The following is a 57671-nucleotide window of genomic DNA, read 5'->3' on the forward strand; positions in this document are numbered from 1 at the left end:
GAGCAGGAAGCCCCCACTTCAAAATCGTAAGATTTAAGTGGTGGGAGCATGTCACGGTATCCGAAAGGTGAGATTGTTATCTATCTGATCACAGAGTAACTCAGTGGATCGCCATACCGGCTACAAAGAAATACATTACAACAAAATGGCACACACTTCCCAGCATCACAAAGACATGAAATACTTCGTGGGAGCCGAAATTCTTATGCTTCGCATTGAAGATCGGAAGCTTCAACGCATAGATCACACCGCCGATGGTATAGATGATGCCGCCGGCAAGGAGCCATCCGAAGCCTGCACGGGGCAGATTGTGGAAGATCGGAACAAAAGCAAGTACACACAGCCAGCCCATTCCAATGTAGATCACAGAGGAAAGCCATTTTGGGCAGTTGATCCAGCAGCCCTTGAGGATCATTCCGATGATGGCAACGGTCCATACGAGGGCACAGAGGATATAGCCGGTGCGTCCGTGGAGAACAATCAGGCATACAGGAGTGTAGCTGCCGGCGATCATCACGAAGATCATCATGTGATCCATTTTTTTTAGACGGCGGTTCACCTTGGCTGTGGAGCTTACGGAATGATAAAGTGTGCTTGCCAGGTAAAGAAGGATCATGGTAAGGATAAAAACACTTACTGCAAAAACATGGAGAACATCTGCACTTCTGGCCGCCTTCACGATCAGCGGAGTGGCTCCGGCCACGGCAAGAAGCATGCCGATTCCGTGGGTTATGGCGCTTCCCGGATCTTTTAATTTAAATTTCATATAAAAACACCTCCTGCAAAAAAATCTGCTGTTTATATCATATGGACAACTTCAAGATCGGTTCATCAATGACGGATCATTGCGACAGTTTACGATGTAATAATGTAGAAATTGATAAAATAACATGTAGTATTCAAAGCTACATATCAAGTATACGAATACTATACCACTATTATTCAAAAATGCAACCCCTATTTTCGAAAAAAATTTTATCAGGATTTAACAAAGCCTTGTTATGGAATAAACATTCGATCAGTATACTTGTATGCAAACCGTGAAGAGAGGGCATTCATGAACATGCAGTCAGGCAAAATCTGAATGCCCGCTTGATACGATACGGATAATTACAGATAAAGTCGGCCGAAAAAGAAAAATATATGGCGGCGAAGGAGGAAAAAATGGCAGATATAATATACATGAACAGGGAATTATCCTGGCTGAAGTTTAATGAAAGGGTACTTGAGGAGGCTGAGAATCCGGAAAATCCGCTGTGTGAACGTCTCACATTTGCTTCCATCTATCAGAGCAACCTGGATGAATTTTATATGGTACGTGTGGGATCTCTGGTGGATCAGATGCTTCTGGCAAAGGATATCCGTGAAAATAAAACCAATATGACGCCGGAGGAACAGCTGGACGCGATTCTTGCCAGAACAAAAAAACTGAACCGGAAAAGAGATGTGGTTTATGAAGAAATCATGGAAAATCTGGAACAATATGGCATACATATGCTGAATTTCCATAAGATCGAAAAAGAGGATCGCAATTATCTGGAACGCTATTTTGAAGCAGAGGTTGCTCCGGTTATTTCTCCGTCTATCGTCGGAAAAAGACAGCCGTTTCCATTTCTCCGGAATAAGGAGATCTATGCGGTAGTAGTTCTGGAAACAAAAAAAGGAAAAGAAAAGCTGGGTATCATTCCGTGCAGCAGTGCAGGTATCCAGCGTCTGATCCCGGTTCCGGGAAAAACCGGTACCTACATGCTGTCTGAAGAGCTGATCCTTCACTTTGTTTCAAAAATCTTCAAGGGCTATCACATCAAGGCAAAATCCCTGCTTCGTATCACCAGAAATGCGGATATTGACGCAGATGCTCTTTATGATGAAGATCTGGATTACCGTGAGTTTATGGTAGAGCTGATCAAGGCAAGAAAGAAACTGGCGCCGATCCGTCTGGAGCTGTCAAGAGAAATGGACGGAGATGTTGTTGAAACACTTTGCGAGTATCTGGAAGTGGACAAGAATTATGTGTTCCGGGGAGATATACCGCTGGATCTTTCTTTTGTATTCCAGATCCAGGACGGCCTGAGAAAAAGAACAGAGCTTTTTTATGAAAAAAGAATTCCTCAGAAATCGCCTCTGTTTAACAGTCACGAACCGATCCTTGACCAGATCGCGAAAAAGGACCGTTTTCTTTCCTATCCATATGAAAGCATCAAGCCGTTTCTTACAATGCTCCATGAGGCTGCCAATGATGAGGATGTAGTTTCCATTAAGATGACACTCTACCGTGTGGCAAAACAGAGTAAGGTTGTGGAGGCTCTGATCGAAGCAGCAGAAAACGGAAAGGAAGTTTTCGTTCTGGTGGAGCTGAAGGCGCGTTTTGATGAGGAAAACAATATTGGATGGTCCCGGCTCCTGGAGGATGCGGGCTGTCACGTGATCTACGGTCTGGATGGTTATAAGGTACATTCCAAGCTTTGCCAGATCATGAAGAAAAAAGATGGAAATGTGGAATATTATACACAGATCGGAACGGGAAACTACAATGAAAAAACAGCTCGTCTGTATACAGATCTTTCTCTGATGACTGCGGACCCGAAGATCGGTATGGAGGCGGCCAGAGTGTTCCAGGCACTGGCAATGGGAGAAACCGTTGAAGATATGGAGTATCTTCTTGTGGCACCAAGATGTCTTCAGAACAAAGTGCTTGCCATGATCGATGAGGAGATCGAGCATGCGAAGGCCGGAGAACCGGCATATATTGGCTTGAAAATGAATTCTCTGACAGATAAACGTATTATGAGCAAGCTTGTAGAAGCATCCTGTGCAGGAGTACACATTGATATGGTGATCCGTGGTATCTGCTGTCTGATCCCGGGAGTGAAGGGACAGACAGAAAATATCCACATTATCAGTATTGTAGGACGTTTTCTGGAACATTCCCGCATTTATATTTTCGGAACACAGGAGAGAGCAAGGATCTATATTTCCTCTGCGGACTTTATGACAAGAAATACTCTTCGTCGTGTAGAAGTTGCGGCACCTATCGAGGATCCGGATATCCGTATGCAGATCTAGGAAATGTTTGTGACAATGCTCAGTGATAATCGAAAAGCAAGGAGCATGAACAATAAGGGAATTTATAAGATCGAACCATCCGATAATGCTCCGCTTAATTCTCAGGAAGTATTTCTGCAGCAGGCATACGACAATGCGGCTCCTGCGACAGATAAATAAGAGATTTTTATGCATATTTCTCCCAGTTTTTCGCATAATAACCATATGAAAAACAAATAGTTAACATAACATTGACGTACAATGAACAGAAAATACAGGAGGAATTCAGGAAGATGAAAGCAACGGGAATTGTTCGCAGGATCGATGATCTGGGCAGGGTTGTGATTCCAAAAGAGATACGAAAGACACTGCGGATCAAGGAAGGAACGCCACTGGAGATTTTTACAGACAGGGAAGGACAGATCATCCTGAAAAAATATTCGCCCATTGGAGAGCTGAATACGTTTGCTGCGGAATATGCGGAAGCGCTGGTACAGACTACCGGACTGACTGCCTGTATTACAGATCGTGATCAGGTCGTGGCGGCATGCGGCAGCGGAAGCCGGGAACTGGAAGGAAAAGAGATCAGTTCTGATCTGGATGCAGTCATTGCCGGCAGGAAAGGCAGAATGGTCAGTCAGGACAGCAGGGAAAATATATCACTCATTTCCGACGCTATGGATTCATTTTGCCAGAAAATGATACAGCCGATCCTGTGTGCGAGTGACGCCATTGGAGCAGTGATCCTTCTGACTAAAAGTGAAAAAACAGCACTGGGAGACACAGAACGTGCCCTTATCCGCACAGCAGCCGGTTTTCTTGGCAGACAGATGGAGCAGTAAAAGTGCATCAGATGTACAGAAAAATGTGTGCAGATCAAGATATAAACATCAGATGCAGATGCCAGGAGCAGCAGATCAAGGAGGATGCGGACATCGGGAAGGAAAGCAGTGGTATTCTTCCAGAGTCAGATTTGTGATAGTGAGCCAGGAAGCAAGAGGTTTTGTCACATAGCGGATGTGCCATGGCTCGTAAGGGATGCCGGTGATCTCCTCTTTACTTTTGGGGTACCGGAGGATAAAACCATAGAGCGGAGCGTTCTTTTTCAGCCAGCGGCCTTCTCCTGTTGCGGAAAACCTTTCGGAGAGCTCCATATGGATGGAAGGGCAGGATACATCCAGAGCAAGTCCGCTCTGGTGCTCACTTGTTCCTGGCTCTGCAACGAAAGGACTTCCTGTAAAAAGCTCCTTCTGTCGCTGGTAGGAACGATATCCGGAAACTGCCCACAGGTTCAGACCGCATCTGTGACAGGCATGGAAAAGCTGGGAAGCGGCTTTTGCAGCCTGATACTCCAGAAGCCGCTTCGGATCTCCCGGTGCTGCTTCAAATGGAAGTCCGATATCGATAAGATGTTCCGGCACAAAGGCTTCCGGCAGAGGATGCTCCCTGCTGATCAGCCGGGTATAAAATTCTCTGTGCAATAAAAACCCTCCTTTCCTTATCCATAAGCTTATGATAAGAAAGGAGGGTTTATGAATGCTTATTTCTGTTTATCAGAGCTCTTTTTCACTCATTTCTTCCAGGAGAGCCTTCTTCATGTCATAGAGTGACTGGGAGAGATCTACATAAACCTTCTGCGGATTAACGAAACGTCTGGATTCATCCCACAGTGTGTTCTGCTCCTGTTTGCAGTAGTCGCGGAGTTCCATGACAGATGGAGACTTGTAAACGCTCTTACCATCTTTAATTACCGGAACAAGGAGCTCACGGAGTTCGTAGGTTCCGCCAAGAACCTTGGTCTTTTTCCAGGTGTCAACCGGGTCGAAGATCACCATAGTTTCTTCCGGATCGAATTTCTCATCTGCAAGGCAGATCAGATCGGCCTTGATCTTGCCGGTCTTCTTGCTGTAGATACGGTATACAGTCTTGTTGCCCGGGTTGGTAACCTTTTCTGTGTTTTCGGAAAGCTTGATCTTCGGCTGGAAGGCATCGCTGTCAGCGTCCTTTACAGCGGCAAGCTTGTATACGCCGCCGAATGCCGGATTGTTATCGGCTGTGATCAGCTTGGTTCCGACGCCCCAGGAATTGATCTTGGCATCCTGGGCCTTCAGGCTTTCGATAAGATATTCATCAAGATCGCTGGATGCGGAAATGGTAGCATCATCGAAACCGGCAGCAGCCAGCATCTTGTAAGCTTTTTTGGAAAGATATGCAAGATCACCGCTGTCGATACGGATTCCATAGTTCTTCAGCTGGATACCTTCCTCACGCATCTCCTCAAATACACGGATCGCATTGGGAACACCGGATTTCAGGACATCGTAGGTGTCAACCAGAAGAGTACAGGAATTCGGGTAAAGTCTCGCATAGGTCTTAAAGGCTGTGTACTCATCCGGGAAACTCATGATCCAGGAATGAGCATGTGTTCCGAGAACCGGAACGTTAAACATCTGGCCGGTCAGTACGTTGGAAGTACCGGCACATCCGCCGATCACTGCAGCTCTGGCACCGAAGATCCCGGCGTCCGGACCCTGGGCACGGCGAAGACCGAATTCCATGATGGGATCGCCCTTGGCTGCGTGGCATACACGTGCTGCCTTAGTGGCAATAAGACTCTGATGGTTCATAATGTTCAGGATGGCCGTCTCTACAAGCTGAGCTTCCATGATCGGTGCGATAACCTTGACCATTGGCTCTCTCGGGAAGATCACGGTTCCCTCCGGAATTGCGTAGATATCACCGGTGAATCTGAAGTTGCTCAAATACTCAAGGAAATCATCCTCAAAGATGCCAAGACTTCTCAGATAGGTAATGTCTTCTTCTGAGAAACGGAGATTTTCGATGTATTCGATCATCTGCTCCAGTCCTGCACAGATGGCAAAACCGCCATCGCACGGATTGTTGCGGTAGAACATGTCAAAGACAACGGTCTGGTTGGTAGGGTTTTTGAAATATCCCTGCATCATGGTAAGCTCATAGAGGTCCGTGAGCAGAGTAAGGTTATTTGCTCGCATAGCGTTCTCCTTTGGATGCCTCCGGATATTGTGACCGGAGGGAAATACACGGTTGTTTCCGCTCTTTTTATTATACGGCTTATTATAACACAAAGGAGTGGATTGTAAAATTTTTTTTACTGCGTAAACCCGCATATAATAAGGAGTTTTAACAGCAGTTTAAGAAATTTTGAAAAAAAATAAAAAAAATTAAAAAAAGGGGTTGCAATTTCAAAAAAGCTGTTATATAATAACATCCGTCGCAAGCGATAAGGCAAGCGAAAAACAAAACACATAGGGCTATCGCCAAACGGTAAGGCAACGGACTCTGACTCCGTCAGTTCAAGGTTCGAATCCTTGTAGCCCTGCTTCTTAAGTACCTCAGTTACGAGGTACTTTTTTTGTACTCAAAAATAAGAAGATATTCGCAATCCGCTGCGCCCCAAAAAAAACAAGTGCGTTTCTTCCTGCCAAGTGTTACAATAAAGTATAGACAGTATGACAGGAGGCATGAATGAGTTACAGTTTTGAGAGTCGAGTAAGATTCAGTGAGATCGGAGAAGATGGATGTCTGACGCTGCCGGGAGTTCTGGATTATTTTCAGGATTGCTGTACCTTTGAATCCGAGCAGACAGGAGTCGGCATGGAAGTATTAAAGGAACAGAAAAGAGCCTGGGTACTTTCTGCATGGCAGGTGATCGTGAAGCGATATCCGAAGCTTGGTGAAAATATAAAAGTAACAACAATTCCTTATGGATTCCGTGGATTTATCGGAATGCGTAATTTTATTCTTGAGACAATGGATGGTGAGAAGCTGGCATGGGCCAATTCCTACTGGTCCTTTATCAATACAGAAACCGGTCTTCCGGAAAAGCTGACACCGGCAGATACAGATCCCTATAATCTGGGCGAAAAAATAGAGATGGATTATGCACCAAGAAAGATTGCGCTTCCGAAGGAACGGGAAGTGCAGAATGCTTTTTCCGTACAGAAGCATCATCTGGACACCAATCATCATGTGAACAACTGTCAGTATATCCGGATGGCAGCGGATCATCTGCCTGAGGATTTTAAAGTTGGTCAGCTTCGTGTTGAATATAAACGTCAGGCAGTACTGGATAATGTTATCATTCCGGAAGTATATATGACAGAAAATAAAGAAGCTGTAGTTCTCAACGCGGAGGATAAAGAACCTTACGCAGTAGTTGAGTTTACAAAATAAATACAGGCGGTAGAGATTAGTACATCGTTTTTGAAACAACTATACCGTAAAAGGAGGGCGCGCTATGCTTGAAAAATTAAAAGAAGAAGTTTACAGAGCAAATATGGATCTGCCAAAATATGGTCTTGTTACCTTTACATGGGGAAATGTCAGCGGGATCGACAGGGAGCAGGGACTTTTTGTGATTAAGCCAAGTGGTGTGGATTATGACAAGCTGACACCGGAAGACATGGTAGTGGTAGATCTTGATGGAAATAAAGTAGAAGGAAGATACAATCCATCCTCTGATACACCGACACATGCAGTTCTTTACAGAGCGTTTCCGAATATCGGCGGTATCGTACATACCCACTCATCCTGGGCAACAAGCTGGGCGCAGGCAGGCAGATCGATTCCGTGTTATGGAACCACACATGCAGATTACATTTACGGAGAAGTACCATGTGTGCGTAATCTGACCAAAAGAGAGATCGAAGAGGCATATGAGAAGAACACGGGAGTTCTTATTGCTGATTATTTCAAAAACAAAGATTATGAAGCAGTACCGGCTGTGCTGTGTAAGAACCACGGACCTTTTACCTGGGGTAAGGATGCTCATGAGGCAGTTCATAACGCAGTTGTTCTTGAGGAGGTTGCCAAGATGGCATCTCGCTGCGAGCTGATCAATCCGGATGTAAAACCGGCACCGCAGGAGCTTCAGGATAAGCATTACTACAGAAAACATGGTGCAAATGCATATTATGGTCAGGTAGGACAGGAAGACTGATCAGAAGAAAAAACAGTTTGACCCGATGGTGGATCGTCAATATCCGCCTGAGTGGAAATGCCGCGGAACAGTACCGCGGCATTTTTTGTCGAAAAATGCAGAAAATGTCAGATTTGCTGACCTTTAACACAGGTGCCGCCGAAATATATGCTAATGTCAAGAAAAATGCAGAACATTAACACATTTATTAAAATAGGTGGCAGGATGAAAATATACACTTATCAGGGAAAAAAGAACGTTTCCGGAGAAAAAATACGCCAGATGAGGAATATGAAACGGATGTCGCAATCTGCGCTGGCAGCAAAAATGCAGGTGGAAGGAGTGATGCTGGAGCGTGACAGTATCAGCCGGATCGAAGGAGGAGAACGTTTTGTAGCAGATTATGAACTGCGGGTGTTTGCAAAGGTGCTGGGAGTGGATGTGAAGTGGCTGCTGAATGAGCAGTAAATAAGGCAATATTGGATTACAGTTCGCTGGTAATATTCTGCGAAGCGTGTTACTGAAAACGGAGTGAAAAGTAACAATATTGGTCTGAATGGCAGGAATCTGTGTAAACTACTTGATATTTATGTCGGAAACTGCTACAGTATAAAGAAAAAAAGATGGCCGGGAAGTCCTGCGGAGGGCAAACGGTCACGGATAAGAAGATAGAGGCGCGGATTTTATCAGTATTTATGGATGCAAGGCCCTGGCAGGCTGTTCATAAAGAAAGGAAAATCTGCCGAAGTGCTCTGGAAGGCCAGATGACAGGGTGCTGGGATAACGCAGAATATGCGTTGTACTGTCACGGATGTGGAGCGCTATCGGTAGCACTTCGGGAGATCTGCATTTAATATGCTGAATGGAGATTTTCTGACAGGCTATTAGTTAAATAAGGATTATTTAACCGGAGGTGTTCTTAAGAAGAGACAGCCTCCGTTTTTTTGTCCCCGAAAAGGGAGGAGAAAAATGAGTAAAAAAGCAGGAACAGCATTGTCTGTTATGGCAATGGTATTCATGGGCGCACTGGCAAGTCCCCTGACTGTGCTGGCTGCGGATGCGGAGGAGACTTACCAGCCTGCTCTGTATGCAACGATCTGGGCACTGCTTCCACCTCTTGTTGCGATCGTCCTTGCACTGATCACAAAAGAAGTATACAGTTCTCTGTTTGTGGGAATTGTAGTAGGAGCACTGATCTATTCCGGATTTAAATTTGAAGGAACGGTAACACAGATTTTTGAGGGAGGAATCATCAAGGTTCTTTCTGACAGCTATAACGTAGGTATCCTGATCTTCCTGGTAATCCTGGGATCTGTGGTATGTATGATGAACAAGGCCGGCGGCTCCGCCGCATTCGGACGATGGGCCAGCAAAAAGATCCACACGCGTGTGGGTGCAGAGCTTGCAGCGATCATCCTTGGAATCCTGATCTTCATTGACGATTATTTTAACTGCCTGACAGTAGGAAGCGTTATGCGTCCGGTAACTGACAGACATCACGTATCCAGAGCGAAATTTGCATACCTGATCGATGCGACAGCCGCTCCGGTATGTATCATCGCACCGATCTCATCCTGGGCTGCTGCAGTCAGCGGATTCGTAGAGGGACAGGATGGACTTGCGATTTTTGTAAGAACCATCCCGTATAACTTTTACGCGATCCTTACGATTGTAATGATGGTTGGCATGGTACTGATGAAAACCGAGTTTGGTGCCATGAGAACACATGAGATCAATGCTCTGAACGGAGATCTTTATACAACATCTGCAAGACCGTATGAGAATGCAACGGATGATGAGACACCGAATCCGAGAGGAAAGGTGATCGATCTTGTGATCCCGATCGTTATGCTTGTTATCTGCTGTGTCATCAGTATGATCTATACAGGAGGATTTTTCAGCGGAACAGATTTTGTTACCGCATTTTCACAGAGTGATGCCTCTACAGGCCTTGCAATGGGAAGTGCTTTTGGTCTGGTGTTTGCCATTATTTTCTATATGATCCGCCGTGTGATCAATTTCAGAGACTGTATGGGATGCATCCCGGAAGGCTTCAAGGCTATGGTACCGGCGATCATGATCCTGACCTTTGCATGGACACTGAAGGCTATGACAGACTCACTTGGTGCAGCGGTATTCGTAGAAGAAGCAATGCGTTCTGTTGCCGGTGGTATTGAAGTTATCCTTCCGGCCATTATTTTCCTGGTTGGATGTGGACTTGCATTTGCTACAGGTACTTCCTGGGGAACCTTTGGTATCCTGATCCCGATCGTTGTTGCGGTATTTGAGAAATCCAGTCCTGAGATGATGATCATTTCCATGTCCGCCTGCATGGCAGGTGCAGTTTGCGGAGACCACTGCTCACCGATCTCCGATACAACGATCATGGCTTCCGCAGGAGCACAGTGTGATCATGTGACTCACGTTTCCACACAGCTTCCGTATGCGATCCTGGCTGCGGCAGTATCCTTTGTAACTTATATTGTTGCAGGCTTTGTAAAAACAGCATGGATCGCTCTTCCGGTGGGAATCGTGCTGATGCTGATCGTACTTTTTGTCATTAAAATGATGAACCCGATGCCGGTTGAGAAACCAACAGAATAACAGACTGACCCAATGTGGGGCAGATTCCCCCATGAATGTCAAATAAAAGGCAGTGACGGAAAGAAATTTCCGAAGCTGCCTTTTTTGTGCTTTCTATAATAATTCTCTTATGTTATAATGCAGGACAGACAGCAAATAGTAAATGATCATATATAGTTTTAAGGAACAGGAGTAAGAATGATAGAATTAGGTAAAAAACAGAAATTACTGGTTGTAAAAACCGTGGATTTCGGAATATATCTTGGAGAGGACCGAAACGCACCTCAGAATGAGCGGGTGCTTCTTCCGTCCAAACAGGTACCGGAAGGAACCAAAGCAGGTGATGAGATCGAAGTATTCATCTATAAGGATTCCCAGGACAGACTGATCGCAACTACCCGTGAGCCGATGCTTCAGGTAGGACAGACAGCAGTCCTTAAGGTAAAACAGGTCACTAGGATCGGTGCTTTTCTTGACTGGGGACTGGAGAAGGATCTTCTTCTTCCGTATCATGAGCAGACCAACCGGGTCCGTGAAGGCGAGGAGTGCCTGGTAGCTCTTTATGTAGATAAGAGCAGCAGACTCTGTGCAACCATGAAGGTGTATCATTATCTTTCCACCAGAACTCCTTATGTACCGGGAGATTCGGTAAAGGGGCGTGTCTATGAGATCAGTGGGAATTTCGGCGTTTTTGTTGCGGTAGATGATAAATATTCCGCCCTGATCCCGGCACGGGAGGCAACAGGCAAGTACAGACCGGGAGCTATTCTTGATCTTCGTGTCACAGAGGTGAAAGAGGATGGCAAGATGAACGTCAGTGACCGCCAGAAGGCTTACATCCAGATCAATGAGGATGCAGAGAGCGTATTCAGCGTGATCGAGGAATTTGCAGGGGTGCTGCCATTTGATGATCATGCCTCACCGGAAGTCATCAAGAGAGAGTTTGGCCTCAGTAAGAACGCATTCAAGCGTGCAGTCGGTCATCTGATGAAGGAAGGAAAAGTAGAGATCCGTGACAAGAGGATCTACATTAAAAAATAACAAGGTGTTGACCGGCTCCGGATCAGACACGCTCCGGCACGTTCAGAGAAAAGTGCAGAGCGGGGAGGATCCGGAGCCCTGTTTTTTACGATAAGGAGAATAAATTTGGAGTTTACACATTTACATGTCCATACAGAATACAGCCTTCTGGATGGCTCCAATAAGATCAAAGAATATGTAGCCAGAGTAAAAGAGCTGGGTATGGACAGTGCGGCGATCACCGATCATGGCGTTATGTATGGTGTGATCGATTTTTACAGGGCTGCAAGAGAAGCCGGGATCAATCCGATCCTCGGATGTGAGGTTTATGTGGCTCCGGGCTCCCGTTTTGACAGAGAAGTGGGAAGTGGGGATGACCGTTATTATCATCTGGTCCTGCTGGCTGAGAATAATCAGGGATACAGCAACCTGATGAAAATTGTATCCAAGGCATTTGTGGAAGGGTTTTATTACAAGCCACGTGTGGATCTGGAGCTTCTGGAAAAATATCACGAGGGTATCATTGCCTTAAGTGCCTGCCTGGCGGGAGAGGTCGCCAGATATCTTGCACGTGGAATGTATGAGGATGCTAAGATCGCGGCATTACGTTACCAGGATATTTTCGGAAAAGGAAATTTCTTTCTGGAGCTTCAGGATCATGGGATCCCGGAGCAGCAGACTGTAAACCAGCAGCTTCTCCGTATGCACAGAGAGACGGGGATCGATCTGGTTGCCACCAATGATGTGCATTACACTATGGCAGAGGATGCGGAACCACATGATGTTCTTCTTTGTCTGCAGACTCAGAAAAAGCTCAGCGATGAGAACAGAATGCGCTATGAGGGCGGCCAGTATTATGTGAAATCACCGGAGGAGATGGCGAGGCTTTTCCCATATGCGCTGGAAGCGCTGGAAAACACGCACAGGATCGCGGAGAGATGTCATGTGGAGATTGAATTTGGTGTGACCAAGCTGCCGAAATATGATGTGCCGGACGGATTTACCTCCTGGGAATATCTGAACAAGCTTTGCCATGAGGGACTTGAGCAGCGTTATCATCCGGTAACAGAGGAGCTGAAAAAGCGCCTGGATTATGAGCTGTCTACGATCAAAAACATGGGATATGTAGATTACTTTCTCATTGTATGGGATTTTATCAAATATGCCAGGGACAACGATATCATGGTCGGTCCGGGACGAGGCTCTGCCGCAGGAAGCCTGGTTGCCTATACACTTGGGATCACCCAGCTGGACCCGATCCGGTATGATCTGCTCTTTGAACGTTTCCTGAATCCGGAGCGAGTATCCATGCCGGATATCGATGTGGATTTCTGCTTCGAACGGAGACAGGAGGTTATTGATTATGTAAGAAGAAAATATGGTGATGACTGCGTGGTTCAGATCGTTACCTTCGGTACACTGGCAGCCCGCGGTGTCATTCGTGATGTAGGCCGTGTTCTGGATATGCCTTATGCCCAGGTGGACACCATCGCCAAGATGATCCCACAGGAGCTGAATATCACCATTGACAAGGCACTGGGAATGAATCCGGAGTTTCGCAAGGCTTACGAGGAACAGGACGATATCCATCGTCTGATCGATCTGGCAAAACGTCTGGAGGGGCTTCCGAGGCATACCTCCATGCATGCGGCAGGTGTTGTGATCAGCCAGAAGGATGTATCGGAATACGTACCCCTTTCCAGAGCACAGGATGGTTCCATTGTCACGCAGTTTACCATGACAACACTGGAAGAGCTGGGACTTCTGAAAATGGATTTCCTGGGTCTTCGTACCCTGACGGTTATCCAGAATGCTGTGAAAATGGTGGAAAAAAGTACCGGTATGCTTCTGGATATGCAAAAGGTCGACTACAACGACAAAAAGGTACTGGATTCTCTCGGAACAGGACGTACTGACGGCGTGTTCCAGCTGGAGAGTGCCGGAATGAAAAGCTTCATGAAGGAGCTGAAGCCTCAGAGCCTTGAGGACGTGATCGCGGGAATTTCGCTTTACCGTCCGGGTCCCATGGATTTCATTCCGCAGTACATCCGCGGAAAAAACCGTCCGGATACCATCCGTTATGACTGTCCGCAGATGGAGCCGATCCTGAAGCCGACCTATGGCTGTATCGTATACCAGGAGCAGGTTATGCAGATCGTCCGTGAGCTTGCAGGCTACACCCTTGGACGAAGTGACCTGGTGCGCCGTGCCATGTCCAAGAAAAAAGCTTCTGTTATGGCAAAAGAACGCCAGAATTTCGTTTACGGAAATGTCGAAGAGGGAGTACCGGGATGTATTGCCAACGGTATTTCCGAGGAGATCGCAAACAAGATCTACGATGAGATGACAGATTTTGCAAAGTATGCCTTCAATAAGTCTCATGCTGCCGCTTATGCAGTGGTTTCCTACCAGACGGCATATCTCAAATATTACTATCCGGTAGAATTTATGGCTGCACTGATGACATCCGTTGTGGAAATGCCGAACAAGGTTGCCGAGTATATTTCTGTATGCCGCCAGATGGGGATCCGGATCCTTCCGCCGGATATCAATCATGGTGTTTATGGCTTTTCTGTTGACAATGGTTCCATTCGTTATGCACTTTCTGCCATCAAGAGTATCGGCCGTCCGGTAATCGAGGGGATTGTGCGGGAGCGTGAGGAGCACGGAGAATATACCTCCCTGAAAACATTTATTGAGCGAAATATCGACCAGATCAACAAGAGAGTTGTGGAAAATCTGATCAAGGCCGGAGCGCTGGATTGCCTGGAGGGAAACCGGAATCAGAAAATGACGGTTTATACGCAGATTATAGACAGTATCAACCAGGATAAGAAACATACCATGGCGGGACAGCTGAGTCTTTTTGATATTGCGCCTGAAGAAGATAAAAAGGAATTTGAGATCCGTATGCCGCAGGCAGCAGAATATCCGAAGGAGATGATACTGACCTTTGAGAAGGAAGTTCTCGGCATCTATCTCAGCGGTCATCCGCTGGAGCGTTACCGGAATATGATGGAAAAAATGATCTCTGCAAAAACTTCTGATTTTCAGCCGGATGATGAAACAGGGATACCGGAGGTTTACGATAACCAGAAAGTGATCGTGGGTGGAATGATCACGGATAAAACCATAAAATATACAAAGAATAATAAGGTAATGGCGTTCCTTACAGTGGAAGATCTGGTAGGCACCGTGGAGGTTGTGGTATTTCCACGTGATTACGAAAAATGCCAGATGTTCCTGAATGAAGATGCCCGGCTCTTTATTCAGGGAAGAGTATCCGCAGAAGACGACAAAGCCAGCAAGCTGATCCTGGAAAAGGTCCGTCTTTTTGATGATATGCCAAGAGAACTGTGGCTCCAGTTTGAAAGCCGGGAAGAGTACGCAAAAGCCGAGACCGGTCTGGTAGACGATCTGATGGAATCCAGAGGAAACAGCACGGTGGTTATTTATCTCAAAGATGTCAAGGCAATGAAGAAACTTCCCCCTGCTTATCAGGTCCATATCGAGGATTCCTGGCTGGAGCGCATGTGTAAAAAATATGGAAGTTCCAATGTTAAAATTGTGGAGAGAGTATTGAAAAACTTATAAAAATGCTATAAACTATACCCGAATATGTGTATTACAATAGGTTGTTTCATAAGATGGAGGATAACAATATGGCAGAGAACAAAATCAAAACGATCGGCGTTTTGACCAGTGGCGGTGACGCACCTGGAATGAATGCTGCAATCCGTGCTGTTGTCAGAAGAGGATTAAGCAGCGGACTGAACGTAAAGGGAATCTATAAAGGATACAGCGGTCTCTTAAATGAGGAGATCAGAGATATGACAGCAAAGGACGTTTCCGATACGATTGAGCGAGGCGGAACAATTCTTTATACTGCCAGATGTGCAGAGATGAGAACAGAGGAAGGACAGCAGCAGGCTGCAGAGATCTGCAGAAAGCATGGGATCGACGGCCTTGTTGTTATCGGTGGAGACGGATCCTTCGCAGGTGCTCAGAAGCTTGCGAACCTTGGAATCAATACCATTGGCCTGCCGGGAACCATTGACCTTGATATTGCATGTACCGAGTACACCATCGGTTTCGATACTGCTGTAAATACAGCTATGGAAGCTATTGACAAGGTACGTGATACATCCACATCCCATGAGAGATGCAGTATCATCGAGGTTATGGGACGTAACGCCGGATACCTTGCAGTATGGTGCGGTATCGCAAACGGTGCTGAGGATATCCTGATCCCGGAGAAATATGATTACGACGAGCAGAAGCTTATTGACAATATCGTAGAGAGCCGTAAGAAAGGCAAGAAACACCATATCATCGTAAATGCTGAGGGTATCGGCCATTCAGAGGCTATGGCGAAGCGTATCGAGGCTGCAACAGGTATCGAGACACGTGCAACGATCCTTGGTCACATGCAGCGTGGTGGAAGCCCTACATGTAAGGACCGTGTATATGCGTCCATGATGGGTGCTCTTGCAGTAGATCTTCTTGTTGCCGGAAAACGCAGCCGTGTGGTTGGATACCGCCATGGTGAGTTTGTCGATTTCGACATCAATGAGGCTCTTGCAATGCAGAAGAATGTAGATTCCTACATGTGGGAGGTCTGCAATTCTCTTTCTCATAATTACAGAAAATAAAGATATTTATGAACTTAAAAAAAGTTTCAGACGGATTGCATAAACTGAATACGTCACAAATAATTGCCCTCGGCTTTGCGGGGGTGATTTTTGTAGGTGGACTTATTTTGTGGATGCCGTTCTGCAGTGCACCCGGGCAGGCTGTTACCTTCCCGGATGCTGTTTTTACAGCGGCGACCAGCGTATGTGTGACAGGACTTTCCACAGTTGTTATGGCAGTCCAGTGGAGCCCCATTGGAAAAGCGGTTATCCTGTGCCTGATACAGATCGGCGGGATCGGACTGATCGCACTGGCGAATATGATATTCATCAGCCTCCGGCGGAAAATTTCCCTGAAAAACCGGCGGATCATCAAGGAATCCTACAACCTGGATGAAATGGGTGGAGTCGTGGCTGTAGTCCGCAGTGTGGTGAAATGCGTGTTTCTTGCAGAAGGAATCGGTGCGGTCCTGTATGCGTTTTGCTTTGTACCGGAATTTGGAATAAAAAAAGGTCTGGTGCATGCCATATTTCTGGCGGTATCTGCATTCTGCAACGCTGGGATCGATCTTTTCGGGGAAACAAGCCTTTCGGTATATGTGAGCAATCCGCTGGTCAATATCACTACGATTGGCCTGATCATTGTGTCAGGTCTTGGATTTATCGTCTGGTGGGATCTGTGGGATAAATTCCGCAAGGTTCTGAGAAAAGAGCTCTCCCCATCCAGAGTTTTTCGTGTACTGCGGCTTCAGAGCAAGCTGGTCCTTACGATGACCGGGATCCTGGTATTTTCAGGAGCATTTCTGGTATTTATCTTTGAATCCGGAAACCCTTCCACGCTGAAGGGGGCACCACTGGGAACAAAGCTCATGGCATCCTTTTTCCAGTCAGTGACAACACGTACGGCGGGATTTTATACCATGGATCAGTCGCTTTTGTCCACACCTACCGTGATCATTTCCCTACTGTGGATGTTTATCGGAGGATCACCCATGGGCACTGCCGGTGGTGTGAAGACTACTACCATTGCGGTTCTGATCCTTTCTATTGCAGCATATCTTCAGGGAAAAAAGGATGTAGAGGTATACGGCCGCAGGATCCGTGAGAGCTATCTCCGTTCTGCCATGGTTGTTGCAGGAACCAGTGTGCTGATCCTTTTTACCATGACGGTGCTTTTGTCCGCAGTAATGCCGGGAGTGGATTTGGCAGATGTTTTATATGAGATCACTTCTGCGGGGGCTACAGTAGGACTTTCCAGAGGACTGACACCTCAGCTGAATGTGGCAGGCAAGTGGATCGTGATCCTTACCATGTATCTGGGACGTATCGGACCGCTGACACTTGGAACAGCAGTTGTGATGCGTGTACGCAACAGGCCGGGAAGCACCACGCATCTCGGTGAAGAAGATATCATGATCGGTTAAACAGGAGAATAGAATGAAAAATAAATCTTTTGCCGTGATCGGGCTTGGACAGTTTGGAATGACTCTGGCGGTGACGCTGGCAGAGTCAGACTGCGATGTCCTTGCCATTGATGACAAAGAAGAAAATATCGAAGAGATTTCCGAAAAAGTAACCTATGCGGTAAAAGCAGATGTCCGTGAACCGGGAATCCTGAAGGCTCTGGGAGTTCAGAATGTGGATGTAGCCATTATCGCAGTTGCCGAAAATCTGGAAGCCAGTATTTCCGCAACCATGCAGGCCAAAGATCTGGGAGTGCCCTTTGTAGTTGCAAAAAGTATGAATTCTCTTCATGGACGTATACTTGACAAAATCGGTGCAGATAAGATCATTTATCCGGAACAGTCCATGGGACTGCGGGTTGCCAGAAATCTTATGTCCGGCGGGTATCTGGATGTGTTTGAGCTTTCAGCGGAGTTCAGTATGGCGGAGTTTTCCATGCCGGTATCCTGGATCGGAAAAAATCTGTTAGATCTGAATGTACGGGAGCGTTTTCACATTAATATCATTGGCATCAAGCAGGGTGAAAATGTCACGGTAGATCTGGATCCTTCCGAACCGCTTCCGGACAACTGTTCCATAATCGCCATCGGAAAAAACAAGGATCTGAATGCAAGTCGTGAGGAATTACGTTAACCGAATACGGATTGCCGGAAGGAGAGAAATAAAAGTATGATAACCAGTGTATCAAATGCAAAAATAAAAAATGTCATGCAGCTGAACCAGAAGGCAAAAGCCAGAAGAGAGCAGGGACTTTTTGTGGCAGAGGGCCGGAAAATGTTTCTGGAAGCACCGGAAAGCTGGGTTTCCCAGGTGTTTGTCTCCGAGACAGTTTCCCGGGATGGAGAGCTGATGTCTCAGGCAGAAAAATATCCCTGTGAGATCGTGAAGGATTCCGTATTCCGTCAGATGTGTGATACCAAGACTCCCCAGGGGATCCTGACAGTTCTGAAGCTGCCTTCCTGGAGCGAGGAGGAGGTACTGGCGGGAAAAAATCCTCTGGTCATGGTTCTGGAGGATCTTCAGGATCCGGGAAATGCGGGAACCATTCTCAGGACCGGTGAGGGCGCCGGCGTAAGCGGAGTTTTCCTCACAAAAACCTGCGTGGATATCACAAATCCCAAGGTGATCCGTTCTACCATGGGCTCTATTTACAGAATGCCTTTTCTATACGTGGAAGATGTGGTATCATTAGAAAAGAAGCTGAAAGAAAAGGGAATCCGCAGTTTTGCAGCTCATCTGAAGGGTGAGAATTCCTATGATCAGGAATCCTATAAGGGTGGTACCGCATTTTTCATCGGAAACGAGGGAAAGGGCCTGACTGATCAGGCAGCGGAGGCAGCAGACTGTCTGATCCGCATTCCCATGTGCGGAAAGGTAGAATCGCTGAATGCTGCCATGGCATCAGGAATCCTGATGTACGAAGCTGCAAGACAGAGAAGAGAATAAGAGAGGAGGGGTTTTATGACACCTTTGGCCTGGCTTGGAATACTGGCAATTTTACTGGTAATTGAAGCAATCACGGTAGGACTTACCACTGTCTGGTTTGCAGGCGGTGCTCTTGTGGCGTGCATTGCCTCGTGGCTTGGTGGGGGAATTGTTGTACAGCTCCTTTTATTTTTCGGAGTTTCCGTGGTGCTTCTGATCTTTACCAGACCTCTGGCGGTCCGCTACATGAACAAGGGCGTGGAAAAGACCAATGCAGAGAGTCTTCTGGGAAAAAGAGCCGTAGTGATACAGACGGTCAACAACCTGGCCCAGACCGGGCAGGTGAGGATCAATGACATCGAGTGGACTGCACGGACCGCAGATGACGGGGAAGAAATTCCAACAGGTGCAGTGGTTGAGATCGAAGAGATCCGCGGAGTGAAGCTGATCGTAAAAGAAATTAGCAAGGAGGGCTAAATTATGGGTGGAGTTGTTGTTTTGCTTGTAGTCATCGTTCTTGTGCTGTGGGTACTTGCATCCTGTATCCGCATTGTACCGCAGGCCTATGCAGTGGTACTGGAACGTCTTGGCGCTTACAAGGCTACCTGGGGTACAGGAATCCATTTCAAGGTTCCGTTTATTGAGCGTGTTGCAAGAAGAGTAAACCTGAAAGAACAGGTTGTGGATTTTCCACCGCAGCCGGTAATTACCAAAGATAATGTAACCATGCAGATCGATACGGTTGTATTTTTCCAGATCACAGATCCGAAGCTTTACGCATATGGCGTTGAGAATCCGATCATGGCGATCGAGAATCTTTCTGCTACAACACTTCGTAACATCATCGGTGATATGGAGCTGGATGAGACACTGACATCCCGAGAGGTTATCAATACCAAGATGCGTGCTTCCCTTGATGTGGCTACAGATCCATGGGGAATCAAGGTTAACCGTGTGGAGCTTAAGAACATCATTCCTCCGGCAGCCATCCAGGATGCCATGGAGAAACAGATGAAGGCTGAGCGTGAGAGACGAGAAGCCATTCTGAAAGCAGAAGGAGAGAAACGTTCCACCATCCTTGTTGCAGAGGGTAAAAAACAGTCCGCTATCCTGGATGCGGAGGCTGAGAAGCAGGCGGCTATCCTTCATGCGGAGGCTCAGAAGGAGCGTATGATCAAAGAGGCTGAAGGACAGGCACAGGCAGTCCTTAAAGTACAGCAGGCAACTGCAGAAGGACTTCGTATGATCAAGGAAGCAGGAGCAGATGAATCTGTTCTTACTCTGAAGAGCCTGGAGGCTCTTACAAAGGTTGCTGACGGCAAGGCAACGAAGATCATCATTCCGTCCGAGATACAGGGCATCGCAGGGTTGGCAACATCTCTGAAGGAAATCATGACAGATAAACCGGCAGAGCAGAAATAAATCTGCAGCCGTGAGGAGGACATATTATGAATCTTAAAGGAAGAAATTTCCTGACACTGAAAGACTTTACACCGGAAGAGATCACTTACATGATCGACCTTGCAGCAGATCTGAAGGCAAAGAAAAAAGCAGGAGAGCTTCATGAGTATTACAGAGGTAAGAATATTGCCCTGATCTTTGAAAAAACAAGCACAAGAACACGCTGTTCCTTCGAAGTGGCAGCTCATGATCTGGGAATGGGCTCTACCTATCTGGATCCCACAGGCTCCCAGATCGGAAAGAAGGAGAGCATCGCAGATACTGCAAGAGTTCTCGGAAGAATGTATGAGGGAATCGAGTACCGTGGCTTCGGTCAGGATATTGTTGAGGAGCTTGCGAAGCATGCAGGTGTACCGGTATGGAATGGCCTGACAAACGAGTATCATCCGACACAAATGCTTGCAGATATGCTGACAGTACGTGAACATTTCGGCAAACTGAAAGGCCTGAAGCTTGTATACATGGGCGATGCCCGTTACAACATGGGTAACTCTCTGATGGTTGTATGCTCCAAGCTTGGTCTTGATTTCGTAGCCTGCACCAATAAGAAATATTTCCCGAATGATGAGCTTGTAGCACAGTGTCAGCAGTGGGCAGAAGAGGCAGGTTCCACCATCACTCTCACAGAGGATGTGGAGGCAGGAACAAAAGATGCGGACATCATCTACACAGATGTATGGGTATCCATGGGCGAGCCTGACGAAGTATGGACAGAGCGTATCCACGACCTGACACCATACAAGGTTACCAGACATGTAATGGAGAACGCCGGTGAAAAGGCGATCTTCCTTCACTGTCTGCCGGCATTCCATGATCTTAAGACAAAGATCGGAAAAGAGATGGGCGAGCGTTTCAACCTTACAGATATGGAGGTTACAGACGAAGTATTCGAGTCTCCGCAGTCCAAGGTATTCGACGAAGCTGAGAACCGTATGCACACCATTAAGGCTGTGATCGTTGCAACATTAGGAGAGCCGGAGAAATAATGTCAGATTTATTTAATGAAGAAATAATTTCACAGGCAACACATACAAAATGGGCGGGCAAAACCGTCCATTTTGCAAGAGAAACAGATTCCACAAACCTCTGGGGAAAACGTGCCTGGAGGGAAGAAGGCGCAGGACACGGAGAGCTGTTTGTGGCAGAATATCAGTCCGCAGGACGCGGACGTTTTACAAGACGATGGAGTGCGCCGCCGGACAGTGCCATTACTATGAGTATCCTTATCTGCCCGGAATTTTCTCCGCAGAAGGCGCCGATGCTGACACTTGTTATGGGACTTTCAGTTGCACAGGCAGTAGCAGAGCTCGGTCTTGAGGTAGGGATCAAATGGCCTAACGATGTAGTTGTTTCCCGCAAAAAGATCTGCGGTATCTTAACTGAAATGACCATGAAGCAGGATAAGATCGGCTGTGCAGTTATCGGAGTCGGGATTAACGTAAATATGGAAAGCTTCCCGGAAGAAATGGCAGATAAGGCTACCTCTCTGTATCTGGAAAGCGGACATCCCTTTGACCGGGCACAGGTAGTCGGACTTGTGATGAAGCATTTTGAGGAAAATTATGAGAGATTTGTACAGACAGAGGATCTCAGCGGTCTGAAACCGGATTATGAGAAAATGCTGGCCAATCTGAACCAGCCGGTACGTGTACTGGATCAGAATGATCCATATGAGGGGATCGCAAGAGGGATCAATGCCGGCGGAGAGCTTCTGGTAGAGCGTGCAGACGGTACAGTCGAGGAAGTAAATTCCGGAGAGGTTTCTGTACGTGGTTTATACAGCTATGTGTAAAACATGCAGCACAGATCGGATAAAATTTCCGGCAGCGATTTTCCGTTGATGTTTTATTGCAGTAGTGGAAAAAACAAGAATCTCCCTGCTTTAGCTGTGGGGAGTGTCAAGTTATAAATAAAGGAGATTTTATGTATCAGGATAACATTGTGCTCTGCGGAGCAAGCTCTTATGAGCAGAAATATTATTTTAACCAGGATTTTGCGTCTCTTCCTGAGACGGTAAAGCAGGAGCTGCAGATCATGTGTGTGCTTTTCACAGAGGATGTAGGCGGGATCCTGACACTGGAATTTGATGAGGACGGCAGTCTGCAGTTTAAGACTGAGGCCCTGGAGGCAGATGCCCGTTTTGACGAGATCGGAAGTGCACTGAAGATCAAGGAACTCCAGCGGGACAAAAGAGAGCTTCTGGAATCTCTGGAAATGTATTACAAGGTATTTTTCCTGGGAGATATCCCGGATGAGGAACTGCAGAAAAAAGCAGATGCCGTTGAGGAATGATCCATGAAGATGCAGTGGAAGATCGGAAATGTGGAGATACCGAATCCCTTTGTGCTTGCACCGATGGCAGGGGTTACGGATCTGGCATTTCGAAGACTTTGCAAGGAGCAGGGTGCAGGCCTGATCTGTATGGAGATGGTCAGTGCCAAGGCGATCTCTTTTCATAATAAGAATACAGAGGCGCTGATGGAGATCGATCCCGGGGAGCATCCGGTATCTATGCAGCTTTTCGGCAGCGAGCCGGACCTTATGGCAGAGGTGGCAAAAAGCATTGAGGAGCGTCCCTTTGACATTCTCGATATCAATATGGGATGTCCGGTTCCCAAGGTGGTAAATAATGGCGAGGGCTCAGCTCTTCTGAAGGATCCTCAGCTGATCGAAGAGATCGTCCGCAGTGTTTCCGGAGCAGTTTCCAAGCCGGTAACGGTGAAGGTCCGCATTGGCTTTGATGAAAATACGCCGGTGGATGTGGTGGAGATCGCAAAACGGGTGGAGGATGCCGGTGCAGCAGCCATCGCAGTTCATGGAAGGACCAGACAGCAGTATTATTCCGGTCAGGCGGACTGGGATGCTATCCGCAGGGTGAAGGAAGCGGTGACTATTCCGGTGATAGGAAACGGAGATATCGTTTCACCGGAAACTGCAGAAGCCATGTTTAAAGAGACTGGCTGCGATGCGGTGATGATCGGCCGTGCAGTACGTGGGAACCCGTGGATCTTCCGGGAGCTGAACCACTATTTCCACACCGGGGAAAAGCTTCCCAGACCAACCGCAGAGGAAGTCTGCGAGATGATCCTGCGCCATGCCGAAGATCAGATCGCGATAAAGGGGGAGTATATCGGGATCCGCGAAATGCGGAAGCATGTAGCCTGGTATACAGCCGGTATGCGGCACAGTGCGGGAATCCGGAGAGAATCTAATAATATTTCAAGCTATGAAGAACTGAAAAAGCTTACAGACATGATAGTGGAGCGATAAAAGAGAAAAGTATGCCGGAGAAAACGAAACGTTCTATTGACAAGGAACGGGGCGCGTGCTACAGTCAGTTAGTGGGAATCCGCAGAAATTTTTTGTTTTACAGGAGAAAAATAATGGCAGATAAAATAGCAGTTTTAATTCCTTGCTACAACGAAAGCAAGACGGTAGCAAAGGTTATCCGCGATATGAAAAAAGCACTTCCGGAAGCTGTGATCTACGTATATGATAATAACTCTACAGATGGAACTGACGAGATCGCCAGAAAAGAGGGGGCAGTTGTCCGTTATGAGTATCAGCAGGGAAAAGGAAACGTGATCCGCAGTATGTTTCGGGATATCGATGCGCAGTGTTATCTTATGGTAGATGGTGACGATACTTATCCGGCAGAGTTTGCAGCTGAAATGTGCAGCAAGGTTCTGGAGAAAGGCACAGACATGGTAGTTGGTGACCGCCTTTCTTCTACATATTTTACAGAGAACAAGAGACCTTTCCACAACTTTGGAAACAGCATCGTAAGGGGTTCCATTAACCGTCTTTTCAAAAGCAACATCAAGGATATCATGACAGGTTACCGTGCCATGAGTTACCGCTTTGTAAAAACATTCCCGGTACTTTCCAAGAATTTTGAGATCGAGACAGAGATGACGATCCACGCCATCGATAAGAACATGCAGGTTGAGAATGTAGTCATTGAATATCGTGACAGGCCGGAGGGAAGTGAGTCCAAGCTGAATACTTATGCAGATGGATTTAAGGTCCTGAAGACTATTGTGAAAATGTTCAAAAATTACAAGCCGCTGGAGTTCTTCTCCCTTATCGCAGCAGTGCTGTTTGTGGTGGGAATGGTATTCTTTATTCCGGTGCTGGTACATTTTCTGGAGGTTGGGACAGTGGAAAAGATCCCGACACTGATCGTCAGCGGTTTTGTGATCCTGACAGCTATCATCTGCTGGTTTTCCGGGATCATCCTTTCTACACTGGTCAATCAGCATAAACAGGATTTTGAGTATCAGACACAGATGGTGACTAATCGTTATAAAGATCTTTTTCCGGAGAAGAAATAAGGAATCAGACCGGGTAGGATAATACAGAAAAGCCGTGTTGAAATCTGAGATTTCGCGCGGCTTTTTTTGCATATTTCAGGGATCCTTTTTCGACGTGGAATGCTTGACAATACTGGGGCTTTTCGGTATAATACAGGAATTGTGAATATCCTGAGATTTTTACGCCCTTTTTTAGAAAAAAGAGCTCTTGGGAATGGTAGCAACAGAAATATCCGAAGCTGTATTTTTTTCAGAAAAAACAGCACGGTTTTGAAAGGAAGTAAGGCAAAATGGAAGAAGCAAAGAAGAACTTACTCACATACGCAGGACTTAGAAAACTGGAAGACGAGCTGCACGATCTGAAAGTTGTTAAGAGAAAAGAAGTAGCAGGAAAGATCAAAGAGGCCAGAGAGCAGGGAGACCTTTCTGAGAACGCAGAGTACGATGCAGCAAAGGATGAGCAGAGAGATATCGAGGCACGTATCGAGGAGATCGAGAAGATCCTCAAGAACGCTGAGGTTGTAGTAGAGGACGAAGTCGATCTTGACAGAATCAGCGTAGGCTGCAAGGTTAAGGTTCATGATTATGAATTTGAGGAAGATATGGAGCTGAAGATCGTAGGTTCCACAGAGGCTAACAGCCTTGAGGGAAAGATCTCCAATGAGTCTCCGGTAGGTAAAGCACTGATCGGTGCACACACCAACGATATCGTTGAGGTTGAGATGCCGTCCGGAATCATGAAATACAAGGTTCTTGAGATCCAGAGAAACGTATAAAGCAGACAACGGAGCGGATCGCACAGATCCGCTTGAACGACAGATAGATTAAGGAGGCCAACAAGTGGCAGAGCAGAAGAAGCAGGATGTAAACCAGCTGCTTAAGGTACGTCGTGACAAACTGGCAGACCTTCAGGCAAATGGCAGGGACCCGTTTCAGATCACAAAATTTGATCAGACACATCATTCCCTTGAGGTAAAGAATCTCTATGAAGCACATGAGGCAGAGCTTCTCAAAGATCGCAAGGAGCTTGATGTAACAGGTCTTGATGAAGAGCAGGCAAAAGAGGCTCAGAAGAAGGATTATGAAGAAAGAAGAAGCATCATGGACGCAAGCCCGATCCATGTATCAATCGCAGGACGTATGATGTTCAAGCGTGTAATGGGAAAAGCTTCTTTCTGCAATATCCAGGATTTACAGGGTAACATTCAGGTTTATGTGGCAAGAGATGCCATTGGAACCGATTCCTATGCAGATTTTAAGAAATCTGATATCGGCGATATTTTTGGTCTGGAGGGATTTGCTTTCAGAACAAGAACAGGTGAGATCTCCATTCATGCAGAGAAGATGACTCTTCTTTCCAAGAGCTTACAGATCCTTCCTGAGAAATTCCACGGACTGACAGATACAGATACCCGTTATCGTCAGAGATATGTGGATCTTATCATGAACCAGGACAGCAAGAATGTATTCATCAAACGTTCCCAGATCCTTAAGGAGATCCGCAACTTCCTTGCAGGACGTGACTTCATGGAAGTGGAGACGCCGATGCTGGTTTCCAACGCCGGTGGTGCAGCTGCAAGACCGTTTGAGACACATTACAATGCACTGAACGAAGATGTTAAGCTTCGTATTTCTCTGGAGCTTTATCTTAAGAGACTGATCGTTGGTGGACTTGAGAGAGTTTACGAGATCGGCCGTGTATTCCGTAACGAGGGTGTTGATACCCGTCACAATCCGGAGTTTACTCTGATGGAGCTTTATCAGGCATATACTGATTATGAGGGAATGATGGAGCTGACAGAGTCCATGTTCCGTTACCTTGCAGAGAAGGTCTGCGGTTCCACAAAGATTTCCTACAATGGTATCGAGATCGATCTTGGAAAGCCTTTCGCACGTCTGACCATGAACGATGCCATCAAGAAATATGCAGGAATCGACTTTGACGAAGTAGCAGATGATGAGGCAGCCAAGAAGCTTGCTGACGAGCATCATATCGAGTATGAGGATCGTCATAAGAAGGGTGATATCATCAACCTCTTCTTCGAGGAGTACTGTGAGAAAGAGCTGATCCAGCCGACATTTATCATGGATCATCCGATCGAGATCTCTCCGCTGACCAAGAAGAAACCTTCCGATCCGAACAAGGTAGAGCGTTTTGAGCTCTTTATCAATACATGGGAAATGTGTAATGCATATTCCGAGCTCAACGACCCGATCGATCAGAGAGAGCGTTTCAAAGCACAGGATGCTCTTGCAGACGCAGGTGATGAGGAAGCCAACCACACAGATGAAGACTTCCTGAATGCACTGGAGATCGGTATGCCGCCAACAGGTGGTATCGGATACGGAATCGACCGTCTCGTTATGCTCCTGACAGACAGCCAGGCAATTCGTGACGTACTTCTGTTCCCGACAATGAAGACCCTGAATGATGTAAATAAGAAAAATGATGTAAAATCTAAGGCTACTGAAGAAGTGAAAGCAGAGCCTGAAAAGATTGATTTTTCTAAGGTAAAGATTGAGCCTTTGTTTGAGGAAATGGTAGACTTTGATACATTCAGCAAGTCAGATTTCCGTGCAGTAAAGGTTAAAGAGTGTGTTGCAGTACCGAAGTCAAAGAAACTGTTACAGTTCACTCTTGATGACGGAACAGGCACAGACAGAACCATTTTAAGCGGTATTCATAGCTTTTATGAGCCGGAAGAACTGGTTGGAAAGACTCTTATCGCTATCACAAACCTTCCACCGAGAGCTATGATGGGCATTGACTCTTGCGGTATGCTCCTCAGTGCTATTCACGAAGAAGAAGGCGAAGAAAAGCTTCATCTTCTGATGGTAGATGACCACATTCCGGCAGGTGCTAAGCTCTATTAAGATGATGTAAAGATGTACCGTTTTAAAAAATAAACGGGACGTACTTCATTTGATAAAAAACTGAAAAAACAGCGATTTACATCAAACTTACATCAATTGATGCAGAAATCGGTGCAAGCAAGAAAAAATCGCATAATTAGCAGAATGAATGGGCAGTCCTGAAATAGGGATTGCCCATTTTTAGAAGAGAGAGAAATGTAAATCACCGATTAGGTTTTCATTGCAGTGGTTATGGAGAAAAGTTATAATGGGGATAAAAGAAAACGACAAATTTGAATTTGAAAGGAGACATAACTATGAAAGAATATCAACATCTAATAGGTAAAATTATTATAGCGACTGCAATTATAGTTGCCGCAATCATTATAGCGGGTGCTATCGATAGAGCAGGAGCAAATATCCAAAGTGGTCTGGGGTATTTAAGAGATGCACTACTACGATAAATTCAAGTCTGTAGGGATGAAAATTTGAATTCGTAGGAGGTATCGAAAAATGAATAGGAAAACTTTATTCTGTTTTCTGACAGCTTTGATAATGATTTTTGTTCTTGCCGGCTGTAGTGGAAAGAATAGTGGTGGGAATATTGACAATGTTCAAATTCCTGATTGGAAACCATCGGAAATATATTCAGACAGTGATATTGAGGCGGCTTTCCAAACAGTAAAAGACTATTTCGGCAACGAATTTGACGGCTGCACACTGACAAAACTGTCCTATCCCGGAGATACATACGCCGATGAATTTGATGAATGGGCTGAACAATATGACGCGGATGAAGCAATCGTAATATTATCATCTTTCGATGTAGACTCATCAGGCGGGGATGGTTCGCTTAATCCGGATTCAACATATGATGATTGGAAATGGATTCTAATTAGGAATGACAGTGGGAATTGGGAACATGTTGACCACGGGTATTAAAGCGACAAATTTCAGTTTGATTAACTCCCTTTGAGAGAGGAATACCCTTTCTCAAAGGGCTTTTTTAATTTATCCGCATATTCGCAAACTTGGGGCAAGTACCTTTTCTTCATATAATAAAGCCAAAGGAAGGAGAGGATTTGATATGAGTAACAGCTTAGCGGCAGTACATCCGGAATTGGTTGCCGAGTGGTCGGAAAAGAATTTGCCACTGACACCGGACAGCATATCTTTCGGCTCGAATAAAAAGGTATGGTGGAAAGGTGCTTGCGGTCACGAATGGCAGACAAGCGTTAAGGCTCGTTCCAATGGAGAAAAATGCCCGATATGTTCCGGTGCAAGAGTGATTGCAGGCATTAACGATTTGGCGACATTAGAGCCGCTACTGGAAAAGCAGTGGTCGAAAAAGAATAAGATAAAACCGACAGAGGTTTCTATTGGTTCTCATAAGAAAGTGATTTGGAGATGTGAGAAAGGACACGAGTGGGAAGTTGCCGTTAAGAGCAGAACAATAAATAAAACAGGTTGCCCGTATTGCTCCCATAATAAAGTGTTGGCAGGATTTAATGACCTTGCAACACTTCTGCCGGATATAGCAGCCGAGTGGTCGGACAGAAATTATCCGTTACTTCCAACTCAGGTTACGGTCTTTGCCAATCGTAAGGCTTGGTGGAAGTGTAAGGATTGCGGCAGAGAATGGAATACCCTTATTTCTACCCGTTCCGGTGGGAGCAAATGCCCGTATTGCAGTGGGTACATATTCCTGAAAGGGTTTAACGATTTGCAGACAACACACCCTGAAATTGCTTCGGAGTGGTCGGAGAAGAACTTGCCATTGAAGCCTGATGAAGTAAATGCAAAGTTGAGGAAAAATGTCTGGTGGAGATGCAGTAAATGCGGTAACGAGTGGAAATCTGTTATCAATGCCCGTGTGAAAGGTACGGTATGCCCCGTTTGTGCAGAGAGAGAAGTCCTTGCCGGATATAATGATTTGGCGACAACAGACAGTCAGCTTCTTAGCGAATGGGATTATGAACAGAATAAACTGAAACCTACAGAGGTATCACGAACTTCGGCAAAGAGAGCGTGGTGGAAATGCAGGCACGGTCATTCGTGGAGTATGAAGATAAATGAAAGAACGATATTGAAGAAAGGCTGTCGATTTTGTGAGCAGGAGTATTTATCTCTATTTCCTGCTTTGGCTGTCAGCTATTATTCTAATAAGAAAGGCTTGAAAGCAGAACTTGGTTCTGACCGATTGCTTGGAGTTCCGCTTGAAACATACATACCTTCAGAAAAGTTGGCTATTGAGTCAGGAAGTGCCGATGAGAATTTAGAAATAATGAAAGCATATATGTGCAAGCAAAGAGGAATAAGGCTGATTAAGCTGCCGATGAAAGGCACAGAACTGGATTATGCCAATAATTTAAAGAAAGCTTTTCAGAGCGTACATATATTTATTTCTTCCGATACCGAGGAAGATGTGGAGATAATCAAAAATACATTTGAAAGATGGAGGGACAGCCAATGAGAGAGAAAACCTATCATCTATACTTAAATGAAGAAGAACGAAGCCGAGTGATACAATCGCTCATCGAACTGAAGAACAATTTAGCAGCTCAGGGGCGATACACCGACGCAGTAGATGATGTTCTATGTAAAGTGCTTGAAGCAAAGAAAAAGAAATTGAAAATTGAATACATTTAGAACGTTGATTTGCCGTCTGTTTCCTAACCGGAGCAGGCGGCTTTTTTATTTCAAAAAATTTTTTGAAAAATTTTCGGAAAAGCGGAGATTTTGGGTGTGCATTTCATACCCCTTTGTCCAAATGAGTGAAGGGGTTCATTCCGGATAGCAAAAACGGAAGCCTTTTCGCTTGAAAATTGAATAAGTCATTCACTAAGACTTTATTTCTGATGATAGCCACTTTAGCAGGTACGCCGTAATTTTTGTATTTCAGAATAGCGAGAACTCCGGTTATGAGTATCAGGTTGCTCCTGATATGGCGATGACAGTCAGAATGATAATGATACTTCTCTACGGAGCTGGCGGAGTACCCGGCAGAGGTTAGAATCCTATGATACAGATAAGCAGTCTGTTCCTTAGTGACTTCCCATAAGCATTTTGCTTGGCAAGGGGTGTTGAGAACAAATATTGCTATGACCGATTAGGAAATGAGTCGGTCAGGTACATAGCCATAATGCGGTGGCTATGAATTTTCAGAAAGGAGGGCAAAAAGAAGTGTCAAACTGTAAAACGATTTCCGTATGTAACCAGAAAGGCGGAGTCGGAAAGACCACCACAACAGTTAATCTTGGAGTCGGGCTTGCAATGCAGGGCAAGAAAGTATTGCTCATAGACGCAGACCCGCAGGGAGATTTAACGACTTGTCTTGGTTGGCAGGATACAGACGGCTTGGGTATTACGCTTGCAACGAAACTCACAGATGTAATCAATGAAACGATGACAGACCCTATGGTTGGTATCCTGCACCACGAAGAAGGTGTTGACCTTGTTCCGGCAAACCTTGAGCTTTCAGCAATGGAATTTAACCTTGTGAACGCAATGAGCAGAGAAACTACACTCAAGAATTATCTGAGTCAAGTGAAGAACAGATATGATTATGTAATTATAGACTGTATGCCTTCACTTGGTATGGTTACTCTCAATGCTTTATCGGCGGCAGACAGTGTTATCATTCCGGTTCAGGCTCAGTATTTGCCTGCAAAGGGTATGACACAGCTTGTGCAGACCATTTCAAAAGTAAAGAAGTATATCAATCCGGATATTAAGATAGACGGTATGCTGCTTACTTTGGTGGATAGCCGAACAAACCTTGCAAAGAGTACGGTGGAAGCACTCAGGGCAAACTTCGGTAATCAGATAAGGATGTATCGAACACAAATCCCGATTGCCGTAAAAGCCGCTGAAACTTCTTCCAAAGGTAAAAGCATTTATGCTTATGAGCCAAACAGCACAGTGTCTAAGGCATACGCTGAATTTACAAAGGAGGTGTTAGCCGATGGCAGGAAGAAAGAGCAACTTCACTCTCACGAAGCTCGATGATTTATTTACCACGCAGGCACAGAGAGATGAAGAACAGCTTTCAAAAATCCGAGATATTCCGTTAGAGCTGATTGATGATTTCCCCGACCACCCGTTTAAGGTCAGGGACGATGAAGATATGATGCAGCTTGTGGAGAGTGTCAAGGAAAGAGGAGTTATTACTCCGGCAACGGTAAGGCAGAAAGAGGACGGCAGATACGAACTTGTTTCAGGACACAGACGAAAGCGAGCTTGTGAACTGGCAGGATTTGAAACCCTGAGAAGTGAGATTGTAGACCTGAACAGAGATGAAGCGACCATTTTAATGGTTGAAAGTAATTTCCAGAGGTCAGAGATATTGCCGAGTGAAAAAGCCTTTGCCTATAAAATGCGTTTGGAAGCAATGAAAAGGCAGGGACAAAGAACAGATTTAACTTCTACACCACTGGTGGAGAAGTTGGCAGGTAAAGATGCCCTTTCGGTTTCTCGTATTGGAGAAGAAGTAGGGGAAAGTCGTGAACAAATACGCAGGTATATTCGTCTGACAAACCTTGTTCCTGAATTGCTTGAATTTGTTGACGAGGGGCGTATTAAAATGCGTCCTGCCGTAGAACTTTCCTATCTTGACGAAGATTGCCAGCGTGATGTGGTTGACGAAATCGACCTGAATGACGCTACCCCGTCACACGACCAGACAATCCGTATGCGAAAGTTATTCAACGAGGGCAACCTTACAACAGAAGCAATCCACGCTGTTATGTCTGAGGAAAAGCCGAACCAAAAGGAAAAAATCGTGTTGAGGGGCGACAGAGTAAGACAGCTTATCCCGAAAAACATTCCCGTCAGTCAGACGGAGGATTTTGTCTGCAAGGCATTGGAGCATTACAACAAGTTCTTGCGTAATCGTGCAGAGCGTGACAGCAGATAGCCTGTTTTACAGTTCCCCTTTCTCACACTCTAACCCCTTAGTTATATTTTTACCTACCGAAAATGATATATACTATCTCACTTGAATATAACTATCTCAAAGTATATGTCTATCTCTAAGGGGGAATCGCACAGTATGAACGGACTGGAGGTGTATGATAAAATGAAAAATTAACGAAAATCCGCATTTGTTTTTCGGCAGGTAAATCTTGTCGTAAGAGAAAATCCACAAAGGCACATCGTAGAGATACGGTGTGTTTTCAATTTTTACAGGAGGAAACGCAATGATAAAGTCAAAATTCAAAAGAGTCACGTCGCTTTTCTTGGCGACCCTTATGTGTGTGACCACTTTTGCAGGCATTGGCTCGACAACAGCATATGCTGCTTCGGGAGAAAAAGCCGATGTTTATATGGTCGATTTCCCTCGTGATGGCGATGCTAATTACGATGGGGTATGGGGACACAGCAATTTGACCTTGAAAAATGGTTGGCATACCGGACGTTCCAATTTTACCAATCTTAAGGCTATTGGCTCATACTCAGGCAATGTTGCTTATTGTATTGAGCCGGGAATTTCGCTCAAGGTCGGTCAGACAATGAATAAGTATGACGAAAATTATTTTAATAACCTTGCAGCCAATGGGGTTATTTCCGGAGATGAAATCCGTCTTTTCGTTGGTCGTATTTTACAGTATGGCTATCGTGGGACAATCTCGACTTCTTGGAGGTCACAGAATGAAGCAGCAGCAAACAGCATTGCACAGGCTTATGCCACACAGCTTCTTATCTGGGAAACTGTTATAGGAGAGCGTGATGCGAACTTCAATCATGTAGCAGCCAGTGGTTGTAGCAATGTGAAAGATGTCATCAATGCAAAGCATCCACTCCGCAATAAGATTTTCAGTTATTACAACAGTATGGTGCAGAGTGTACAGAACCATGCGACCATACCGAGCTTTTGTAATAAATCATCCGGTTCGGCAAAGACAATAGAACTTGAGTGGAACGGAAGCAAGTACACAACTACTCTGACAGATTCCAATAATGTGCTGTCCAAATATAATTTCAAGGCAAGCATCAGTGGAGTGAGCTTTTCAGTGAATGGTAACAAACTTACGGTTTCTATGGATACAGCACCGAGTAAGGAATTTACCATTACCGCAACCAAGAAAAATGCAGTCCGCAGAGGTGTGGTTGTATGGTCAGAGGGCAAACACGGTCAGAACTCCAGTGTGCAGGATGTTGTCAGCTATGCTCAGGAAGTAAGCGATAGTATCAACGGTTATGTGAAGATGAAAGTCAGCTATGGTTCTTGTCAGATTGTAAAGACCAGTGAGGACGGAAAGGTTGACGGTATCAACTTCACGATTACCGGAAACGGTATCAATCAGACAGTTACAACAGCTAATGGCGGTAAGTTCCAGATGGATAATCTTATGCCGGGTATCTATACCGTAACCGAGCAGGCATACGATAAGTACGAGCCGCAGGAAACACATAGAGTTACTGTTGTGGCAGGGCAGGTTGCAAAGGTCACTTTCAATAACAAATTGAAGCGTGGCGACCTTCAGGTAGTGAAGTCCTCAGAAGATAACCTTGTTGAAGGTGTGAAGTTCCATCTTTTCGGTACTTCTCTTTCCGGTGATGCTGTTGACCAGTATGCAGTTACGGACAAAGACGGTGTGGCAACTTTCAAAGGTGTGCTTATCAGTGGTTCTGAACCATATATCCTTGAAGAAGTAGACACAGCTATCCGTTATGTTGTGCCAAAAAATCAGACTGCACCAGTGAAGTGGAAAGAAGTAACCACAAGAAACTTCAATAACATTTTGAAGAAATTTACTGTAACAGTAACAAAGAGCGATGCTGAGAAAGGCGAAGCACAGGGCAATGCCAAACTTTCGGGAGCAGTTTACGGTATCTATAAGGGAGAAACGCTTGTAGATAAGTATGTTACTGATGAAAACGGTCAGTTCACTACTAAAGAATATGTTTGTGATACCGACTGGACGGTCAGAGAAATTACACCGTCAGAGGGATATTTGCTTGATAAGACTATCCATGAAGTGGGTGCAGACCCGAAACTTTATGAGGTAGAACACAACCTTACTTCCAATGATGTAACCGAGCAGGTAATCAAAGGCAATGTGGCTATCATTAAACACACCGACGATGGAGAAACAAAGATTGAAACTCCTGAAAAGGGTGCTTCCTTTGAGATTTACCTGAAATCTGCCGGAAGCTATGACGCAGCCGATAAAGACGAGAGAGATACTATCGTTTGCGATGAAAATGGCTTCGGTCAGACAAAAGATATGCCGTATGGTATTTATACCGTACACCAGACTTCCAGTTGGGAAGGCAGAGAGATGATGGACGATTTTGATGTGTTCATTTCACAGAACGCACAGACCTACCGTTATCTCATCAATAACCGTAACTTTGAGAGCTTTGTCAATGTAGTCAAGGTGGACGCAGAAAGCGGAAAGAGTATTCCGTATGCAGGAGCAGGATTTAAGATTTACGACCCACAGGGCAATCAGGTCAAAATGACCTTTACTTATCCGACACCGACCACGATTGATGTGTTCTATACCGACGCAAATGGTTCTCTTGTAACACCTGAGAAACTGGATTATGGCAAGGGATATTCTATCGTAGAGGTACAAGCTCCATACGGATATGTACTTGATGATACTCCGGTATATTTTGATATTACCGAAGAAAATTCCACAGAGGAAGGTGGCGTAACTGTTGTGAAAGTCAATAAGCCGAATATGGCACAGAAAGGTACTATCACGGTTGAAAAAACCGGAGAAGTATTTAGTGGTGTCAATGTAAGTGGTTCTGAGGACAGTGATGTTATTTATCAGCCTGTTTATGAAGTGACAGGACTTGAGGGAGCAGTTTATGAAGTCCGTGCTGCGGAAGATATTAGCACACCGGACGGTACGCTCCGCTGTTCAAAGGGCGAAGTGGTAGATACTATCACAACAAGCTCCGATGGATTTGTGAAGAGCAAAGAACTTTATCTCGGAAAATACGAGGTCAAGGAAATTACAGCACCTTACGGAATGGTAGTCAGTGGCGAAACCCATACGGTTGAGCTTACTTATGCAGGTCAGAATATCTCTGTTACCGAAACTTCCACATCATTCTATAACGAAAGACAGAAAGTGCAGGTAAGCCTTGTAAAAGCCATTGAAAAGGATAAGACATTTGGTATTGGCGACAACGGAGAAATCAAAAACATCAGCTTTGGTCTTTATGCCGCAGAAGATATTGTATCTGCAAGCGGTACAGTTATTCCGGCTGATGGACTGATTGAGATTGTCAGCGTAAATGAAAATGGAACTGCTGTTATGAAGTCAGACCTTCCGTTTGGCAAATACTATGTCAAGGAGATTGCAACCGATGAGCATTATGTTCTCTCTGATACGAAATATCCGGTTATGTTTGAATATGCAGGTCAGGATACCGCAACAGTTGAAATCAAAGTGAATGATGGAAAAGAAATCAAGAATGAACTTATCTATGGTTCTGTATCAGGTAAGAAGATTGACGAGAACGGAGAAGCACTTGAGGGTGCTGTTATCGGTATCTTCAAAGCCGAAGAAACAGAATTTACAAAGGATACTGCACTTATGACGACTACCTCTGCAAAAGACGGTAGTTTTTCTTTTGCAAAAGTTCCTTATGGCAAATGGATTGTAAGAGAAATCGAGCAGCCAAAGGGATTTGTTCTTGATGAAAAGGCGTATGAGGTCAATATCAGCAAAGCCGAGCAGGTAGTTGAAATTGAGATTGTCAATGAGTATGTTCACGGCAATATCAGACTCACGAAGGTGGACGCTGAATATCCAGATAACAAACTTACGGGTGCAACCTTTGAGGTATATAAGGACACCAATGAGAACGGAAAGATTGATGATGGCGATGAACTTATCGGAAATCTTGAAGAAACCGAAACCGGAATTTATGAGATGAAAGAGCTGCTTTACGGAAAATATATTGTCCGTGAAACAAAAGCACCAGAGGGCTTCCTGCTTGATAAGGGAGAATACTCTGTTTTCATTGAGAAAGACGAAACAACTTATTCCGTTGAGAATAAGGCTGGTGTTGGATTTATCAATGAAGCTATGCGTGGAACACTGAAAATCGTCAAGACATCTTCAGATGGTAAGGTTAAAGGTTTTGCGTTCAGAGTAACCGGAGCAAACGGTTATGATATGACATTTGAAACAGATAAGAACGGCGAAATTGTGATTGAGGGACTTCGTATTGGCGAATATACCGTATCCGAAGTGGCAAACAATGCCTCTGCCGCATATATCACACCTGCCGACCAGAATGTTACTATCAAACTTGATGAAACAGCCGTTGTAAAAATGCACAATGAGTTGAGGGATACTCCGAAAACAGGAGATGATACCAATATGAAACTTTGGTATGTCCTTGCCGGACTTTCTGCTGTCGGTATCGCCGTAACTTCTGTTGTTGCATACAAAAAGAAGAAAAAGGAGGGTAACGAGTAATGGAAGCAAAGACAATTATCGCTATCGCATTAGTCGCCGTTATTGTCGGCGGCTTTATCTTTCTTCAGATTAAAAACCGTAAGAAGTAAGTAACAAGCGAACATTAATCAGTCGGGGCAGAGCGTAAAAAACTCTGTCCCTTTAATTTTTGGAGGAACATCATGAAACAACAGAAAACGGTGGAGAGCCGAGTGCTTGAAATCTTAAAGGAATGCCCGATGTCGAGGTATGATGATATGCTTCTTATTCTGCATTATTACAATCGGTACGGATATATACCTGCCGGAAATCTTCCGCTTGAGGATATTGTATTTAATTACCGAGCATACGGACTTCCTTGTTTTGAAACCATACGCAGGGCAAGGCAGAGAGTACAGTCCCTTTTTCCTGAGTATTCACGTAATCCGCAGAAAGAAGAACAGAGCGGCAGTATTTCTATTGTAATCAACATTAGCTAAGGAGGTATTTTCGTGAAAGACAAAGCAACTTTTCAGAATAAGGTCAAGGTGCTGAATAAACTCTTTGACTCCGGTTGTGATACGGAGAAAAAGTTGCAGCAGCTTGATATGGAAGCAATCCTGAAAATCCCGAATATCACGATTCCTGATATGGGTGTGATTATGGAGCTTCAGAAGAATACAAAGTCCGGTAAACTCTTTTCGTATTTGGGCGGCGGTTCTGATGAAGCAACAAAAATGAGAGGTAAGGAAAATGAAGCAACAGGAGAATAGAGCAGAGCCGCAGGAAAAGCAAATTCGATTTATAGACAGTCATTACAATTTGAAATTCTATATTCCCGATGGTGGAAAAATCAAGATTACTTTTCGTGATGGACACACAGCAGACAGAGTGTGCAAGTATATTGATGACTACCATTTGTATGTCGGAAATTGCTGCTATCATATATGCGAGTTTGCTGAAAAAATGGAGCTTAATGGAAGTAAAGTTGAACCTATCAATCAATCCGAACCGTCAAAAAACAAGACCAGAAACAGAGAAAAACAGCGATAAGGAGGTGCAAGAGTAATGGCACGAAAATATGACCTTATTTCTGAGCTTTACAACCGCACCTGCAAAACGGTTGTGTCAAATCCTCAGAACTGGCAGGCATTCTTAGCTTCGGCTTGCCGAAATTATAAGTTACGTTATGACGAGCAGCTTCTTGTATATGCACAGCGACCAGATGCAACAGCGGTTCTTGAGATAGAGCAGTGGAACAAAATTTTTGGCAGATGGGTCAACCGAGGTGCTAGAGGTATTGCTGTTTTTGCTGATGAAAACCGTTCACGGCAAAGACTGACACATTACTTTGACATTTCAGATACTCACGAAAGCAGATATTCAAGAACAGTCCCGATTTGGGATATGCGTCAGGAATACGAAGCTGATGTGATTGAAACATTGGAAAGCACTTTCGGAGAGATTGAGAATAAGAGCAGTCTTGCCGAAGCAATTATGGGAGCAGCAAGAAATGCGGCAGAGGATAATATCCCTGATTATCTGCAAGACCTTTACTATGCAACCGAGGGCAGTTCCTTTGAGGAAGTGGAAGAGGATATTGTGGCTTTCATTTATAAAAATGTCGTGACAAACAGTGTGGCATATATGATGATGTCAAGGCTCGGCGTTGATACGGACGGTTATTTTGAACTTGATGATTTCAGAGATGTTACCAACTTCAATACGCAGGAAACACTCAATGCACTTGGATTTGCTACCAGTGATATTGCAGAAATGGGATTGACGGAAATATCTAAAACAATTACTGCACTCAACCGTCAAAATCGCATAATTGTCGGTCAGGACAGAAATGAATACAATAAGGTTGAAAATAACGACGAAAGGAGTTTGGACAATGAACGAACTGACCTACACGATGGTGGGCGATTACAGCCTTCCGAACCTGAAACTTCCACAGCAGCCGGAAGTGACGTTGGGCAGATACGCTCAGATGAGGAGAGAGTTTCTGAAGGAACATCACAGAGTCCTTTACTACAATCTCCTGACGAGGGGCGAACTGACACAGCACTTGGCGGAAGTGGAACAGAGAGCCAGCAAGATGGAGGAAACAATTCTGAGCCAGATGGCACAGAAAGAGGGAGTGACCGAACAGATGAAAGCGGAGGATATGATGAAATGGGTTCGTCTGATGAACTCCCTTCACAATTCGGCACAGGAAATCGTGAAAGCGGAAGTGATATTCGCTTAGAGTATTACGACAGAACGCACGAGGATAAAAGCCTTTCGTTTTTTGGACGTGATGAAGTAATCAATGAAATTCTCAGAACGACACCACATTTGTCAGCAAGTCTGGAAGAAATCAAAGATTATTATGAACGTAATCCTGATAACAAAGACCGCACAGAGTATATAAAGAGTATTTTCAATAATGATTATACCGAACTTACTTTAGAGGACGGCAGGACAGTAGGGTACAAGACCTTTGAAAACGTTCTGCATTTGTGGGAGGGCAAATACGACAGCAGAACCGCACAGAGCTATTATGATTGGGCTGTTATTGCCCGACATTTTGAAGCTATGCGATTATTGGGAGAATTAAGTGACAGCATAAAACCATTACCGTCAATGGACGGTCAGATGACATTCATATTAGACGGTCGGGCAGAGGAAAAGAAAACCTCTGCCTTTACTTTTTCTCAGGAGATTATCGACGCTGTTCTTGCGAACGGAAGCGGATTTTCTGAGGGTAAAATGCGTATTTATGAGCAGTTTGAAAAAAGCCTTTCTGCAAAAGAAAATGCCGACTTCTTGAAAAATGAATACGGTTGGGGCGGTTCTTATCCCGTCATAATCGGGGCAGGCATTGATGAGAGCCACGATGGAAAAGGTATTACGATTACGAAAGGCATCGGTAAAGAAAATCCACATATCACACTTTCGTGGTCGCAGGTGGAGAAGCGTATCGGGGAACTTATCCGAACGGACAGATACTTAAATCCAAAGGAAAAAGAACACTATCCTCAGTGGCTTGAAAGCCAAGAGGAACGCAGAACCAAAATCGAGGAAACGAAAAGAAATCGTGAGATACTCTCTAATGCACCACCGGAGCAGGAGGTTGAACCAACCGAAAAAGAACCTGAAGAAGCAGAACAGCCGCAAGATATGCAGTATGAATATCATCTTGGCGATAAGGTGTATATCGGTGCTTCTGAGTATGAAATCTTATCTGTTGATGATGAGAGAGTAATGCTCTATGACTATGATATGCCACTGTTCAATAAGGAATTTTCACGCACAGAGTTTGACAGAAAAGTGCGTGAGAACCCGATGAATGAGCATTTGATTGTGAAGGAAGAACCTGCCGAAGAAAGAAATGAAAAAGAGCCTGAGCCAGTAGTTCCTGCTTGGGAGCAGAAGAAAAAGGTCAAGGGCTTTGACCTGCACCCTGATGTGCCTATGGCAGACCGTCATACCTTTAATCTCAGAGAAAATGAGGTTGAAACGGTAGGTAAAAAGGAACGCTTCCGCAGAAATATTATGGCGATACAGCTTCTTAAAAAGTGTCAGGAAGAAAACAGATTTGCCACTCCTGAAGAACAAATTATCTTATCAAAGTATGTCGGTTGGGGTGGACTTTCAGAAGCCTTTGATGAAAATAATTCAGCGTGGGCAACGGAGTATCTGGAACTTTCTTCGGTATTAACACCGGAAGAATATGCTTCGGCAAGAGAAAGCACATTGACTGCGTTCTACACGCCGCCCGAAGTTATCACAGCCATTTATAAGGCAATGGAGCAGATGGGTTTTAAGGAAGGCAACTTGTTAGAGCCGTCCTGCGGTATCGGTAATTTCATCGGTATGCTGCCGGACACAATGCAGGACAGTAAGATTTACGGTGTGGAACTTGATACGATTTCCGCAGGGATTGCACAGCAGCTTTATCAGAAAACAACCATTGCGGCACAAGGATTTGAAGAAACCAATCTGCCGGACAGCTTCTTTGATGGAGTGGTTGGAAATGTACCTTTTGGAGATTTTAAGGTATCGGATAAAAGGTATGACAAGCATAAGTTCCTGATACACGATTACTTTTTTGCCAAGGCCCTTGATAAGTTAAGACCCGGCGGTGTGATGGCTCTTGTAACGAGCAAAGGCACAATGGATAAGGAAACTTTAGCAGTACGAAAGTATATTGCACAGAGAGCAGAGCTTCTTGGAGCAATCCGATTGCCGAATAATACCTTTAAGGGTAATGCAGGAACGGAAGTCGTTTCGGATATTCTTATCCTGCAAAAGCGTGACAGATTGATAGATATTGAGCCGGATTGGGTTCATCTTGATACCGATGAGAACGGAATTAAGATGAACTCTTATTTTGTGCAGCACCCAGAAATGATACTTGGAGAAATGAAAATGGTATCGGGGCGTTTCGGTATGGAAGCAACTTGTGTGCCGTATGAAAATGCAGACCTTGCAGCACAGCTTGATGAAGCGGTAGCAAACATTCACGGGGAAATCACGGAATATGAAGCCGAGGAAGAACTGGAGGAGGAAGATAATTCTATTCCGGCAGACCCGACAGTGAGAAACTTTTCCTATACGGTGGTGGACGATAAAATCTACTATCGTGAAAATTCCCGTATGACTCCGGTGGAGGTGTCGGCAACCGCAGAGAACCGAATTAAGGGTATGATTGCCATTAGAAATTCCGTCAGAACGCTGATTGAATTGCAGACAGAAGATTACCCTGACAGCGAAATCAAAGCGGAGCAGGAGCGATTAAACAGACTTTATGATACCTTTTCAGGTAAGTACGGACTCATTAACAGCCGTGCAAATACTTCTGCTTTCTCGCAGGATAGTTCATTCTCTTTGCTTTCCGCATTGGAGATAATCGGAGAGGACGGAGAACTGGAGCGTAAGGCTGATATGTTTTCTAAGAGGACAATTAAGCCGCATACTCCGGTTACTTCTGTTGATACGGCAAGTGAAGCGTTGGCGGTATCTCTTGGAGAAAAAGCCACGATTGATATGGACTATATGATGGGGCTTTCCGGTAAATCGGAGAATGAAATCTTTGAGGACTTAAAGGGTGTTATCTTCCTAAACCCGCTTTATGAGTATGGAAATTCTTACGAACCGAAGTATCTGATGGCTGATGAATACCTTTCGGGTAATGTCAGGGAAAAGCTGAGGATTGCAAAGAACTCGGCAGAACTCTATCCGAAAGATTATAAGGTCAATGTAGAAGCACTTCAAAAGGTGCAGCCGAAAGACCTGACTGCAAGTGAAATTTCCGTGCGACTTGGTGCAACTTGGTTGCCACCGGACGATGTGCAGGAGTTTATCTTTCATTTGCTTGAAACACCACGCTATGCACAGTGGAATATCAAAGTTCACTTTTTTCCATTTACGAGTGAGTGGAATATTGAGGGCAAATCCTATGACAAAGGAAATGTAAGGGCATATAACACTTACGGAACTTCCCGCATCAATGCCTATAAGATTATTGAGGAAACGCTGAATTTAAAAGATGTGCGTATCTTTGATTATATCGAAGATGATGAGGGAAAGAAAAAGGCTGTCCTAAATAAAAAGGAAACAGCGATTGCTCAGTCGAAGCAGGAAATGATTAAGCAGGAATTTCAGGACTGGATATGGTCTGACCCTGAACGCAGGGAAAGGCTTTGCAAATCTTACAATGAGAAATTCAATAGCGTCAGACCTCGTGAGTATGATGGAAGTCATATCATCTTCAATGGTATGAATCCTGAAATTGAACTCAGGGAACATCAGAAAAATGCGGTTGCTCATATCCTTTACGGAGGAAATACACTTCTTGCACACGCAGTCGGAGCAGGAAAAACTTTTGAAATGGTAGCGGCAGCACAGGAGTCGAAAAGGCTTGGGCTTTGTAACAAGTCACTGTTTGTTGTACCAAATCACTTGACCGAACAATGGGCGGCTGAGTATTTGCAGCTCTATCCGGCGGCGAATATCCTTGTCGCAACAAAGAAAGATTTTGAAACCAAGAACCGTAAAAAGTTCTGCGGCAGGATTGCAACTGGAGATTATGACGCAGTTATCATCGGACATTCACAGTTTGAAAAAATCCCGATGTCCATTGAAAGACAGAGGGCAATCTTAGAACAGCAGCTTGAGGAGATAACCGGAGGAATTGCGGAACTCAAGCGAAACCGAGGGGAAAACTTCTCCATAAAGCAGCTTGAAAAGTCAAAGAAATCTATCAGGCAGAAACTTGATAAACTCAATGACCAGACGAAAAAAGATGATGTTGTAACCTTTGAGGAACTTGGTGTAGACAGACTTTTTGTTGATGAAAGCCATTATTACAAGAACCTTTATCTTTATACAAAAATGCGTAATGTGGGCGGTATCGCACAGACGGAAGCACAGAAATCTTCCGACCTCTTTATGAAGTGTCGTTACCTTGACGAGATTACCGGAGGACGAGGAACCGTATTTGCAACGGGTACACCTATCTCAAACAGTATGGTGGAACTCTATACGATACAGCGATATTTGCAGTACAACACGCTTGTGAAAAATGGGTTGCAGCACTTTGATGCCTGGGCTTCCACTTTCGGAGAAACCATTACGGCAGTGGAACTTACACCGGAAGGAACAGGATACAGAGCAAAGACAAGGTTCGCAAAATTCTATAACTTGCCGGAACTAATGGCGATGTTCAAGGAGATTGCGGACATTAAAACAGCAGATATGTTGAACCTGCCAGTACCGGATGCAAAGTACCATAACATTGCAGTAAAGCCATCGGAAATGCAGAAGGAGATGGTTGCTTCCCTTGCAGAGAGAGCCGAGCAGGTGCGTGGCGGCGGTGTGGATTCAAGCGTAGATAATATGCTGAAAATCACGAATGACGGAAGAAAACTGGCTCTTGACCAGCGTATGCTAAACGATATGCTGCCTGATTTTGAGGGCAGTAAAATCAATGCCTGCGTCGATAACATCTATCGGATATGGAAAGAAAATGCCGACAAGAAATCAGCACAGCTTGTGTTTTGTGACCTTTCCACGCCGAAGAATGATGGCACATTTTCCGTCTATAACGACATCAGGAAGAAGTTGATTGAGAGAGGTATTCCTGAAAGTGAAGTAAAATTTATACACGAAGCCGACACGGATATGAAGAAAAAGGAACTGTTCCAAAAGACCCGCAAGGGAGAAGTCAGGGTGCTTCTTGGCTCTACTCAGAAGATGGGAGCAGGAACGAATGTGCAGGATAAACTTATCGCACTTCACGATGTGGATTGTCCGTGGCGACCTTCAGATTTGGAGCAGCGTTCCGGTAGAATTGTCCGTCAGGGCAATGAAAATCCGCAGGTAGATATTTACCGCTATGTAACAGAGCAGACCTTTGATGCATACCTCTATCAGCTCGTGGAAGGTAAGCAGAAGTTCGCAAGTCAGATTATGACGAGCAAATCTCCGGTCAGGTCAGCAGAGGATATTGATGAAACTGCACTGTCCTATGCGGAGATAAAAATGCTTGCAACAGGCAATCCGTATATCAAAGAAAAGATGGACTTAGACATTCAGGTGCAGAAGCTGAAGATGTTAAAATCCAATTTCTTATCGGAGAAATACGGACTGGAGGATAAGGTCATCAAGTTCTATCCACAACAGATTGCTTACTTAAAATCCCGTGTAGAGGGACTTACAAAAGATGTTGAAACAGCAAAATCACACCCGAAACCGATAGACGAGCAGCCGCTTGGAATGATGGTATTGGGTGTTTCTTATTCCGAAAAAGCCGAAGCAGGTCAGGCAATCATCAATGCCTGCAAGTCAATGAACAGTCCTGATGCGATACCACTTGGCGAGTACCGTGGCTTTCAAATGGAGCTGTATTTTGATACGGTGCAGCGTAATTATGTTGTGAAACTGAAAGGCGAAACGAGCAGAGATGTACCGCTTGGCGATGATGCTCATGGTAATATCGTGAGAATAGATAACGGCATAGAACGCTTTGAGGAAGCACTTGCTGATACGAAAAACAGCCTTGAAAATACGGAGAAGCAGTTTGAAACAGCGAAGCAGGAAATCGAAAAGCCGTTTGCAAAGGAGGAAGAATTGAGGGCAAAAACTGCCAGACTTGATGAGTTGAATATCCTGCTCAATATGGATAAAAAGGAAAATGAGATTGTCGGCGGAGAGCCTGATGAGGGCGAAGCAGTCGGCGGCAGAAAGGAGAAATCGTATGAGAGATAAACAGAAAGGCGGTGGTCGATATGCCATTTATCGCACCTGAGTTAATCATTCAGGCGAAGCAGATGGACTTATTAACCTACCTGAGAAATTATGAACCGTATGAGCTGGTTAAGTTTTCAGGTAACACCTATTGCACCAGAACCCACGATAGTTTGAAGATTTCAAACGGGAAATGGATATGGTGGTCGAGAGGTATCGGTGGCAGGAGTGCTTTGGATTATCTGATTAAGGTCAAAGGTTACAGCTTCCTTGAAGCGGTGGAAACCATTATCGGACACACAGCGATTCAGGCTCCGGTCTATGAAAAGCTACAGCCAAAAGAGGAAAATAAACCGCTTCTTCTCCCTGAAAAATGTGCTTCCAACAGAGTGATTACAGAGTATCTTTTCGGGAGAGGAATAGATTTTGAAATCATCAATTACTGTATCTCTAATGACCTTATCTTTGAGAGCCTGCCGTATCACAATGTTGTGTTTGTAGGCTATGACGAGAAGAAAGAGCCGAAATATGCAGCCTACCGTTCCACGAATAAGCGTAGGATTATGGGCGATTGCAGTGGCAGTAAAAAAGATTATTCTTTTCGGCTTGGTAAGGAAAACTTGGAGGAAGTACACCTCTTTGAGTGTGCCATAGACCTGTTATCCTATGCCACGCTTGCGAAGCTGAACGGGCAGGATTGGAAAGAAATGAGCTTTGTTTCGCTGTCCGGGGTGTATTCTCCGGCAAAGAAAATTGAGGACAGTAAAGTGCCGATTGCACTGGAAAAGTATCTTGGCAGTAACCCATCTGTCAGGAAAATCCGTATCCATTTTGACAATGATATAGCGGGCAGAAAGGCAGCACAGACCTTAAAAACCATTCTGCCGGATAAGTATGAAATCGTTGATGAGCCACCAAAAGCAGGTAAGGACTTCAACGATTTTCTTTGTATGCGGATGGGAATTTACAATAAAAAAACACACGAAAGGAATGAAGAACGATGAATGATTCTAAGATTAAAGTTCTCTTGGTAGAACCGGAAAAGTACCCGAAGAAAATTGTAATCGACGACAGTCTGGAAGCAATGCAGGAGGTTGTTGGAGGGGATATTGAGGAATATATGCCCTTTGATGATGACGTTGCAATCATCTGTAATGAGGAAGGAAAGGTAAGAGGACTTCCGCTTAATCGTGCAGTTTATGTGCAGGACAACGATAAGAAAGAGATGGTAGATATTATCTGCGGCAAGTTCTTTATCTGTTATGCACCGTCTGAGAGTGAGAGTTTTCAGAGCTTGCCGGACGATATGATGAAGAAGTATAAGGAACAGTTCAAGTATCCTGAACGCTTTTCTAAGGAAGTGGGCGGCAATATCGTGGCTGAACCTTTTAAGCCGAAATCAAAGGATTATGAGAGATAGTAGCCTGAGAACGGGGCAACCCGGAGGAGATGTTTATTCTTAGCGAGCAGACCATTTGGATAAACACAGTTTCCCAAACGGTAAAAGGCTCGTTAGGGGTTGCCCCTAATACCCCGTGAGAAAGGAGAACTTGATTTGAGAGAGTTATTACTTATCGCCGCCGGAACACTGCTCGGCAGTTGTCTTGGCGTTACGATGATGTGCTTATTCCAGATTAACAAAGATTGCAGAGTAAAGAGAAAGGAAGATACCGATTATGAGAAAGAGAAACATTCAGAAGATTGTACGCTTTAACCGCAAGGAAGCACAGGATTTGGCAGCAAAGGCAAAGAAGGCTTGTCTTTCCGAAGCAGGACTTATCCGTTTGCTTATCAGAGGTTACGAGCCGAAAGAGAAACCCGATGACCGCTTCTATGATGTGATGAGGGAACTTTCCTCTATCGGTAATAACATCAATCAGCTTGCTGCCAAAGCAAATACACTCGGTTTCATTGACGCACCTATGCTGAAGAATGAAGCTGCAAAGTGGAATAAGTTCCAGTCAGAGATTGAGAGGACATATCTTCGTCCAAATCAGAGCGAAATGAAATGGCAGTAACAAAGTTGTGGTCGGTAACAGAAAGGCTCGGTCAGGTCATTGACTATGCAACCAATCCCGAAAAGACTTCTGCAAATATCAAAAGGGAGTTTTCACCGGAACAGTATCAGGCTCTTGCTGATGTTATTGCTTATGCAAAGGATGAAGAAAAAACAGAGCGAGAATTTTATGTTGAGGGTATCAACTGTAATGTGGCGATTGCCCGTGACCAGTTCATAACGGTTAAGGAACAGTACCAAAAGACAGACGGTATCCAAGCCTATCACGGATATTTGAGTTTCAAGGAAACAGATATATCTCCTGAGATGGCACAGAAAATCGGAATGGAATTTGCAAATGAAGTGTGGGGTAAAAGATTTCAGGTTGTTGTGACAACCCATCTGAACACAAAGCACCTGCATTGCCATTTTGTCATCAACTCTATTTCTTTTGTCGATGGCAAACATTTGTGGGGAGAGGAAAAAGCGTGGTTCAAATTCCGAAAAGTTGCAGACAGAATTTGTGAGAAGTACGGACTTTACTATGACCCGAATCCGAACCGCAGTAAGCAGTCGGATTATCTGACGATGAAAGAAAAGGCAGGTATGCCGACACGCTACTCGGTTGCAAAAGAAGCCATTGATTATGCTATCGACCACAGCAAGACCCTGAAAGAATTTCAGTTTGCTCTCAAGGAAATGGGATATGCCTATAACCTAAGTCCAAGCCGAAAATACTGGACGGTCATTCCAAAGGGATACGATAAGCCGATACGACTGAAAAATCTCGGAGCAGATTATATCAATGACCGGATTGTAGAGCGTATCAAAGAAAATCGTGACAGATGGGCAGAGATTGAGCCGTTCCAGAGGGCGACTTATAAACCAAGACAGTACCGTATGCAGACCAGAGGGCAGAAGCTGAAAAAGAAAGGCGGGCTTTATGGGCTGTATCTGTATTACTGTTACAGACTTGGTTATCTGCCCAAGTATAAGAAACAGAATAACGCAAGGCTTCATTATCTTTTGAAAGATGATTTGATGAAGCTCGATAAGATTACTGATGAAGTAAGGCTGCTCGGACGAGAAAATATTTCCACGGACGAACAGCTTTTTTCATATAAGACTTCCTTAGAGGAGCAGATGAAAAATCTGATTGCCGGAAGAACACATCTCCGAAAAAAGATAAGAACAAATATTGATGATGGTCAGCTTCAGGCGGCAAAAGATGAAATCGCTTCTATCAATGGAGAATTGAAAAAACTCCGACGGGAAGTAAAACTCTGCGAGGATATTGCGGAGAGGTCAAAGGTTATGGAAGAAAACCTTGAGCATATCGAAACAGAGGAACAAAAACAGCAGAGAAAGGAGAAATCACGCTATGAACAACGGTGGTGACGCAGCAGAGCAGGTCGTTAGGCTTTCGCTTGAAGGATTTGAAGTTGCTGCAAGATTAAGCGGTTCGGCGGCGAAGAATATCGCATTGCTTTTGGTATCGGTTCTGAAGCAGGAACAAAAGACGAAGGGCAAAGCAAGGCTTACCAATATGATTAAGTCAGGCAAGGAGCTGAAAGTCTTTTCCATTCCGCAAAAGGATTTGAAGAAGTTTACCGAACAGGCAAAACGCTATGGCGTTCTTTATTGTGTCCTCAGAGATAAGAACACAAAGGGAGAGAACACTCCGGTAGATATTATTGCAAGAGCAGAGGACGCTTCTAAAATTCAGCGTATCGTTGAAAGATTTGAACTTGGCAAGGTGGATAAGGCTTCGATTGTCAGTGAAGCAGAGAAGGCTATCGCAGACCGTGAAGCGGTTGAGAAAGAAAAGCCGACCAAATCCAAAAGTGAAATCATTATGGAAGAAGCAGTCAGAAATCCAATGCAGAAAGAGGAGCGAGCAAACGCAAACCCCTCAGTCGCCAAAACAGACAAAAGCCCTCTGTCAAGGCAAAACTCAGAGCCGGTAGAAACGCAATCTGATAAGGGTGTTGCAAAGCCAGTGGAAAAGCCATCGGTCAAAGAGAAACTTGACCGTTACAAGGCACAGGCAAAACAGCAAAAAGAAGCAGAGCGTAAAGAGCCGGAGGTTAAGAAAGACGGCAAGAAGCCGCAGCAGAAAAACGGTCAGACGGTACACCGTCAGCCGAAGAAGAAACCCAAAACAAAAGAGAGGTAATTCACTATGACAAATGATTTCAAACCCGCAAAGGCTGGCGGTAATCAGCCGAGATTATCCAAAGAGGAGTATGCGGAAAAGAAGCGAGCAGAAAAAGAAAAGGTCTATCAGATGATTGATGACGCTGCCCGTGAGATTGTGAGTGACCCTGAGAAATTCAAGAGTTTTCTTGATACGCAGAGTCGAATGGACAGATATTCCGCAGCAAATGCTCTCCTTATTTACAGTCAGTATCCGCAGGCGACACAGCTTAAAGATTTTGATGATTGGGGTAAGGACAATGTGAAGATTACCAAAGGGGCAAAGAGTATTTCTATCCTTGAACCAGTGGAATACACAAGAGCAGATGGTTCTCCGGGTATTTCCTACAATGTCAAAAAGGTATTTGATGTTACGCAGACAAATGGAAGAAAAGCTCCGGCAGTATCAGCAAACCGTGACCCGAAAGCACTTATCACGACAATGCTTGATGTATCTCCGGTGGAGGTTGCGGCAACCGATGAACTTCCGTATCCGAATATGGCAGCTTTCTATAATAATGAAAAGCAGACCTTGTATGTGAAGCGTAATGTGGGTGACAGCGTAGCGGTTGCTCAGTGTGTCGCTCAGGAACTCGGACACGCACAGCTTTCTATCAACAGTGAAAGTTACAGCCGCAGGGATATGGGATTTCAGGCAGTGTGTATCGGATATATGCTTTGCAAGAAGTATGGCGTAGATACACAGAACTTTGCGATTAACCGTATTCCGGAGGGACTGGCTTCCAAAGAGCCGAAAGAAATCCGTGCGGAGCTTTCCAAGACCCGAAATGCAATGGCAGAAATTCATAGTCATATCTCTGATGAAATGTTCCGCAAAAAGCAGGAGCGTTCAAAGGACTATGAGAGATAACGGAGGGCAGATATGGAAAAAGAAAAACTCTACCACATTGCTTTGGACGATTACGAACACGGTGTTGTCATTCGCTCCTTAAACGATGAGAAAACAAAGTTGATGGAGGAAGGCAAGTCCGCAGATGCAGTAGACGACCTGCTTGTAAAAGTCGGAAATGCCCCATTGAAAAAGTTCAAAGTAATTGAAAGGAAACGCTCAGATGAAGCGAGATAATGACAGGCAGACTGCCATTATTTTATCCATTGTCGGTATCGTCCCGGTCATATGGCTGGCACTTCTGATTGCACCTTCCATAAGCGGAGGATTGCCGGAGATAGCAGCCAATCTTGCGACACTCTTTGATAATCCGTTTTCCATAAAATTATGTGAGGACAGTCTGAAAACTGTCCTCATTTTGCTTTTGTGCTATGGAATGGGTATCGGGATTTATTTCTCGACAAGAAAGAATTACCGAAGACGAGAGGAACACGGTTCTGCCAAATGGGGCAATGTCAGAGCCATTGATAAGAAATACCGACAAAAACCGCTGTCAGAAAATAAGCTGATGACTCAGAATGTGTGCATTGGGCTTAATGCCAAGAAGCACAGACGAAATCTGAATACGCTTGTGTGCGGCGGCTCCGGTGCAGGTAAGACAAGGTTTTACGCAAAGCCTAATATTATGAACGCTGCCAGAAACAGCTATGTGATATTAGACCCGAAAGGGGAAATCCTGCGAGATACGGGACATCTTCTTGAGAAGAAAGGTTACGAAGTGCGTGTGCTTGATTTGATTTCAATGGAGAAAAGCCATTGTTACAATCCGTTTGTCTATTTGCAGAATGACAATGATGTGCAGAAGCTCGTGACAAATCTTTTCAAGAGTACCACTCCGAAAGGTTCACAGAGCAATGACCCGTTTTGGGATACGGCAGCGTCAATGCTTCTGCTCGCACTTGTATTTTATCTGCACTATGAAGCACCGCCGGAAGAACAGAATTTTGCAATGGTAATGGAAATGCTCAGAGCCGGGGCGATTGAGGACGAGGACGACCCAAGTCCTTCCCCACTTGATAATCTGTTTTCGGATTTGATGATAGATAATCCTGACCACATTGCTTTGAAGTATTACCACTCTTATCATTCCGGTTCTTCCAAAACATTAAAATCCATACAGATAACCCTTGCAGCAAGGCTTGAAAAGTTCAACTTGGAGAGTCTTGCTGCTCTTACTTCTGCCGATGAACTGGATTTGCAGTCACTCGGAGAGAAAAAGGTGGCTCTGTTTGCACTGATACCGGATAACGACTCCAGTTTCAACTTCTTGGTATCCATTCTTTACACACAGCTCTTTCAGCAGTTGTTTTATGCAGCCGACCATATCCACGGCGGCTGTTTGCCGATGCCTGTTCATTTTATGATGGACGAATTTGCCAATGTTTCACTGCCGGACGACTTCGACAAGATACTGTCGGTTATGCGTTCCCGTGGGGTATCTGTAAGCATCATCTTACAGAACTTGGCACAGCTTAAAGCCTTGTTTGAAAAACAGTGGGAGAGCATTGTGGGTAACTGCGATGAATTTCTTTACCTTGGTGGAAATGAGCAGTCAACCCATAAATATGTGTCGGAGCTGTTGGGCAAGGAAACCATTGATACCAACACGTTCGGAAAGAGTACCGGAAGAAGTGGTAACTATTCCACCAACTATCAGATTAGCGGCAGAGAGTTACTTACCCCTGATGAGGTGCGTATGCTCGATAATCAGTACGCTATTTTATTTATCCGTGGGGAAAGACCCATTATGGATTTCAAATATGACATTATGAAACACCCGAATGTGGCACTTACCACAGACGGAAAGGCGAGTCCTTATAAGCACGGAGAAGTCACAAAAGATATTGCTTCGATTGCCATTTGGGACATTGACCCTGCAACACTTCCTGAAAAGGGAATAGAAGAAACGAACTGGGAACTTCTTTCCGATGAGGAGATGGAAGCTCTGTTCATAAACAATCAAACAAATTAAATTTTGGAGGTATTCAACTATGACTATTTTTAAGAAAAAAGCAACTGACATTCAGGAAACAAAGAAACTGCCTATGACCGGAAAGGTTAAGAAAGGCTTCCGTGCTTACTGCACAATGGTCATTGTCGGTGCGTTGGCACTTGGAATGACAACGACTGCATTTGCAGCGAATGACCCGCTTACCGTAGTCAATAATCTGTCCGACTTTATCTTCGGACTTATCCGTGCCATCGGTATGATTTTGCTTGGCTTTGGTATCGTGCAGGTCGGTCTTTCACTCAAATCTCACGACCCTTCTCAGAGAGCCAATGGCTTCCTGACTCTTGCGGGCGGTGTCATTATCACTTTTGCGAAAGAAATCCTTACTCTTATCACAGGCTAAGATAAGAGTTACACAGTTATCGAGGGGTGTGCCAAGTTAAGGGACACCCCTTAATTGTAAGGAGGTGCTTTGAATGAGTGATAACTGGGTAGTTCAAAATCTTGAAAATGCCCTTGAAACTTGGAATGAAAAACTTTCGGAAATATGGACACTCATCACAACTACACCGCAGAACTTTAAGGGCGGGAATATCTGGAAGGTTATTGTTGACATCAACGGTGCAGTTCAGGCTATCGGGCTTGCCTTACTTGTATTGTTTTTTGTGATAGGTATGGTAAAGACCTGCGGAAGTTTTACAGATGTGAAGAAACCGGAACACGCTTTAAAACTCTTTGTCCGTTTTGCATTGGCGAAAGGTGTTATCACATACGGAATGGAGCTTATGCTTGCATTATTTAATATCGTGCAAGGGACGATTTCAACCATTATGAATGCTGCTGGATTTGGAACTCCGGAACAGACGACCTTACCCGCAGAGATGGTAACGACCATAGAGGATTGCGGATTTTTTGAGAGTATCCCTTTGTGGGCGGTAACGCTTATCGGAGGATTATTTATCACGGTGCTGTCGTTCATTCTGATAATGACAGTGTATGGACGATTTTTCAAGTTGTATATGTACACAGCACTTGCACCGATACCGCTTTCCACATTTGCAGGAGAACCTACACAGAATGTAGGCAAGAGTTTTATCAAAAGCTATTGTGCAGTTCTGCTTGAGGGAGCAGTCATTGTACTTGCTTGTATTATTTTCTCCGTATTTGCTTCATCGCCACCAGTAGTGAATCCTGATGCAGCAGCAGTTACGCAGGTGTGGGCATATATCGGGGAATTGGTATTTAATATGCTTGTTCTTGTCGGTGCAGTAAAAATGTCTGACCGTATTATCCGAGAGATGATGGGACTTTAAGGAGAGATTTTGAGATGAACCAAAGAGATTGTAAGAAATGCGTTTACTATGGCGGTAAACGAAAAGGCAAAGTCTTTTGCCTGAATGATAAATGCGTGAGGGAGAAAGACCGAAACCGCAGGAAAGGAAACAGATATGGAAGTAAAAATTAACCGAGAAATCAGAAATTATACAGAGTCAATGTTTTTTGGACTGTCGCTCAGACAGTTCATTTTTTCTGTTCTCGCTTGTGGCGTTGCGGTAGGACTGTATTTCTTGCTCAGACCGTATGTTGGCACGGAAACCGTATCGTGGGTGTGCATTTTGGGTGCTGCTCCGTTTGCGGCACTTGGTTTTGTGAAGTACAACGGTATGACCGCAGAGAAAGCAATCTATGCGTGGATAAAGTCGGAGTTTTTGATGCCGAAGAAGCTGGTATTTCACTCCACCAATGTGTATTACGAACTGATGAAGCCAAGCATTGAACAGAAGCAGAAGGACCATTTTCGAGAATCTAAAACATAAAATAAGATTTAAGCTATTGACAGACAGGTGCTTTCTGAATATACTATAATGATTTAGCATTTGACTAGATGGGCGGCTTGGGAAGAAAGGAGAAATGTTAATATGTATAAGTATGTGGAAGACAAACAGTTTCTGAGCCGTATGCGTTCGTTATGTGGAGAAATAATGCAAGACCTTTGCCATACGCTTAAAGAAGAATATGACATTGGTGCTTCATTCTATCTCGTGGGTAGTGGTGCAAGAAACCTGATATTACAAAATGCTAATCAACCGATTGATTTGGATTATAATCTTGAAATCACAAGAATTGATGATTGGGAAGATTGCAAAGAAATCAAAGAATGTGTCAGAAAGGCTTTCAATATTGTTCTTAGAGAATATGGGTGGAGTGACTGCCAAGATTCTACCTCATCTTTAACAACGGAAAAGCGGCACTTTAATCAGGGAAATAGTACAGAATTTTCAATGGATATTTGTATTGTTTGCGAGGATACAGACGGAAACTATCATCGCCTTATTCACGATAAGAGATGTTTTCCAAACAGATATTTCTGGAATCAAGCACCTAATTCAAGAAACATTAGAGAGAAAGCAAAGTATATCAAAGAAAAAGGAAAATGGACATTAGTTAGAGAGCAGTATCTGAAAATAAAAAAGCAGTATTTGACTTCCAACGACTACAATCATTCCTCTTTCATTTGCTATATTGAAGCAGTCAATAATGTATATAATTCAAGAAAGCACTGGAACTAAATAAAACCAATTTGATGTATCGTCACTATAATCAGTGGCGATATTTTTTTGCCAAAAGGAGGTCATGAGTTTTTATGATTAAGACTCTTACAAACCTGTTTAAGCAGGACAAAGAAAAATTTGTTGTACCGAAAGGTGTGCAGGACGTGATTCCCGTAGTGGCTATCTTTGATGATGGCATTTTCAAAGTGGGAAAGGATAAATATTCAAAGACTTATCGCTTTACGGATATTAACTATGCAGTGGCAAGTCGTGAGGATAAGGAAGCGATGTTCCTTGAATATTCCGAACTTCTGAACTCCCTTGACAGTGGTGCAACGACAAAAATCACAATCAATAATCGTCGGCTCAACAGACTGGATTTTGAGCAGACAATTCTTATTCCGACAACCGGAGATAATCTGGACGAATATCGAGAGGAATACAATAAAATGCTTCTTGATAAGGCAACGGGTGCAAACTCCATTGTTCAGGATAAGTATATTACCATTTCCATCAACAAAAAGAGTGTGGAGGACGCAAGAACTTATTTTGCCCGTGTCGGTGCAGATTTGATTGCTCACTTCGGCAGGCTCGGAAGTAAATGTGTGGAACTGGAAACAGACGAAAGACTTCGTATTTTTCACGACTTTTATCGTGTGGGAGAGGAAAGCTCTTTCCATTTTGATATTAAGGAAACAAGAAAAAAGGGACACGATTTTAAGGATTATATCTGCCCTGACACAATGGAATTTGAAAAGGACTATTTCAAGATGGGAAACCGTTATGGAAGAGTCCTTTTTCTTCGTGAATATGCGTCCTATATCAAAGACAGTATGGTAGCGGAACTTACGGATATGAACAGAAATCTGATGATGTCCATTGATATTGTTCCCGTTCCAACTGATGAAGCAGTAAAAGAAGCAGAGAACCGTTTGCTTGGTGTGGAAACCAATATCACGAACTGGCAGCGTAGGCAGAATGCCAATAATAACTTCTCTGCAACTGTTCCGTATGATATGGAGCAGCAGAAGAAAGAAATGAAAGAGTTCCTCGATGACCTTACAACCCGTGACCAGAGAATGATGTTCGCTGTTATCACGATGGTTATTACAGCAGACAGTAAGGAGCAGCTTGAGAATGATACGGAAGCATTGCTTACCACAGCAAGAAAACATCTTTGCCAGTTCGCAACGCTGAGATTTCAGCAGGTAGACGGACTCAATACGGTAATGCCGTTTGGAACGAGAAAGATTGATGCGTTCAGAACACTTACCACAGAGAGCCTTTCGGTATTTATCCCATTCAGGGTGCAGGATATTTTCCACGAGAACGGTATCTATTACGGTCAGAATGTTATCAGCAAAAATATGATTATCGCAGACCGTAAGCAGCTTTTGAATGGTAACTCCTTTATTCTCGGTGTATCCGGTGGTGGTAAGTCGTTTGCAGCAAAGGGAGAAATCATCAATCAGGTGCTTTCTTCGGATGCAGATATTATTATTATTGACCCTGAGCGAGAGTATTCACAGCTTGTCAATGCGATGGGTGGAGAAGTAATCAATATTTCTGCTACTTCTGACAATCACATCAATGCAATGGATATGAATAAGGATTACGGCGACGGTGCAAACCCTGTCATTTTGAAATCTGAGTTTATTATGTCCCTTTGTGAACAGCTTATCGGCGGAACAAATCTCGGAGCGAAGCAGAAGTCTATCATTGACCGTTGTACGGCAAGTGTGTACCGCAGTTATCAGCAGAATGACTATCAGGGACATATACCGACCTTGCAGGATTTCAGGGCAGAACTTTTGCAGCAGGACGAACCGGAAGCAAAGGAACTGGCACTTGCTATTGAGCTTTTTACGCATGGTTCTCTGAACACTTTTGCAAAGCAGACGAATGTGGATACCAATAACCGCCTTATCTGCTATGACATTCTTGACTTGGGTAAACAGCTTATGCCGATAGGTATGCTTGTTGTCCTTGACTCTATCCTGAACCGTATCACACAGAACCGTGCAAAGGGTAAGAATACCTTTATCTTCATTGATGAGATTTATCTTCTGTTCCAGCACGAATATTCTGCAAACTTCCTCTTTACCTTGTGGAAGCGTGTGAGAAAATACGGTGCATACGCAAGTGGAATTACCCAGAACGTCGATGACCTTTTGCAGAGCCACACAGCGAGAACAATGCTTGCAAACTCAGAGTTTATCATTATGCTGAATCAGGCTTCCACAGACAGGCTTGAGCTTGCAAAACTTCTGAATATTTCCGACCTTCAGATGTCCTATATCACGAATGTGGAAGCAGGACACGGACTTATCAAGGTGGGAAGTTCACTTGTACCGTTTGCAAACAAATTTCCTAAGAACACGAAACTTTATAAACTGATGACAACCAAACCAGGCGAAGCGTAAGGAGGAATTTAAAATGTCTAAGATTCAATTTCGCAATGCTGCACACAGAGATTTTGTATTGGAAAATCTGGATAAGTGCAAAGTCAACGACTGCTATCACAGAGCATTTTTCTATGTGATGGGCATTTCAGAAGAAACGAGAATGAACATCGGAAAGATGTTTGATTTTAAGAGGGACTGTATCATACCGGAAGGTATGCACGGAGGTTGGCAGACAAGTGGCACAGTCAAAGTCTGCCACCTTGC

49 protein-coding genes, 1 tRNA gene, 1 pseudogene and 1 riboswitch (1 of these 52 running past the window's edge) are annotated in these 57671 nt (G+C 44.6%); of the genes and pseudogenes, 48 read left to right on the forward strand and 3 right to left on the reverse strand.

Annotated features, from left to right (window positions below; translation table 11 throughout):
* Positions 1-100: 100 nt before the first annotated feature.
* A complete protein-coding gene (gene trhA, locus NE638_RS12525; protein ID WP_110103161.1) occupies positions 101-766 on the reverse strand; it encodes a PAQR family membrane homeostasis protein TrhA in 666 nt (221 codons plus the stop codon).
* A 377-nt stretch (positions 767-1143) separates the two neighbouring features.
* On the opposite strand from trhA, the pseudogene ppk1 reads away from it, so the two are divergent.
* Both ppk1 and NE638_RS12535 read left to right on the forward strand, forming a co-directional pair.
* A pseudogene (gene ppk1, locus NE638_RS12530) lies at positions 1144-3225 on the forward strand (polyphosphate kinase 1).
* A 113-nt stretch (positions 3226-3338) separates the two neighbouring features.
* Entirely contained in the window at positions 3339-3887 is a 549-nt protein-coding gene (locus tag NE638_RS12535; protein WP_173722959.1) for a stage V sporulation T C-terminal domain-containing protein, read from the forward strand.
* Positions 3888-3962: 75 nt separating this feature from the next.
* Here NE638_RS12535 and NE638_RS12540 read toward each other — a convergent pair whose 3' ends face one another.
* Complete coding sequence (locus tag NE638_RS12540) at positions 3963-4526, reverse strand: M15 family metallopeptidase (protein WP_092071858.1); 564 nt, start codon at positions 4524-4526, stop codon at positions 3963-3965.
* Positions 4527-4598: 72 nt separating this feature from the next.
* A complete protein-coding gene (locus NE638_RS12545) occupies positions 4599-6059 on the reverse strand; it encodes a nicotinate phosphoribosyltransferase (protein WP_015526739.1) in 1461 nt (486 codons plus the stop codon).
* Between the two features lie 275 nt (positions 6060-6334).
* Between NE638_RS12545 and NE638_RS12550 the strand changes: the two genes are divergently transcribed.
* From NE638_RS12550 to NE638_RS12780, 46 genes are all read left to right on the forward strand, one after another.
* A tRNA-Gln gene (locus NE638_RS12550) sits at positions 6335-6406 on the forward strand.
* A gap of 146 nt (positions 6407-6552) precedes the next feature.
* Complete coding sequence (locus NE638_RS12555) at positions 6553-7260, forward strand: acyl-[acyl-carrier-protein] thioesterase (protein ID WP_173746286.1); 708 nt, start codon at positions 6553-6555, stop codon at positions 7258-7260.
* A 64-nt stretch (positions 7261-7324) separates the two neighbouring features.
* Positions 7325-8026: an L-ribulose-5-phosphate 4-epimerase gene (araD, locus tag NE638_RS12560; RefSeq protein WP_015526737.1), complete on the forward strand. Its 702-nt coding sequence runs from the start codon at positions 7325-7327 to the stop codon at positions 8024-8026.
* 204 nt (positions 8027-8230) lie between these two features.
* Positions 8231-8473 carry a helix-turn-helix domain-containing protein gene (locus tag NE638_RS12565; protein ID WP_015526736.1) on the forward strand — a complete coding sequence of 81 codons (243 nt, stop codon included), beginning with the start codon at positions 8231-8233 and terminating at the stop codon, positions 8471-8473.
* A 193-nt stretch (positions 8474-8666) separates the two neighbouring features.
* Positions 8667-8837, forward strand: a riboswitch (Lysine riboswitch).
* A 185-nt stretch (positions 8838-9022) separates the two neighbouring features.
* Positions 9023-10609 (forward strand): Na+/H+ antiporter NhaC family protein, encoded by a 1587-nt coding sequence (locus NE638_RS12570; protein WP_412405433.1) that lies wholly within the window; start codon positions 9023-9025, stop codon positions 10607-10609.
* Between the two features lie 177 nt (positions 10610-10786).
* Complete coding sequence (locus NE638_RS12575) at positions 10787-11629, forward strand: CvfB family protein (protein ID WP_021652585.1); 843 nt, start codon at positions 10787-10789, stop codon at positions 11627-11629.
* 105 nt (positions 11630-11734) lie between these two features.
* Positions 11735-15202: a DNA polymerase III subunit alpha gene (locus tag NE638_RS12580; RefSeq protein ID WP_173746288.1), complete on the forward strand. Its 3468-nt coding sequence runs from the start codon at positions 11735-11737 to the stop codon at positions 15200-15202.
* 68 nt (positions 15203-15270) lie between these two features.
* Positions 15271-16260, forward strand: coding sequence for a 6-phosphofructokinase (gene pfkA, locus NE638_RS12585; protein WP_059086454.1), 990 nt, complete (start codon positions 15271-15273; stop codon positions 16258-16260).
* An 8-nt stretch (positions 16261-16268) separates the two neighbouring features.
* Complete coding sequence (locus NE638_RS12590; RefSeq protein ID WP_021652589.1) at positions 16269-17663, forward strand: TrkH family potassium uptake protein; 1395 nt, start codon at positions 16269-16271, stop codon at positions 17661-17663.
* A 13-nt stretch (positions 17664-17676) separates the two neighbouring features.
* Positions 17677-18336 carry a potassium channel family protein gene (locus tag NE638_RS12595; protein WP_147603691.1) on the forward strand — a complete coding sequence of 220 codons (660 nt, stop codon included), beginning with the start codon at positions 17677-17679 and terminating at the stop codon, positions 18334-18336.
* Positions 18337-18372: 36 nt separating this feature from the next.
* The gene (locus NE638_RS12600) at positions 18373-19149 is read left to right on the forward strand and encodes a TrmH family RNA methyltransferase (protein WP_015526729.1); all 777 of its coding nucleotides are present in this window, start codon (positions 18373-18375) and stop codon (positions 19147-19149) included.
* A 15-nt stretch (positions 19150-19164) separates the two neighbouring features.
* The gene (locus tag NE638_RS12605; protein WP_144093618.1) at positions 19165-19605 is read left to right on the forward strand and encodes an NfeD family protein; all 441 of its coding nucleotides are present in this window, start codon (positions 19165-19167) and stop codon (positions 19603-19605) included.
* A 3-nt stretch (positions 19606-19608) separates the two neighbouring features.
* Positions 19609-20550, forward strand: coding sequence for an SPFH domain-containing protein (locus NE638_RS12610; RefSeq protein ID WP_092071867.1), 942 nt, complete (start codon positions 19609-19611; stop codon positions 20548-20550).
* A 26-nt stretch (positions 20551-20576) separates the two neighbouring features.
* On the forward strand, positions 20577-21575 hold the full coding sequence (argF, locus tag NE638_RS12615) for an ornithine carbamoyltransferase (protein ID WP_015526726.1): 999 nt from the start codon (positions 20577-20579) through the stop codon (positions 21573-21575).
* On the forward strand, positions 21575-22381 hold the full coding sequence (locus NE638_RS12620) for a biotin--[acetyl-CoA-carboxylase] ligase (RefSeq protein ID WP_059086451.1): 807 nt from the start codon (positions 21575-21577) through the stop codon (positions 22379-22381). The genes argF and NE638_RS12620 overlap by 1 nt, the downstream gene beginning before the upstream one ends.
* Before the next feature lie 131 nt (positions 22382-22512).
* On the forward strand, positions 22513-22881 hold the full coding sequence (locus NE638_RS12625; RefSeq protein WP_015526724.1) for a DUF6145 family protein: 369 nt from the start codon (positions 22513-22515) through the stop codon (positions 22879-22881).
* A gap of 9 nt (positions 22882-22890) precedes the next feature.
* On the forward strand, positions 22891-23859 hold the full coding sequence (gene dusB / locus NE638_RS12630) for a tRNA dihydrouridine synthase DusB (RefSeq protein WP_420314207.1): 969 nt from the start codon (positions 22891-22893) through the stop codon (positions 23857-23859).
* Positions 23860-23972: 113 nt separating this feature from the next.
* Positions 23973-24923, forward strand: a complete 951-nt coding sequence (locus tag NE638_RS12635) for a glycosyltransferase family 2 protein (RefSeq protein WP_173746292.1) — start codon at positions 23973-23975, stop codon at positions 24921-24923.
* Positions 24924-25192: 269 nt separating this feature from the next.
* On the forward strand, positions 25193-25678 hold the full coding sequence (greA, locus tag NE638_RS12640) for a transcription elongation factor GreA (RefSeq protein ID WP_015526720.1): 486 nt from the start codon (positions 25193-25195) through the stop codon (positions 25676-25678).
* A gap of 325 nt (positions 25679-26003) precedes the next feature.
* The gene (gene lysS, locus NE638_RS12645; RefSeq protein ID WP_244094842.1) at positions 26004-27776 is read left to right on the forward strand and encodes a lysine--tRNA ligase; all 1773 of its coding nucleotides are present in this window, start codon (positions 26004-26006) and stop codon (positions 27774-27776) included.
* 296 nt (positions 27777-28072) lie between these two features.
* A complete protein-coding gene (locus tag NE638_RS12650) occupies positions 28073-28219 on the forward strand; it encodes a hypothetical protein (RefSeq protein ID WP_173685342.1) in 147 nt (48 codons plus the stop codon).
* A 49-nt stretch (positions 28220-28268) separates the two neighbouring features.
* Positions 28269-28697 (forward strand): hypothetical protein, encoded by a 429-nt coding sequence (locus NE638_RS12655; protein WP_055291182.1) that lies wholly within the window; start codon positions 28269-28271, stop codon positions 28695-28697.
* 145 nt (positions 28698-28842) lie between these two features.
* Positions 28843-30228, forward strand: coding sequence for a zinc-ribbon domain-containing protein (locus NE638_RS12660; RefSeq protein ID WP_173746295.1), 1386 nt, complete (start codon positions 28843-28845; stop codon positions 30226-30228).
* On the forward strand, positions 30225-30404 hold the full coding sequence (locus tag NE638_RS12665) for a hypothetical protein (protein WP_002594660.1): 180 nt from the start codon (positions 30225-30227) through the stop codon (positions 30402-30404). Before NE638_RS12660 ends, NE638_RS12665 begins: the two co-directional genes overlap by 4 nt.
* Positions 30405-30938: 534 nt before the next feature.
* Positions 30939-31763, forward strand: a complete 825-nt coding sequence (locus tag NE638_RS12670; RefSeq protein ID WP_173746297.1) for a ParA family protein — start codon at positions 30939-30941, stop codon at positions 31761-31763.
* The gene (locus NE638_RS12675) at positions 31720-32670 is read left to right on the forward strand and encodes a ParB/RepB/Spo0J family partition protein (RefSeq protein ID WP_173746299.1); all 951 of its coding nucleotides are present in this window, start codon (positions 31720-31722) and stop codon (positions 32668-32670) included. Before NE638_RS12670 ends, NE638_RS12675 begins: the two co-directional genes overlap by 44 nt.
* Before the next feature lie 283 nt (positions 32671-32953).
* On the forward strand, positions 32954-37204 hold the full coding sequence (locus NE638_RS12680) for a SpaA isopeptide-forming pilin-related protein (RefSeq protein ID WP_173746301.1): 4251 nt from the start codon (positions 32954-32956) through the stop codon (positions 37202-37204).
* Positions 37205-37365: 161 nt separating this feature from the next.
* Positions 37366-37662, forward strand: a complete 297-nt coding sequence (locus NE638_RS12685) for a hypothetical protein (protein WP_055062735.1) — start codon at positions 37366-37368, stop codon at positions 37660-37662.
* A 12-nt stretch (positions 37663-37674) separates the two neighbouring features.
* The gene (locus NE638_RS12690) at positions 37675-37935 is read left to right on the forward strand and encodes a hypothetical protein (RefSeq protein WP_023920501.1); all 261 of its coding nucleotides are present in this window, start codon (positions 37675-37677) and stop codon (positions 37933-37935) included.
* Positions 37916-38215 carry a hypothetical protein gene (locus NE638_RS12695; RefSeq protein WP_051335194.1) on the forward strand — a complete coding sequence of 100 codons (300 nt, stop codon included), beginning with the start codon at positions 37916-37918 and terminating at the stop codon, positions 38213-38215. Before NE638_RS12690 ends, NE638_RS12695 begins: the two co-directional genes overlap by 20 nt.
* A gap of 15 nt (positions 38216-38230) precedes the next feature.
* Positions 38231-45418, forward strand: a complete 7188-nt coding sequence (locus NE638_RS12705) for an N-6 DNA methylase (protein WP_173746303.1) — start codon at positions 38231-38233, stop codon at positions 45416-45418.
* A 20-nt stretch (positions 45419-45438) separates the two neighbouring features.
* Positions 45439-46401 (forward strand): DUF3991 and toprim domain-containing protein, encoded by a 963-nt coding sequence (locus NE638_RS12710; protein WP_173746305.1) that lies wholly within the window; start codon positions 45439-45441, stop codon positions 46399-46401.
* Positions 46398-46817, forward strand: coding sequence for a DUF3846 domain-containing protein (locus NE638_RS12715; protein ID WP_173746307.1), 420 nt, complete (start codon positions 46398-46400; stop codon positions 46815-46817). The genes NE638_RS12710 and NE638_RS12715 overlap by 4 nt, the downstream gene beginning before the upstream one ends.
* A 135-nt stretch (positions 46818-46952) precedes the next feature.
* Entirely contained in the window at positions 46953-47111 is a 159-nt protein-coding gene (locus tag NE638_RS12720; protein ID WP_087203228.1) for a DUF3789 domain-containing protein, read from the forward strand.
* Complete coding sequence (locus NE638_RS12725) at positions 47074-47415, forward strand: plasmid mobilization protein (RefSeq protein WP_002594670.1); 342 nt, start codon at positions 47074-47076, stop codon at positions 47413-47415. Before NE638_RS12720 ends, NE638_RS12725 begins: the two co-directional genes overlap by 38 nt.
* A complete protein-coding gene (locus NE638_RS12730) occupies positions 47406-48791 on the forward strand; it encodes a relaxase/mobilization nuclease domain-containing protein (RefSeq protein ID WP_173746309.1) in 1386 nt (461 codons plus the stop codon). The genes NE638_RS12725 and NE638_RS12730 overlap by 10 nt, the downstream gene beginning before the upstream one ends.
* Positions 48775-49569 carry a PcfB family protein gene (locus NE638_RS12735; protein ID WP_148486020.1) on the forward strand — a complete coding sequence of 265 codons (795 nt, stop codon included), beginning with the start codon at positions 48775-48777 and terminating at the stop codon, positions 49567-49569. Before NE638_RS12730 ends, NE638_RS12735 begins: the two co-directional genes overlap by 17 nt.
* 6 nt (positions 49570-49575) lie before the next feature.
* Positions 49576-50460, forward strand: coding sequence for a hypothetical protein (locus tag NE638_RS12740; protein WP_002594673.1), 885 nt, complete (start codon positions 49576-49578; stop codon positions 50458-50460).
* A gap of 12 nt (positions 50461-50472) precedes the next feature.
* The gene (locus NE638_RS12745) at positions 50473-50676 is read left to right on the forward strand and encodes a hypothetical protein (RefSeq protein WP_008789327.1); all 204 of its coding nucleotides are present in this window, start codon (positions 50473-50475) and stop codon (positions 50674-50676) included.
* Entirely contained in the window at positions 50663-52471 is a 1809-nt protein-coding gene (locus NE638_RS12750; protein ID WP_173746311.1) for a VirD4-like conjugal transfer protein, CD1115 family, read from the forward strand. Before NE638_RS12745 ends, NE638_RS12750 begins: the two co-directional genes overlap by 14 nt.
* 19 nt (positions 52472-52490) lie before the next feature.
* On the forward strand, positions 52491-52853 hold the full coding sequence (locus NE638_RS12755) for a hypothetical protein (RefSeq protein ID WP_015512775.1): 363 nt from the start codon (positions 52491-52493) through the stop codon (positions 52851-52853).
* A 73-nt stretch (positions 52854-52926) separates the two neighbouring features.
* On the forward strand, positions 52927-53763 hold the full coding sequence (locus tag NE638_RS12760; protein ID WP_002594677.1) for a hypothetical protein: 837 nt from the start codon (positions 52927-52929) through the stop codon (positions 53761-53763).
* 135 nt (positions 53764-53898) lie between these two features.
* On the forward strand, positions 53899-54267 hold the full coding sequence (locus NE638_RS12765) for a PrgI family protein (protein ID WP_118049505.1): 369 nt from the start codon (positions 53899-53901) through the stop codon (positions 54265-54267).
* Positions 54268-54369: 102 nt separating this feature from the next.
* Positions 54370-55020, forward strand: coding sequence for a hypothetical protein (locus NE638_RS12770; protein WP_002594680.1), 651 nt, complete (start codon positions 54370-54372; stop codon positions 55018-55020).
* 74 nt (positions 55021-55094) lie between these two features.
* Positions 55095-57425: a VirB4-like conjugal transfer ATPase, CD1110 family gene (locus tag NE638_RS12775; RefSeq protein ID WP_002594681.1), complete on the forward strand. Its 2331-nt coding sequence runs from the start codon at positions 55095-55097 to the stop codon at positions 57423-57425.
* 13 nt (positions 57426-57438) lie between these two features.
* A protein-coding gene (locus tag NE638_RS12780) for a DUF6075 family protein (protein WP_002594682.1) crosses the window boundary here: on the forward strand, positions 57439-57671 show its 5' portion. The gene runs 169 nt beyond the window's last position; the window shows 233 of its 402 coding nt (coding positions 1-233); it begins with the start codon at positions 57439-57441; the stop codon falls past the right edge of the window.

It is taken from the genome of Blautia sp. MSK.18.38, from assembly GCF_024460535.1.
In the GTDB taxonomy this organism is placed as follows: Bacteria; Bacillota; Clostridia; order Lachnospirales; family Lachnospiraceae; genus Blautia_A; species Blautia_A fusiformis.

Coding starts and splice junctions, on each gene's coding strand:
- trhA (WP_110103161.1), bottom strand. CDS start 766: ATGAAATTTAAATTAAAAGATCCGGGAAGCGCCATAACCCACGGAATC.
- greA (WP_015526720.1), top strand. CDS start 25,193: ATGGAAGAAGCAAAGAAGAACTTACTCACATACGCAGGACTTAGAAAA.
- NE638_RS12635 (WP_173746292.1), top strand. CDS start 23,973: ATGGCAGATAAAATAGCAGTTTTAATTCCTTGCTACAACGAAAGCAAG.
- NE638_RS12750 (WP_173746311.1), top strand. CDS start 50,663: ATGAAGCGAGATAATGACAGGCAGACTGCCATTATTTTATCCATTGTC.
- NE638_RS12725 (WP_002594670.1), top strand. CDS start 47,074: ATGAGAAAGAGAAACATTCAGAAGATTGTACGCTTTAACCGCAAGGAA.
- NE638_RS12570 (WP_412405433.1), top strand. CDS start 9,023: ATGGGCGCACTGGCAAGTCCCCTGACTGTGCTGGCTGCGGATGCGGAG.
- dusB (WP_420314207.1), top strand. CDS start 22,891: ATGCAGTGGAAGATCGGAAATGTGGAGATACCGAATCCCTTTGTGCTT.
- pfkA (WP_059086454.1), top strand. CDS start 15,271: ATGGCAGAGAACAAAATCAAAACGATCGGCGTTTTGACCAGTGGCGGT.
- NE638_RS12655 (WP_055291182.1), top strand. CDS start 28,269: ATGAATAGGAAAACTTTATTCTGTTTTCTGACAGCTTTGATAATGATT.
- NE638_RS12770 (WP_002594680.1), top strand. CDS start 54,370: ATGTATAAGTATGTGGAAGACAAACAGTTTCTGAGCCGTATGCGTTCG.
- NE638_RS12675 (WP_173746299.1), top strand. CDS start 31,720: ATGGCAGGAAGAAAGAGCAACTTCACTCTCACGAAGCTCGATGATTTA.
- NE638_RS12685 (WP_055062735.1), top strand. CDS start 37,366: ATGAAACAACAGAAAACGGTGGAGAGCCGAGTGCTTGAAATCTTAAAG.
- lysS (WP_244094842.1), top strand. CDS start 26,004: ATGGACGCAAGCCCGATCCATGTATCAATCGCAGGACGTATGATGTTC.
- NE638_RS12760 (WP_002594677.1), top strand. CDS start 52,927: ATGAGTGATAACTGGGTAGTTCAAAATCTTGAAAATGCCCTTGAAACT.
- NE638_RS12680 (WP_173746301.1), top strand. CDS start 32,954: ATGATAAAGTCAAAATTCAAAAGAGTCACGTCGCTTTTCTTGGCGACC.
- NE638_RS12705 (WP_173746303.1), top strand. CDS start 38,231: ATGGCACGAAAATATGACCTTATTTCTGAGCTTTACAACCGCACCTGC.
- NE638_RS12545 (WP_015526739.1), bottom strand. CDS start 6,059: ATGCGAGCAAATAACCTTACTCTGCTCACGGACCTCTATGAGCTTACC.
- NE638_RS12745 (WP_008789327.1), top strand. CDS start 50,473: ATGGAAAAAGAAAAACTCTACCACATTGCTTTGGACGATTACGAACAC.
- NE638_RS12660 (WP_173746295.1), top strand. CDS start 28,843: ATGAGTAACAGCTTAGCGGCAGTACATCCGGAATTGGTTGCCGAGTGG.
- NE638_RS12575 (WP_021652585.1), top strand. CDS start 10,787: ATGATAGAATTAGGTAAAAAACAGAAATTACTGGTTGTAAAAACCGTG.
- NE638_RS12595 (WP_147603691.1), top strand. CDS start 17,677: ATGAAAAATAAATCTTTTGCCGTGATCGGGCTTGGACAGTTTGGAATG.
- NE638_RS12765 (WP_118049505.1), top strand. CDS start 53,899: ATGGAAGTAAAAATTAACCGAGAAATCAGAAATTATACAGAGTCAATG.
- NE638_RS12740 (WP_002594673.1), top strand. CDS start 49,576: ATGACAAATGATTTCAAACCCGCAAAGGCTGGCGGTAATCAGCCGAGA.
- NE638_RS12650 (WP_173685342.1), top strand. CDS start 28,073: ATGAAAGAATATCAACATCTAATAGGTAAAATTATTATAGCGACTGCA.
- NE638_RS12710 (WP_173746305.1), top strand. CDS start 45,439: ATGCCATTTATCGCACCTGAGTTAATCATTCAGGCGAAGCAGATGGAC.
- NE638_RS12775 (WP_002594681.1), top strand. CDS start 55,095: ATGATTAAGACTCTTACAAACCTGTTTAAGCAGGACAAAGAAAAATTT.
- NE638_RS12555 (WP_173746286.1), top strand. CDS start 6,553: ATGAGTTACAGTTTTGAGAGTCGAGTAAGATTCAGTGAGATCGGAGAA.
- NE638_RS12605 (WP_144093618.1), top strand. CDS start 19,165: ATGACACCTTTGGCCTGGCTTGGAATACTGGCAATTTTACTGGTAATT.
- NE638_RS12590 (WP_021652589.1), top strand. CDS start 16,269: ATGAACTTAAAAAAAGTTTCAGACGGATTGCATAAACTGAATACGTCA.
- NE638_RS12695 (WP_051335194.1), top strand. CDS start 37,916: ATGAAGCAACAGGAGAATAGAGCAGAGCCGCAGGAAAAGCAAATTCGA.
- NE638_RS12730 (WP_173746309.1), top strand. CDS start 47,406: ATGGCAGTAACAAAGTTGTGGTCGGTAACAGAAAGGCTCGGTCAGGTC.
- NE638_RS12755 (WP_015512775.1), top strand. CDS start 52,491: ATGACTATTTTTAAGAAAAAAGCAACTGACATTCAGGAAACAAAGAAA.
- NE638_RS12600 (WP_015526729.1), top strand. CDS start 18,373: ATGATAACCAGTGTATCAAATGCAAAAATAAAAAATGTCATGCAGCTG.
- NE638_RS12535 (WP_173722959.1), top strand. CDS start 3,339: ATGAAAGCAACGGGAATTGTTCGCAGGATCGATGATCTGGGCAGGGTT.
- NE638_RS12620 (WP_059086451.1), top strand. CDS start 21,575: ATGTCAGATTTATTTAATGAAGAAATAATTTCACAGGCAACACATACA.
- NE638_RS12610 (WP_092071867.1), top strand. CDS start 19,609: ATGGGTGGAGTTGTTGTTTTGCTTGTAGTCATCGTTCTTGTGCTGTGG.
- NE638_RS12735 (WP_148486020.1), top strand. CDS start 48,775: ATGAACAACGGTGGTGACGCAGCAGAGCAGGTCGTTAGGCTTTCGCTT.
- NE638_RS12665 (WP_002594660.1), top strand. CDS start 30,225: ATGAGAGAGAAAACCTATCATCTATACTTAAATGAAGAAGAACGAAGC.
- araD (WP_015526737.1), top strand. CDS start 7,325: ATGCTTGAAAAATTAAAAGAAGAAGTTTACAGAGCAAATATGGATCTG.
- argF (WP_015526726.1), top strand. CDS start 20,577: ATGAATCTTAAAGGAAGAAATTTCCTGACACTGAAAGACTTTACACCG.
- NE638_RS12715 (WP_173746307.1), top strand. CDS start 46,398: ATGAATGATTCTAAGATTAAAGTTCTCTTGGTAGAACCGGAAAAGTAC.
- NE638_RS12625 (WP_015526724.1), top strand. CDS start 22,513: ATGTATCAGGATAACATTGTGCTCTGCGGAGCAAGCTCTTATGAGCAG.
- NE638_RS12565 (WP_015526736.1), top strand. CDS start 8,231: ATGAAAATATACACTTATCAGGGAAAAAAGAACGTTTCCGGAGAAAAA.